Annotated in this window: 48 protein-coding genes and 1 CRISPR repeat array (1 of these 49 running past the window's edge); of the genes, 30 read left to right on the forward strand and 18 right to left on the reverse strand. The window is 36.2% G+C overall.

Translation table 11 applies throughout. The features are described 5' to 3' along the window. Nucleotides 1-304 precede the first annotated feature (304 nt). The 9 genes from deoD to GQ598_RS03985 all read left to right on the forward strand — a co-directional run bounded on the left by deoD (nt 305) and on the right by GQ598_RS03985 (nt 10,234). Nucleotides 305-1,012, forward strand: a complete 708-nt coding sequence (gene deoD, locus GQ598_RS03945) for a purine-nucleoside phosphorylase (RefSeq protein ID WP_160402446.1) — start codon at nt 305-307, stop codon at nt 1,010-1,012. A gap of 33 nt (nt 1,013-1,045) precedes the next feature. Next, on the forward strand, nt 1,046-2,215 hold the full coding sequence (tsgA, locus tag GQ598_RS03950) for an MFS transporter TsgA (protein ID WP_160402447.1): 1,170 nt from the start codon (nt 1,046-1,048) through the stop codon (nt 2,213-2,215). 50 nt (nt 2,216-2,265) lie between these two features. Further along, nucleotides 2,266-3,060: an outer membrane protein OmpK gene (locus tag GQ598_RS03955; RefSeq protein WP_370516526.1), complete on the forward strand. Its 795-nt coding sequence runs from the start codon at nt 2,266-2,268 to the stop codon at nt 3,058-3,060. A 69-nt stretch (nt 3,061-3,129) separates the two neighbouring features. Continuing rightward, nucleotides 3,130-3,822, forward strand: a complete 693-nt coding sequence (locus tag GQ598_RS03960; RefSeq protein WP_160402449.1) for a Crp/Fnr family transcriptional regulator — start codon at nt 3,130-3,132, stop codon at nt 3,820-3,822. A gap of 326 nt (nt 3,823-4,148) precedes the next feature. Next, nucleotides 4,149-5,786, forward strand: a complete 1,638-nt coding sequence (gene pyrG, locus GQ598_RS03965) for a glutamine hydrolyzing CTP synthase (RefSeq protein WP_160402450.1) — start codon at nt 4,149-4,151, stop codon at nt 5,784-5,786. 47 nt (nt 5,787-5,833) lie between these two features. Continuing rightward, nucleotides 5,834-7,135, forward strand: coding sequence for a phosphopyruvate hydratase (eno, locus tag GQ598_RS03970; RefSeq protein ID WP_160402451.1), 1,302 nt, complete (start codon nt 5,834-5,836; stop codon nt 7,133-7,135). Nucleotides 7,136-7,361: 226 nt separating this feature from the next. Beyond that, the gene (locus GQ598_RS03975; protein WP_160402452.1) at nt 7,362-8,306 is read left to right on the forward strand and encodes a VirK/YbjX family protein; all 945 of its coding nucleotides are present in this window, start codon (nt 7,362-7,364) and stop codon (nt 8,304-8,306) included. Nucleotides 8,307-8,386: 80 nt separating this feature from the next. Further along, complete coding sequence (locus GQ598_RS03980; RefSeq protein WP_160402453.1) at nt 8,387-9,301, forward strand: lysine exporter LysO family protein; 915 nt, start codon at nt 8,387-8,389, stop codon at nt 9,299-9,301. 42 nt (nt 9,302-9,343) lie between these two features. Next, nucleotides 9,344-10,234: a hypothetical protein gene (locus GQ598_RS03985; RefSeq protein ID WP_160402454.1), complete on the forward strand. Its 891-nt coding sequence runs from the start codon at nt 9,344-9,346 to the stop codon at nt 10,232-10,234. A gap of 24 nt (nt 10,235-10,258) precedes the next feature. Here GQ598_RS03985 and GQ598_RS03990 read toward each other — a convergent pair whose 3' ends face one another. The 9 genes from GQ598_RS03990 to GQ598_RS04030 all read right to left on the reverse strand — a co-directional run bounded on the left by GQ598_RS03990 (nt 10,259) and on the right by GQ598_RS04030 (nt 22,142). Next, nucleotides 10,259-10,804, reverse strand: coding sequence for a methylated-DNA--[protein]-cysteine S-methyltransferase (locus tag GQ598_RS03990; RefSeq protein ID WP_160402455.1), 546 nt, complete (start codon nt 10,802-10,804; stop codon nt 10,259-10,261). A 143-nt stretch (nt 10,805-10,947) separates the two neighbouring features. Next, the gene (locus GQ598_RS03995; protein ID WP_160402456.1) at nt 10,948-11,715 is read right to left on the reverse strand and encodes a histidine phosphatase family protein; all 768 of its coding nucleotides are present in this window, start codon (nt 11,713-11,715) and stop codon (nt 10,948-10,950) included. 13 nt (nt 11,716-11,728) lie between these two features. Next, nucleotides 11,729-13,060: an OprD family porin gene (locus GQ598_RS04000; protein WP_160402457.1), complete on the reverse strand. Its 1,332-nt coding sequence runs from the start codon at nt 13,058-13,060 to the stop codon at nt 11,729-11,731. An 84-nt stretch (nt 13,061-13,144) separates the two neighbouring features. Next, the gene (locus tag GQ598_RS04005) at nt 13,145-13,957 is read right to left on the reverse strand and encodes a histidine phosphatase family protein (protein WP_160402458.1); all 813 of its coding nucleotides are present in this window, start codon (nt 13,955-13,957) and stop codon (nt 13,145-13,147) included. A 107-nt stretch (nt 13,958-14,064) separates the two neighbouring features. Beyond that, nucleotides 14,065-15,456 carry a glycoside hydrolase family 1 protein gene (locus GQ598_RS04010; RefSeq protein WP_160402459.1) on the reverse strand — a complete coding sequence of 464 codons (1,392 nt, stop codon included), beginning with the start codon at nt 15,454-15,456 and terminating at the stop codon, nt 14,065-14,067. A 3-nt stretch (nt 15,457-15,459) separates the two neighbouring features. After that, nucleotides 15,460-17,370 (reverse strand): beta-glucoside-specific PTS transporter subunit IIABC, encoded by a 1,911-nt coding sequence (locus tag GQ598_RS04015; protein WP_160402460.1) that lies wholly within the window; start codon nt 17,368-17,370, stop codon nt 15,460-15,462. Between the two features lie 184 nt (nt 17,371-17,554). Continuing rightward, complete coding sequence (gene licT, locus GQ598_RS04020; protein WP_160402461.1) at nt 17,555-18,397, reverse strand: BglG family transcription antiterminator LicT; 843 nt, start codon at nt 18,395-18,397, stop codon at nt 17,555-17,557. A 182-nt stretch (nt 18,398-18,579) separates the two neighbouring features. Continuing rightward, nucleotides 18,580-20,454 (reverse strand): molecular chaperone HtpG, encoded by a 1,875-nt coding sequence (htpG, locus tag GQ598_RS04025; RefSeq protein WP_160402462.1) that lies wholly within the window; start codon nt 20,452-20,454, stop codon nt 18,580-18,582. Between the two features lie 326 nt (nt 20,455-20,780). Continuing rightward, on the reverse strand, nt 20,781-22,142 hold the full coding sequence (locus GQ598_RS04030) for a sodium-dependent transporter (RefSeq protein ID WP_202112670.1): 1,362 nt from the start codon (nt 22,140-22,142) through the stop codon (nt 20,781-20,783). Nucleotides 22,143-22,433: 291 nt separating this feature from the next. Between GQ598_RS04030 and ubiG the strand changes: the two genes are divergently transcribed. From ubiG to GQ598_RS04050, 4 genes are all read left to right on the forward strand, one after another. Continuing rightward, nucleotides 22,434-23,135: a bifunctional 2-polyprenyl-6-hydroxyphenol methylase/3-demethylubiquinol 3-O-methyltransferase UbiG gene (gene ubiG, locus GQ598_RS04035; RefSeq protein WP_160402463.1), complete on the forward strand. Its 702-nt coding sequence runs from the start codon at nt 22,434-22,436 to the stop codon at nt 23,133-23,135. Nucleotides 23,136-23,250: 115 nt separating this feature from the next. Continuing rightward, complete coding sequence (guaB, locus tag GQ598_RS04040) at nt 23,251-24,717, forward strand: IMP dehydrogenase (protein WP_160402464.1); 1,467 nt, start codon at nt 23,251-23,253, stop codon at nt 24,715-24,717. A 502-nt stretch (nt 24,718-25,219) separates the two neighbouring features. Next, nucleotides 25,220-26,806 carry a hypothetical protein gene (locus GQ598_RS04045; protein ID WP_160402465.1) on the forward strand — a complete coding sequence of 529 codons (1,587 nt, stop codon included), beginning with the start codon at nt 25,220-25,222 and terminating at the stop codon, nt 26,804-26,806. 486 nt (nt 26,807-27,292) lie between these two features. Beyond that, nucleotides 27,293-29,044, forward strand: coding sequence for a hypothetical protein (locus GQ598_RS04050; RefSeq protein ID WP_160402466.1), 1,752 nt, complete (start codon nt 27,293-27,295; stop codon nt 29,042-29,044). Nucleotides 29,045-29,809: 765 nt separating this feature from the next. Then, nucleotides 29,810-30,257: a CRISPR direct-repeat array (repeat unit 28 nt; unit sequence CCTTAACGCCGTATAGGCGGTTTAGAAA). A 620-nt stretch (nt 30,258-30,877) separates the two neighbouring features. Here GQ598_RS04050 and GQ598_RS04055 read toward each other — a convergent pair. Beyond that, the gene (locus GQ598_RS04055; protein ID WP_091346636.1) at nt 30,878-31,171 is read right to left on the reverse strand and encodes a helix-turn-helix transcriptional regulator; all 294 of its coding nucleotides are present in this window, start codon (nt 31,169-31,171) and stop codon (nt 30,878-30,880) included. Continuing rightward, nucleotides 31,164-31,484 (reverse strand): type II toxin-antitoxin system RelE/ParE family toxin, encoded by a 321-nt coding sequence (locus GQ598_RS04060; RefSeq protein WP_091346637.1) that lies wholly within the window; start codon nt 31,482-31,484, stop codon nt 31,164-31,166. The genes GQ598_RS04055 and GQ598_RS04060 overlap by 8 nt, the downstream gene beginning before the upstream one ends. Nucleotides 31,485-32,239: 755 nt before the next feature. On the opposite strand from GQ598_RS04060, the gene dnaX reads away from it, so the two are divergent. The 4 genes from dnaX to ruvB all read left to right on the forward strand — a co-directional run bounded on the left by dnaX (nt 32,240) and on the right by ruvB (nt 36,585). After that, nucleotides 32,240-34,411 (forward strand): DNA polymerase III subunit gamma/tau, encoded by a 2,172-nt coding sequence (dnaX, locus tag GQ598_RS04065; RefSeq protein WP_160402467.1) that lies wholly within the window; start codon nt 32,240-32,242, stop codon nt 34,409-34,411. Nucleotides 34,412-34,442: 31 nt separating this feature from the next. Further along, nucleotides 34,443-34,781 (forward strand): YbaB/EbfC family nucleoid-associated protein, encoded by a 339-nt coding sequence (locus tag GQ598_RS04070; RefSeq protein WP_091347193.1) that lies wholly within the window; start codon nt 34,443-34,445, stop codon nt 34,779-34,781. A 177-nt stretch (nt 34,782-34,958) separates the two neighbouring features. Beyond that, nucleotides 34,959-35,567, forward strand: coding sequence for a Holliday junction branch migration protein RuvA (gene ruvA / locus GQ598_RS04075; RefSeq protein WP_160402468.1), 609 nt, complete (start codon nt 34,959-34,961; stop codon nt 35,565-35,567). 13 nt (nt 35,568-35,580) lie between these two features. Then, entirely contained in the window at nt 35,581-36,585 is a 1,005-nt protein-coding gene (gene ruvB / locus GQ598_RS04080) for a Holliday junction branch migration DNA helicase RuvB (protein WP_091347189.1), read from the forward strand. A 97-nt stretch (nt 36,586-36,682) separates the two neighbouring features. On the opposite strand, the gene cysK is transcribed toward ruvB, so the two are convergent. From cysK to yfbV, 3 genes are all read right to left on the reverse strand, one after another. After that, on the reverse strand, nt 36,683-37,648 hold the full coding sequence (gene cysK / locus GQ598_RS04085) for a cysteine synthase A (RefSeq protein WP_160402469.1): 966 nt from the start codon (nt 37,646-37,648) through the stop codon (nt 36,683-36,685). A gap of 276 nt (nt 37,649-37,924) precedes the next feature. Next, on the reverse strand, nt 37,925-38,431 hold the full coding sequence (priC, locus tag GQ598_RS04090) for a primosomal replication protein PriC (protein ID WP_160402470.1): 507 nt from the start codon (nt 38,429-38,431) through the stop codon (nt 37,925-37,927). 15 nt (nt 38,432-38,446) lie between these two features. Beyond that, nucleotides 38,447-38,899 carry a terminus macrodomain insulation protein YfbV gene (gene yfbV, locus GQ598_RS04095; RefSeq protein ID WP_160402471.1) on the reverse strand — a complete coding sequence of 151 codons (453 nt, stop codon included), beginning with the start codon at nt 38,897-38,899 and terminating at the stop codon, nt 38,447-38,449. Between the two features lie 195 nt (nt 38,900-39,094). Here yfbV and GQ598_RS04100 point away from each other — a divergent pair, with 195 nt between their 5' ends. Together GQ598_RS04100 and pta are read left to right on the forward strand one after the other, a co-directional pair. Beyond that, nucleotides 39,095-40,300: an acetate kinase gene (locus GQ598_RS04100; protein ID WP_160402472.1), complete on the forward strand. Its 1,206-nt coding sequence runs from the start codon at nt 39,095-39,097 to the stop codon at nt 40,298-40,300. Nucleotides 40,301-40,366: 66 nt separating this feature from the next. Continuing rightward, nucleotides 40,367-42,517 (forward strand): phosphate acetyltransferase, encoded by a 2,151-nt coding sequence (pta, locus tag GQ598_RS04105; RefSeq protein WP_160402473.1) that lies wholly within the window; start codon nt 40,367-40,369, stop codon nt 42,515-42,517. 222 nt (nt 42,518-42,739) lie between these two features. Here pta and GQ598_RS04110 read toward each other — a convergent pair whose 3' ends face one another. Together GQ598_RS04110 and GQ598_RS04115 are read right to left on the reverse strand one after the other, a co-directional pair. After that, nucleotides 42,740-43,207, reverse strand: coding sequence for a MarR family winged helix-turn-helix transcriptional regulator (locus GQ598_RS04110; protein ID WP_160402474.1), 468 nt, complete (start codon nt 43,205-43,207; stop codon nt 42,740-42,742). Between the two features lie 3 nt (nt 43,208-43,210). Then, nucleotides 43,211-43,642, reverse strand: a complete 432-nt coding sequence (locus tag GQ598_RS04115; RefSeq protein WP_160402475.1) for a hypothetical protein — start codon at nt 43,640-43,642, stop codon at nt 43,211-43,213. Between the two features lie 182 nt (nt 43,643-43,824). Between GQ598_RS04115 and guaA the strand changes: the two genes are divergently transcribed. After that, nucleotides 43,825-45,408: a glutamine-hydrolyzing GMP synthase gene (gene guaA, locus GQ598_RS04120; RefSeq protein ID WP_160402476.1), complete on the forward strand. Its 1,584-nt coding sequence runs from the start codon at nt 43,825-43,827 to the stop codon at nt 45,406-45,408. 59 nt (nt 45,409-45,467) lie between these two features. Here the strand turns inward: guaA and GQ598_RS04125 are convergent, their stop codons facing one another. After that, on the reverse strand, nt 45,468-46,901 hold the full coding sequence (locus GQ598_RS04125) for an EmmdR/YeeO family multidrug/toxin efflux MATE transporter (RefSeq protein WP_160402498.1): 1,434 nt from the start codon (nt 46,899-46,901) through the stop codon (nt 45,468-45,470). Between the two features lie 297 nt (nt 46,902-47,198). On the opposite strand from GQ598_RS04125, the gene GQ598_RS04130 reads away from it, so the two are divergent. The 10 genes from GQ598_RS04130 (at nt 47,199) to GQ598_RS04175 (ending at nt 57,521) form a co-directional block, all read left to right on the forward strand. Continuing rightward, nucleotides 47,199-48,176 (forward strand): HlyD family secretion protein, encoded by a 978-nt coding sequence (locus GQ598_RS04130; protein ID WP_091347174.1) that lies wholly within the window; start codon nt 47,199-47,201, stop codon nt 48,174-48,176. A gap of 45 nt (nt 48,177-48,221) precedes the next feature. Continuing rightward, the gene (locus GQ598_RS04135) at nt 48,222-49,382 is read left to right on the forward strand and encodes an ABC transporter permease (RefSeq protein WP_160402477.1); all 1,161 of its coding nucleotides are present in this window, start codon (nt 48,222-48,224) and stop codon (nt 49,380-49,382) included. Continuing rightward, entirely contained in the window at nt 49,379-50,572 is a 1,194-nt protein-coding gene (locus tag GQ598_RS04140) for an ABC transporter permease (RefSeq protein WP_160402478.1), read from the forward strand. The genes GQ598_RS04135 and GQ598_RS04140 overlap by 4 nt, the downstream gene beginning before the upstream one ends. 257 nt (nt 50,573-50,829) lie before the next feature. Continuing rightward, the gene (locus GQ598_RS04145) at nt 50,830-51,552 is read left to right on the forward strand and encodes an epoxyqueuosine reductase QueH (RefSeq protein WP_091347169.1); all 723 of its coding nucleotides are present in this window, start codon (nt 50,830-50,832) and stop codon (nt 51,550-51,552) included. 354 nt (nt 51,553-51,906) lie between these two features. Continuing rightward, nucleotides 51,907-52,515, forward strand: a complete 609-nt coding sequence (locus GQ598_RS04150) for a CDP-alcohol phosphatidyltransferase family protein (RefSeq protein ID WP_160402479.1) — start codon at nt 51,907-51,909, stop codon at nt 52,513-52,515. A gap of 13 nt (nt 52,516-52,528) precedes the next feature. Continuing rightward, the gene (locus tag GQ598_RS04155) at nt 52,529-54,280 is read left to right on the forward strand and encodes a bifunctional alpha/beta hydrolase/class I SAM-dependent methyltransferase (RefSeq protein WP_160402480.1); all 1,752 of its coding nucleotides are present in this window, start codon (nt 52,529-52,531) and stop codon (nt 54,278-54,280) included. Between the two features lie 6 nt (nt 54,281-54,286). Next, entirely contained in the window at nt 54,287-55,609 is a 1,323-nt protein-coding gene (locus GQ598_RS04160; protein WP_160402481.1) for a phosphatase PAP2/dual specificity phosphatase family protein, read from the forward strand. A 1-nt stretch (nt 55,610) separates the two neighbouring features. Then, the gene (locus GQ598_RS04165) at nt 55,611-56,093 is read left to right on the forward strand and encodes a hypothetical protein (RefSeq protein ID WP_160402482.1); all 483 of its coding nucleotides are present in this window, start codon (nt 55,611-55,613) and stop codon (nt 56,091-56,093) included. 63 nt (nt 56,094-56,156) lie between these two features. Next, entirely contained in the window at nt 56,157-57,095 is a 939-nt protein-coding gene (locus tag GQ598_RS04170; protein WP_160402483.1) for a phosphatidate cytidylyltransferase, read from the forward strand. A 162-nt stretch (nt 57,096-57,257) separates the two neighbouring features. Next, nucleotides 57,258-57,521: an HPr family phosphocarrier protein gene (locus tag GQ598_RS04175; protein WP_034913021.1), complete on the forward strand. Its 264-nt coding sequence runs from the start codon at nt 57,258-57,260 to the stop codon at nt 57,519-57,521. 123 nt (nt 57,522-57,644) lie between these two features. Here the strand turns inward: GQ598_RS04175 and GQ598_RS04180 are convergent, their stop codons facing one another. Continuing rightward, nucleotides 57,645-57,671 carry the 3' end of an APC family permease gene (locus tag GQ598_RS04180; protein WP_160402484.1) on the reverse strand. The gene runs 1,335 nt beyond the window's last position, so the window shows 27 of its 1,362 coding nt (coding positions 1,336-1,362); its start codon lies off the right edge, out of view; it ends in the stop codon at nt 57,645-57,647.

Here is a 57,671-nt window from a genome sequence, read left to right on the forward strand (position 1 = left end):
CCAAGAAAACGGCATAAGTTTAAAAGCCCTGCCTCCTTTTATTCAAAGGAGCTAAGAAAAATTGCACTTCATGGTGTAATCTAGGCAAAACACACCAAATTATTCAATATAACTATAGCTATATTACCACCAAGGCAAAAACTTCCCAAAAAAAACTAATTTTATCAATCCAACAACTCGTTAGCTATCAAGCAATTTTGTAAAAATGTGGTATAGATCATGGGTTTAGGACTTATGTCCTAGTTGAAAGCGAAAAGCCATTACTATACTTAAGGTCATTTTTTTCAAATAGTTAAGAAATATTATGACAGCACATATTAATGCAAAGAAAAATGATTTTGCTCAAACCGTTATTATGCCTGGTGATCCTTTGCGAGCAAAATTTATTTCCGAAACTTATTTAACAGATGCAAAGCAAGTTTGTAATGTACGTAACATGTTAGGTTATACCGGAACATATAACGGTATTCCTGTTTCTGTTATGGGACACGGTATGGGGATTCCGTCAATTACGCTTTATGCCCATGAATTAATCAATGATTTTAATGTAAAGCGTATTATTCGTATCGGTAGTTTAGGTGCAACGCAGCACAACGTAAAAATGCGTGATGTGATTTTAGCCGTTGCCGCTGGGACTGATTCAATGACTAATCAAAAAAGAGCAAATGGTTATAACATTGCTACTTCTGCTACTTTTTCTTTATTACATAGTGCTTATGAAACAGCCAAAGTTATGAATATCCCCGTTAAGGCTGGCAATGTCTTTAGTGGTGATCTTTATTATGATCCTGATGAATCGTTAATTAGTACTTTAGAAAAATCAGGCGTTCTAGGTATCGATATGGAGGTGGCCGGTTTATATGGTATTGCTCAACAATTCAATATTGAGTCTTTAGCTATTTTAACTGTTTCTGATCATTGCCTAACTGGCGAGGAAACCTCTGCAGAAGAAAGACAGCTGACATTTAACAATATGATTAAGCTAGCCTTACAAGTTGCTATTAAACCTTAAATTACCATGCTAAATCATTTTTAGGATAATGTTATGAAACATAAGCTGTTACTCACCCTAATTAGTTTTTTGGCTAATTTTATTATGGCGGGTTTTGCCAGCCAATTTGGTATGTTAATCGAACCGATTGCACAATGTTTTCATGCTGATGTCAGTACGATTGCTTTTATCTTTTCTTTACTTAATGGTGGGGCGTTAGTTGGTACTATTTTAGCTTTTTTCTTGATTGATATTATTGGTATCAAACGCATCACTTTATTAAGTTACACACTTATTGTTGTATGTACATTGATGTTGTATTTCACTAATTCATTGATAGTGTTAGATATTTGTATGTCATTAATCGGTTTGTGTGGTGGTGTTGGGCTATGTATTGCTGGAACAATAGTCGTTTCTATTTGGCAAAATAGAGTTCAAAGTACTATGTTGGTCGTGCAAGATGCAACGTTTAATATTGCTGGTGTTATCTTTCCGCTTATTACCACTTATGCTTTAACCCATTCTTTATCATGGGCGAGTAGCTATTTAACTGTGGGTCTTATTGCGGTATTGACTCTAGTGATTATTTTAGTTACCAATTTTGATTTGATGATAGCGTCTAAAGAGGTTGAAAAACAAAATAATAATCAAAAATCAGAATGGAATTTTGGTATTTTATCGGCTGGCATAGGGTTATTTTTGGCTATGTTGGCTTTATACACTTTTCTAACTTGGGCACCACTTTTTGTTAGTCAAAAATTTACGATTAGCTTTGAAGATGCCGGAAATATCATTACGCAATATTGGGCTGCTGCATTAATTGGGGCGTTAGTTTCAACCGCTATTGTTTCACGAGTTAAAATTCATCATTTTTTTATAACAATCATTTTGTTAGCCTTTGTTATAACAATTGCGATTGTTAATACTCAAGATCTTAATCACATTAGTTATTTCACTTATGGCTATGGATTTGTTTGTTCTGCATTATATAACTCTTTTGTTGCCTATGGGGTTACATTTGTTAAAAATGCATCAAGTAAAAATGTGTCTTTTATTCTTGTTAGCGGTAGTGCTGGGGCAATGTTTAGTCCTGCAATTAGTTCTTTATTCCAAGAATATTTTGGTACGCAAATTATTATGAATGCAATTCCAGTTTTTTATGCGGTTATTATTGTAATGTTGGTTATTTCTCAGTTGTTGAAACGGAAAAATAACCTGAAGTGAAGGGAAATATCATGAGGAATTATTATAAATTATCAAAATTAACATTAAGCATGCTTTTGATTTGGTTTGGTGTTGCTAACGTTAATGCTGCTGATTATAAAGATGGTAACTTACATAAAAATGATTATGGTTGGTTGCAGTTAAATTTGATGCAAAGTGTTGATGCTAAAATACCATATGATATAAAAAATGATACTTATCTTGAGACGGAGTTTGGTGCTCGGTATGGTGTTTTGGATCTATATGGCTATGTTGATATCTTCGACATTTTTGATCGTAAACATGATGATCGATATGGTGGTGATAATTTCTTTGCCAAAATTTCACCAAGAATTTCACTTGATGGTTTATTCCAATCGGATTTTTCGTTTGGAGCAGTTAAAGAGTTGTATATTGCTAGTGTAAATAATATTGGTGATCGAGAGTTGTTTGAACAATATTTAGGAATAGGCGCCGATGTGGATGTGCCGTGGTTTGGTATGATGGGTATGAACGTTTATGCGCGCTATGTTCGTGAAAACTATAATGAACCTAATGAAGGTAAGTGGGATGGTTATATGTATTCAACAAGTTGGTCAAAACCCATTTATCAATTTACTAATCAAAGTACAATCAATTATCAAGGCTATTTTGATTATCAATTTGGCGCCAATAAAATAACCAATAACTCACTTTATAGTAATAATGCTATTGAATGGTATAATGGATTTTATTGGCATACTGATCATATGGCACTTGGTTATGGATTAAAGTATTTCCGTAATATGTCATTGATTAAAAATAAATCTGGAGCAGGGAAAACCAGCGGTATCGGTCATTATTTTAGTCTTAGTTATAAATTTTAATTAAAATAATGTTATATTTAAAAAATTTTGAATAAAAACGATAAGTTATACGGTGGTGGCTAAAATTATATGCAGCTAAAGTCTTTAAATAAAGGTCGTTTTAGTACATATTGGCAAAATAACAATAATCTGATTGAATCCGTTATTAAACAATGTGTTGTTGAAACTAAAATTGTCGATGAAAAATCGATTTTGTTCCGTCAGGGGTGTAAAGTTAATGATTTAGTTCTAATTTATAATGGAACGATTTCTATCCGTTACGAAGCCGCTAATGGACGTCGTTTTCATCTTGGTACGCTTGATTGTGATGAACACGTTCTTGGTGAAATGGAATTCTTTACAGGATATCTATGCCAATTTGATATCATTGCTGAGGAAGCGTTAACATTGTCAATTGTTAGCGCCGATAAATTATATCAATCGTTGATTGAACACCCTAAATTAGCACTGTTTTTTGCTAGTGCAATTGCTTTTGATTATCAAGATACCTTAGATATTTTCTTAAAGAGAACTTTATATTCAATTTGTTATAATATTGCGTTCGATCTTTATCAGCATCATTTAAATATAAATCCAGTAAGTAGTTTCCAAAAAAACTACCTAGAAGCTGAACGTTTTGGTACCACAGATCGTGTTTATCGTCGAGCTGTAAGTGAGTTAGTTAAATTAGATATCGTTGAAAAAAACGAAGGAAAACTAGAAATCAAAAGTATGGAAAAGCTTAAAGAATTTATTAAATGCAAGGATAAGATTCCATATTAGGACATTGTTGAATATTGTATATTCAACAATGAATAGATAAAAACGCGCCACTATGCAATATAATATTACGGCTATAAATGGCCTATGCAATGTGGCTATTTTACCTATTAATCTAAACACCTTATGTTGAGCTATTAACAAATAAAACAGACAAAATTTTACAAATCCATACAATGAAAACATCAATTAAAACTCATTATTCAATTGTGAGGTAAGGCGGATTCTGTTATACTGCATTCCCGTCTGATTCTTGTATGTTGTATTGGTTTTGATGTCTAAAAATCGATGCAATATTGTTCTAATAAATTAATAATGGTCTAATATTAATGGTCACGAATTATATTTTTGTTACAGGCGGTGTCGTTTCTTCTCTTGGTAAAGGCATTGCCGCAGCATCTCTCGCTGCAATTTTAGAAGCCCGCAATTTAAAAGTCACCATGCTCAAGCTTGATCCCTACATTAATGTCGATCCGGGCACAATGAGTCCTATTCAACATGGTGAAGTGTTTGTGACTGAAGATGGTGCTGAAACCGATCTTGATTTGGGTCATTATGAACGTTTTATTCGCACTAAAATGACGCGAAAAAATAATTTCACTACAGGTCGTATTTATTCTGATGTGTTACGCAAAGAGCGCCGTGGCGATTATTTAGGGGCAACGGTTCAAGTTATACCACATATCACTAATGCAATTAAATCACGCGTGATTGATGGGGCAAAAGGTTTTGATGTTGCCATTGTTGAAATTGGTGGTACAGTAGGTGATATTGAATCTCTACCATTTTTAGAAGCCATCCGTCAATTAGCCGTGGATGTGGGTCGTGAACACACGTTATTTATGCACTTAACGTTAGTACCTTATCTAGCATCTGCTGGTGAAGTTAAAACCAAACCAACACAGCATTCAGTAAAAGAATTACTGTCAATTGGTATTCAACCGGATGTGTTAATCTGCCGTTCTGATCGCATTATTCCTGCTCATGAACGTGCCAAAATCGCGCTATTTTGTAATGTGCCTGAGCGTGCTGTTATTTCGCTTAAAGATGTCGATTCTATTTACAAAATACCTGCGTTATTAAAATCGCAAAACTTAGATACCTTCGTTTGCAAACGATTTAATCTTGAATGTAAAGAAGCTGATTTATCGCAATGGGAACAAGTGATTTATGAAGAAGCCAACCCAGTGGGTGAAGTAACCATTGGTATGGTGGGTAAATATATCGCTTTACCCGATGCTTATAAATCAGTGAATGAAGCGTTAAAACACGGGGGATTAAAAAATCGTTTAACGGTGCATATTCGTTATATTGATTCAGAAGATCTTGAATCGCGTGGTGTAGAATTACTTCAAGGCTTGGATGCGATCTTAATTCCTGGTGGATTTGGTTATCGTGGTGTTGAAGGTAAAATTATGGCAGCTCGTTATGCGCGTGAGAACAAAATCCCATATTTAGGTATTTGCCTTGGTTTACAAGTGGCTATGATCGAATATGCACGTAATGTTGCAGGTATTAAAGATGCTAACTCAACAGAATTTGTTAAAGATTGTGCAAGCCCAATTATTGCTTTAATCACAGAGTGGAGCGATGAATCTGGCAATGTAGTACAACGTAATGAAAATAGTGATTTAGGTGGCACAATGCGTTTAGGTTCGCAAATTTGCCATTTGGAGCCTAATTCATTAGTATACGATATGTATAAAAATGAGTCGATTACTGAGCGTCATCGTCATCGTTATGAAGTGAATAATAATTTATTACCTGAAGTGGTTAAAGCTGGGTTAAAAGTGACTGGTCTTTCAACGGATAGAAAGCTGGTTGAGATCATTGAAGTTCCAGACCATCCATGGTTTGTTGCGTGTCAGTTCCATCCGGAATTCACCTCTACACCACGTGATGGACACCCACTGTTTAGTAGTTTTATTAAAGCTGCCAAAGCTTATCAAGAGCAGCAACAAAAATAGTTTTGAATTAATATTTTTAATATATCTGTCATATAGAGGAAAATAACATGGCAAAAATCGTTAAAGTACATGGTCGTGAAGTCATCGACTCTCGTGGTAATCCAACTGTTGAAGCCGAAGTTCATTTAGAAGGTGGTTTTGTTGGCCTTGCAATTGTTCCATCAGGTGCATCAACGGGTTCACGTGAAGCGTTAGAACTTCGTGATGGTGACAAATCTCGCTTTTTAGGTAAAGGCGTATTAAAAGCAGTTGAAAACGTAAATGGACCAATCGCTAAAGCAGTTGTTGGTAAAGATGCATTAGATCAAGCTGCTATCGACCAAATCATGCTTGACTTAGATGGTACTGATTTCAAATCTAATTTAGGTGCTAACTCAATTCTTGCTGTATCTTTAGCAACCGCTAAAGCTGCCGCAGCTGCTAAAGGTGTTCCACTTTATCAACACATTGCAGACCTTAATGGCACTCCGGGTCAATACTCAATGCCGTTACCAATGATGAACATCATCAACGGTGGTGAGCACGCGGATAACAATATTGACTTACAAGAATTTATGATTCAACCAGTTGGTGCTAAAACAGTACGTGAAGCAATTCGCATGGGTTCTGAAGTGTTCCACAACTTAGCTAAAGTATTACATGCTAAAGGCATGAACACTGCTGTTGGTGATGAAGGTGGTTTTGCTCCTAACTTAGATTCAAATGCTGAAGCGTTAGCTTGCATTAAAGAAGCAGTAGAAAAAGCAGGTTATGTATTAGGTAAAGACATTACTTTAGCGATGGACTGTGCAGCTTCTGAATTCTATAACAAAGAAACCGGTAAATATGTATTAAAAGGTGAAGGTAATAAAGAGTTCACTGCGCAAGAATTTACTCATTATTTAGAAGGTTTAACAGAACAATATCCAATCGTATCAATCGAAGATGGTTTAGATGAAAGCGATTGGGAAGGTTGGGCATACCAAACTAAAGCATTAGGTCACAAAATTCAATTAGTGGGCGATGATTTATTTGTAACTAATACTAAAATCTTCAAACAAGGTATTGAAAAAGGTATCGCTAACTCTATCTTAGTTAAAGTTAACCAAATCGGTACATTAACTGAGTCTATTGCAGCGGTTAAAATGGCGAAAGAGGCGGGTTATACTGCTGTTATTTCTCACCGTAGCGGTGAAACAGAAGATTCAACAATCGCTGATTTAGCAGTTGGTTTAGCTGCTGGTCAAATTAAAACTGGTTCAATGAGCCGTTCTGACCGTGTTGCTAAATATAACCAATTAATCCGTATTGAAGAAGCTTTAGGTTCAAAAGCATCATTTAATGGTTTAAAAGAAGTTAAAGGTCAATAATTAGTTTTTATAAACTAAATTATCACTTAAAAAACGGTGACTAGTTCACCGTTTTTTATTTTCATATAATTTAGACCTACTTAATGTAGGAATAGTTGCACCAACTAAAGTTGTGTTGTACTCTTATCGTTTGATTTTTTTATGACTTATTAATAACTAATCCGTATTGATTAATTTAGTCGCCCTATAATTGTTAAAATAACTAACTCGATTTAAAGTTCTACTTATGAATAATATTACGAATATGTCTCAGCCAAAAAGTAAATGGCAACTCTTTAACTGGCTCTATACCGGTAAATTATCGCTAAACGAATTATGGCTTAACCCGACCTATCGTTATAAGTTTTTTTTAAGAACCTTGTTCTTAAGCCCAATTACTTTCAAATGGCTTGATAAATTAAGACAGTATCCATTGCTTGGCTATTATTTTTCGTGCCAAACTAATTTACCATGTAAATTACAGCGACCGTATTTGGCATCTTGTTTGAGCCAAAAAGCACGTTATGATGCATTGGCCTATCATTATGATTTTTTAGCAAAACAACCCGATAGCGTAACTAAAGCTTTTTATAATCCGCAATCACCTTTTGTATTGGCGAATGTTACTGTTAAAAATGAAACAAATATCCAAATTGCCATTCAAGCTCGTAACAAATTTGCCAGAGAAGGCGAAGTGAGCCTTTATTTTTATGATAGCGATGGGATTGATTTAGCTACATTAACGTTTTCAATTGTTGAATATCAAGGCAAGCCAACGCTCTTTATTGCTGGATTACAAGGCACAGGACACGATGACGCACGTGCTCGTGTACAAAAAGCGACTAAAGCCTGCTATGGGTTATTCCCTAAACGCGTTGCAGTTGAAGCTGCATTAACTATTGCCAGTTACTATCAATTAACGCAAATTGTTGCTGTGGGTAACAAAACTCATATCTATAACAATTGGCGCTATAATAGCCGTCAAGAACGCATTTTGTCTGATTATGACGATTTTTGGTTAACCCTTGATGGAAAACAAGATGCTAATGGCTTATTTATACTGCCAAACCAAATTAATCGAAAATCAATTGAAGAAATTGCCAGTAAAAAACGTTCAGAATACCGTAATCGTTATGCTTTATTGGATCAGCTTCAACTTAATATTGAGCAAACGTTAGCATCATTAACATAATGATTAGTGGTAATAGATTAAAACGTATATTTGACTCTCTAGTCTAACAATAAAAGCAAGGAATAGTTAAGGAATAAAATATGTATTTTGGTCTTCTTATTGCGCTAGTACCGTTGGGTTTAGGTTATTTAATTAAAATTAAAAACAACAGATGGATGTCCAAAATTAATCTAACTTTGAGTTGGATGATCTACCTTATTTTGTTCATTATGGGTGCTGAACTGGCTCATTTAGATAATTTGACTACTAATTTGCAAATTATTTTATGCTACGCTATTGTTTTGTTTGTTTGTACATTTGGTGGAAATTTTGTAGTTTTGCTTATTTTTGATTACTTTTCCCCTGCTAAAACAGTTAAAGCAAATCAAACTTATGACTCTCGTTTTAAAATGATTTTTGAGTCATTGCGTGTTTGTATTGCGTTAATTCTTGGGTTTGTTTGTGGATTATTCCCTTTGTTTATTTGGAAATATGCAGAAATTACCACGCAAGTTGTGTTGGTTTTTTTATTGTTTTTTATCGGAATACAATTACGCAGTAATAATATTTCAATCAAGCAAATTCTGCTTAATAAAATAGGTATAACAACAACGCTGTTAGTTACGATAAGTGCCTTTTTGGGTGGAGTTGTTGCTTCATTTATTTTAGATTTGCCTGCGCGAGTTGGTCTTGCAATGTCGTCGGGTTTTGGTTGGTATTCGTTATCGGGTATTTTAATGACAGAAGCCCATGGCCCAATTATTGGTAGTGCTACGTTTTTAAATGATATATTACGAGAATTGTGTGCGATTATTTTAATTCCTACATTGATTAAGCGTTATCAATTAACAACATTAGGACTATGTGGTGCAACATCAATGGATTTTACTCTACCAATGCTACAAAAAGGTGGTGGAATAGCCATTGTACCTGCTGCTATTGCTCAAGGTTTTTTGTTAACACTTATAATGCCGATATTTATCACGCTATTTAACTATGGATGGTTTGGGCTTTAGCTTAAAAAAAGCAAAGCCTATTTAAATGGAGTAAAAAAGGTAATGGGAAAGTATAGTTTATTAAAAGGTAAAGTAAGACGTTTAAAAATATTGAAAGTAGATCAAAAAAAGGATCAAAATAAAAAAACTGAAGACTGTGGTTTTATTGAGTCAATTCTGGGGCTATTTATTATCGAGATGATCGGTGGATTTGTTCTAATAACCGTAGCTATATGTAAGTTTGTTTATGAATTTGTGCTTAGTTTATTAACTTTTGGGTTACTACAAACCAAACTATTAAAAGGCACACCATTTGTTTGTTATATCGGTAATGTCAAAGTTAAAGGTAAGCTAGAAAATGTCGCTTTTAACAATGGTGATTACGTCGAAATGGTCGTCAAACAAATTGATAAGAACAAATATCAAGCTTATGCCGTCCGCTTTCCTAAATATCATGCTTTATTTTTTCCTAAAGGAGTTGGTCTTTCGACGTTGCAATTGCTGAAGTATTGTATGTTTGGTGTTGGATCGATAATATTATTTACCGATATTTTGATTTTCATTAGTATATTATTCAATCATGAGTGGGATTCTTTAGAAGTGATCGACATTACCACAACAAGCTGTATTGGTTTTGTTGCTTTTGTGTTCTTTTTCTTCTTCGTTTTTGGTGGGCGGTCAACTTTTATTTGTAACCGTATTTATGCCACTTTAGGTTATTCAAAACCGTGGTTACACAACAGTTGGTATGAAGAGTTCTTGTTTTTCAAAATGAATCGTCGTCGGGATCCTGAGCTCTTTGATGATCCTCAAACGCCAGAATTTCAAAAAATTAGAAATAAAGATATACAGTCTTCAGCTAATTATTACTGTCGAACGCCCATTATACCAAGTTGGGTAAATATTATAGATGAAAGTAAATATGATGTACAAATAACCAATCACCTAAAATAAACAAATTAAAAAGATTTCGTTTTTTTAGATTGTGCTTAAATGACCTTGCTTAGGCACAAAAAATAGTGTGGTGTCGACCCCTTCGTGTTGTAGCAATTGAATTTTTTTATCTATCCCCCCTGCATAACCCGTTAAATTACCGTTTGCGCCAATGACTCGATGGCAAGGGATGATAATGGATATTGGATTATGCCCAACCGCGCCGCCTACTGCTTGGCTAGCCATGCTTGTTTTGTTTGTTTTAAGGGCAATCTGTTTTGCAATATCGCCGTAAGTTGTGACTTTGCCATACGGGATATTACATAAAATTTCCCATACTAGCTGTCGAAAAGGGGAGCCATTTGGTGCAAGCTTAAGTTGAGATAGATTCGGTTTCTTTCCTGAAAAATAATCATCAAGCCATTTTTGGGTCGAGTTAAAAATAGCTAAATTAGGTTTTTCTTCTGTTTGAGTGTTAATTGTATGACCAAAATATTTTTCGCCTTCAATCCAAGCTCCAACTAACTTATTTTGTTGGCTGGCTAGAGTAATTAATCCCATTGGGGATGAATAGTTGCATAAATAAAACATCTTGTCTTTTAACTCTATTCGATAAAAACGATGTTAAATTATGCTTGTTTATGATGATAATTACTACCAATTTATTTATCAATATTGTTTGAATAGTAAATTAAGAGGGAATATGGCTCATCAATGAGCCATATTTTTTATGGTTATTTAGCTTTATTTTTGCCTTTTTCAATGTAGCTCATATCGCCTAAGCTTTCGACAATAAATTTTCCATCATCAGTATAACGAATTTTAGTGACACTTGCGTTACCAAGTCCCTCTGTCACTGGTTTATCTAACCATTCTTCAGCCATAGCCATGATAGCCATACCGTGAGATACCACTAAAACGTTACCACCACCTTGTGCTTTAGCTGATTCGGCAATGGCTTTTAACGAGGCTTGCATACGTGTTTTTACTTTATTGTAATCTTCTGCTTCACCAGATTTTTCGACAGCGGCAATGGCATCCATCATTTTTTTAAGGGTGATGTTTCCTTTTGCGAAATCCGCCATTAAATCTTTATCCGTTGCATAACCTAAATGCTGTGCAGCAGGGGTCCACATGTTTGGATCAAGATCGCCTTCGAATTCACCAAAACAGGTTTCGCGTAGACCTTCCATTTCGTTGATATTAATGGTTGTATCGCCTTTAGATTCTAAAACCACACGAGCTGTTTGACGTGCACGTCCCAAGTCGCTTGAATAAGTAGCAATAAATTTGACATCTTTTAAACCACGGCCAAGCTGCTCGGCAACTTCAACACCGGGTTTTATTAGTGGTGTATCTGACCAACCTTGAGCACGATGTACGTTATTGAACATGGTTTTGCCATGCCGAGTGACGTAAAGGTAAACATCATCAGCAAAAGCTTGTGATATAGTTGAAATAGCAATGATTAATGAGCTGATTAATATAATAAATTTTTTCATGTTTTATCCTTATTTATAACAAGTTAAATCGGTAATCAATAACAGTTTCTGCAGAAAGTGTTGGTGAGCGTTGGGCTTTGCCATGTTTATCGAGTTTTGGTGTAATATCTGACCCGCTAGTGGTTTTGTAAGACCATCCATAACCTACTTTAGATAAAATAGATAGGTTTTTAAATGCACCACTGGTTGGTTTCCATATGTCGAAAATATTTATTTCGCCATTTTTTAGTGTGTCATGTTTGTAATTAAATTCACCATAGTTCATATATAATCCAGTGCTGTTATCTTTGACAAAGTCGTAAGTTAACACACTGGTCAAGACTAGTTCTCCATCGCGCATATAGTCAGCACCTGCCGCGGCTAACCCATTAAAGCGACCCCGGGTGTTTTTACCTAAATGTCGGTTATAATATCCAATCGCATTGTGTTTGTTAGCATCAGTGTAAGCTAAGCCAATTTTGACGCTCCAGTCATCTTCTTTCCATTCGACATCAGTTGCATAATGCCATGCATGATCTTCAAACTCTTTTTTGTTTTGTTTCATGGCGTCATAATTGTCAAGTGCATAGCTTCCATAGAATTGTCCGCCTAAAATCAATTTTTGCATTGGTTTATAGGATAACTCAACTACGTGGCGCCTTAGGTAATCTTTCGCAACACCATAAGAATAATCCAAAGTTAGATCTTTATCTTTATAAGCGATTTCAGCAGTTGAAATATTATCAATGACTTTTTTACGGTCGGCTGTTAAAAAATGTAATTTTTTAGCAGATTCTCGAGGGAGGGTACTATCGATATATGCTAATGAAAAGTAGATGTTATCATATTTTAGTGTACCACTATAACCAAGATAGCTATGACGAGTAAGATGTTTAGATGAACTTATTATTCCAAAGTCTTTCAAACTATGCCAGCCCGCTTTACCCTTTAAATTAAAGTCGTCGTTTCCTAGTTTAATTTTTGCATAACGTTGGGTAAATTTATTAAAACCTTGAGCGTTGTGTTTGTTATAGCCTTTACCATCATTATAAAGTAAGTTACGGGATGCAAAGTAATCACTGGCTCCCAATTTTATTACGTTATCATAGGTAATATCAAATCCAATAGTATCAAATAGATAGCCAGACTTATAATCAAAACTAAATACTTGCCCCCAAGCACTGTGTACTTCTTTGGGTTGGGATGCATTTTCTTTTAAATATTTCCAATGATTACGTGTAGAAAAATCAAATTTAGAATCTGTGAAAAAAGTATTATATAAGGATGAATCATTATTCACTTCAGCCGCTAGAGCCGAACAAGTTGACAGACTCAGCAATGCAAGTGTGAGATATTTTACTTTCATTATTGTATTTCCTAACTTATGTTTAAATAAAAAATTAAAATTAATTTTTTATCTAGTGAATTCCATTATGTATGGATTATATTTTTATTTGTTTAATACGGCTTTGCCTTTATTGACATATGCCATGTTGCCAATTTCACTCACGTTATATTGACCATTTTTATAGGTAATTTTGACAACTGTTGCATTTGATAGCGGTTTATTTTTATCTTTGTTGTCAGTAAGATCATAAATCATCGCCTGCATTGACATTCCAGATGAAATAGCAAGAATGGTTTTTTCATGATTATGTTGTGCATTTTGGATGATGGTTTTTAACGCATCTTGTGTTCTTGCCTTCACTTGTTGGTAACTTTCAGCTTGGTGTTTAGGATCTGCTTTGGCAATTGAATTTATCATTACATCTATAGTTAGGTTGCCAGCTTGGTAATTTTTATAAAACGCATCGACAGAGTTATATCCTGCTAGTTTCATGCTAGCACGAACCATTTTTTTATTTGGTCCACCTTCAAAACCGCCAAAAAATACTTCACGTAATTCTTTAAGTTCACGAATTTTATAATCCTTAACATCTTTTTGTTTAAGAAGCTCTTGCATGGTTTCGCGTTGTCGCCCTGCATCGCTTGTATAATAAGCATCAAATTGGATATCTTTTAATCCTTCGCCCAGATAGTGTGCAAGTTCAATGCCTTGGTCTGTAAGCGGCGAATCGGCCCAACCTTGTACTAAATCATAGGTATTAAATAAGGTTTTACCATGGCGAGCAAAGTAGATTGTTATATCACCATCAGTATTGTTATCTTTTTCCTTAGGTGAGTGCTGGGCACAACTGGTTAGTAGAGCTGTAATAATGATTAACGTACTGGTTAGTAACGTTTTTATTGTTTTTTTCTTCATGCTATATTCCTTGAGAGGCTAATGATTAGTAGGGCACACTCATTTTGCAAATTTTATTTTAGGATAATAGGGGAATTAGTTATCATCATTCCCCTTAAATTATCTGACTATTTTAAATTCTCACCCCTAGATGAAATTACTGATTGATACCAGTAAAAACTCTGTTTTTTATAGCGTTTTAATGTACCAGAACCATCTTGGTTTAGGTCAACATAAATAAAGCCGTAACGTTTAGTTACCTCTGCTTTTGAGGCACTGATAAGATCGATTGGTCCCCAACTGGTGTAGCCCATGACTTCAACGCCGTCGTTAATGGCTTCTCGGATTTGTACTAAGTGATCATTCATATAATTGATACGGTAATCATCATGGATAGTACCATCAGCTTCGAGAGTATCTTTGGCACCGAGGCCGTTTTCGACAATAAATAATGGTTTTTGATAACGTTCATAAAGTAAGTTAAGTAGATAGCGAATACCAACAGGATCGATTTGCCATCCCCATTCTGAGGCTTTAAGGTAAGGGTTTGGTACCATATCTAAGATATTGCCTTTGGTCTTTTGCGACTCGTCAGCGGTTGCACAGCAGCTCATGTAATAACTGAACGAAACAAAATCGACGGTTTCTTTTAGATCTTGTTTGTCTTGTTCAGTAATATCGAGCTTGATGTTATGTTCTTTAAAGAATCGATTCATATAGGTTGGGTAATAACCTCTAACTTGAATATCACCAAAGAACAACCAACCGTGGTTTTCTTGATGTGTAGCCCAAACATCTTCTGGTTTTGGTGTTAATGGGTAGGCAACAGCACCTAGTAGCATATTACCGATTTTAGCATTAGGGATGATGTCATGACATAATTTAACGGCTCGGCTGCTGGCAACAAGCTGGTGGTGAATAGCTTGGTAGATTTGTTGTTTTGTGCTGTTTCTATCTAATCCTACACCTGTAAATGGTTCGTGTAATGACATGTTGATTTCGTTAAATGTTAACCAATATTTGACTTTATTTTTGTAACGTTCAAAGACGACTTTGGCATAACGAGTAAAAAACTCAATCACTTGGCGATTACCCCAGCCACCGTATTCTGTTACAAGGTTATAGGGCATTTCGTAATGTGATAGGGTGACGAGTGGCGTGATATTATGTTTTGCCATTTCGTCAAATAACTTATCATAAAACGCTAAACCATCTTCGTTTGGTTGCTGTTCGTCGCCATTGGGAAAAATTCGCGTCCAAGCAATAGATGTACGCAGACAGGTAAAACCCATTTCAGCAAATAGAGCGATGTCTTCTGGATAACGGTGATAAAAATCAATCGCGTTGTCTTTTATACTGCTAATATCGTGTTTGTTTCGATCAATAATATCGCCAAACAGTCCATTAGGTGTGCAGTCTGATGTTGATAATCCTTTACCTGCCTTGCGATATGCGCCTTCAACTTGATTGGCGGCAATAGCACCACCCCATAAAAAATCACTAGGAAATTGTGTTGACATGTTTTACTCCTTATTTGCTGATAGCGATAATAATGCATCACCATTTTTGGTAATATCTTGTTTAAAAATACACTCTATATCTTGATAATTATCAGTATTAGTTATAATTATCGGTGTGGTTACTTCAAATCCTGCTTGTTTAATTGCGTCGATATCAAAACTAACTAATAGATCGCCTTTTTTCACTTTACTTCCTGCTTCGATATGCGCTTGAAAGTGTTGCCCGTCTAATTTTACGGTATCAATACCAATATGAATTAATATTTCGGCACCGGAATTGGTTTGGAAACCAATCGCGTGTTTTGTTCTAAATAGTGATACTACTTCACCGTCATCAGGTGCTACGGCTTGACCAACAGTTGGGATGATGGCAATGCCTTTACCCATCAATTCATTGGCAAAAGTAGGATCGTTAACTTGGCTTAGTGGGATAACTTTGCCTGACATTGGGCTGAAAATAGTGACGCTATCGGTATTGGTTTGGTTGGTGTTGTCTTGGTTATTTGCTTCGTCTTTTTGAGTATCATTTTTTGATATCATGCTAATTTTATCTTGCGAAATGCCAAACAGATAAGTAGCGATTAAGGCAACGATAAATGAAATAAGACAACCAAATACAACTGCGTAAAATTTTTCATCAATGCCGTGTTCAGGTGAAATTAATTGTAAAAATGAAAAGACATTAATAAAGCTGAAGGAATAAATCACAGTATGGTAATAACCAACAATTGCACCACCAATAATTGCCGATAAGCAACCGATAATAAATGGTCTTTTAAGTGGTAAATTAACACCGTAAATAGCCGGCTCAGTGACACCAAAAATACCAGATAATACCGAAGAGCTTGCTAGCGCTTTAAATTCTGGATCTTTTGCTCTTAGCATTACAGCAAATACTGCACCAACTTGTGCAAATACTGCTGGAAATAATATTGGTAATAGAAAATCTTGATGAACAGCTGCTATATTGTTTAAACAAAGCGGAACAAGACCCCAGTGAATACCAAAAATCACCAATACTTGCCAAAGTGGTGCTAAAATCATCGATGCAATAATTGGGTTAAGTGCATACAAATATTCAATACCGGCAGCTATACAAGCACTACCATAAGTTACAGCAGGTCCAATAAGCGCAAAGGTCAATGGCACTGTGATAATGAAGCCAAGTAATGGTGCAATGAATTTTTTGAATGAATCATGCATGATTTTATATAAATTTCGTTCTAATAACGAATAAAACCACGCAGCTAAAATAACAGGGAATACCGATGAGCCATAAGGAATTAAGTCAATCGGAATGCCAAATAGTTCAGTTTTTAGCAAAAATTTGCCTGCCGGTATCATGTTGCTTACACTTGGGTGAAGCAATGCACCGCCAATAGCTAACCCCATATAAGGGTTACCACCAAACTTTTTAACGGCAGAAAAGCCTAAAATCATCGGTAAATAGTAGAGTGGAGCGTCGGATATTGCATCTAGAAACTTAAAAGTTGGTGTGTCTTTTTGGACAATATCTACTGTTTGTAATAGCGCAAATACTCCTTTTAAAATACCACCTGCCACCATGACGACTAACACAGGAATAAAAATATTTGATACTAAATCGATTAGTTTCGACAATAATCCCGATTTTTTATTCGATTGAGTTTTTTTGTTGTCGGTCTCGTTGAGATGAGTTAACTGCATAATGTCACTATAAACATCAGCAACATTATTGCCAATTACCACTTGAAATTGCCCACTACTTTGTACAACGGTTATTACACCTTTTTGTTTTTTTAGCACTTCGGCATCAGCTTTTGTTTCATCCTTTAGGACGAATCGTAAACGAGTTGCGCAGTGCACTAGGCTGATGATGTTATCTTTACCACCTATATTATTAATTATTGATTCGGCAAGCTCTTTGTTTTTCATACCTTATCCTTATTTTTGACAAAAAAAAACCTAGACCCCAAGCTTTGGGTCTAGGTTTTGCTTGCAAAGTAAATGTTTTTTAACTTTGCAGTAACAATCCAATTAGTGTTTTTAGATTAGCACAAATTTACAAAACAGATAAGACTTCTATAATAATGATCACAAAAGTGTGATTTACTTCACATTATGAATTTTTAAGTTCCGTACGCAGTCGTTCAATATGAATGGTTAAATATAGACTTTCATCATCCGAAAGTGGATGCTGATATTGTTGTATCAAATGCAGATCAATTTGTTTAGTACATAAATAGGCTTTTTTGTATTTTTGGCGGATAATTTCATATAACGAAGCATCTTGTTGTGGTTGGGATTGTTGATTTAGTATGCGGTGTGCAAAAAATTTTAAATGAGTGACAAAGCGCTGGTAAGATAGGCAGTTTTCATCATATTCAAAGTTAAAATGGTATTTTACGATATTGAGTATTTCGCGCATGATTTTTGTCATATTAACAATATTAGGCATAGTGCCATTAAGTTGCGCATTAATTATATGGAATGTGATGTAACCTGCTTCGTCTTCTGGCAGTTCTACGTTTAGGCGTTCTTTAATTATTGATAGAGCATATAAACCAATTTTAAACTCTTTGGGATAGAATTTTTTGATTTCCCATAAAAAACCATTAGGAATATCAAAGCCATGCTTATGGCGTTCAATAGCTGAATGAATATGATCGGTTAACGAAATATAGATACTATCTTGTAATTTACCTTCAATAAATTGTTTCGCATAATTAATAATAACTTCAGACGTGGTTAATACCTCAAGTGGGATCTGAGACAGTAACTCGGTAAATTTGAATGCTGTGTCTTTGTTTTCTAGTGAAAACTTTTTTTCGATAAGATTTGAATCAATTAAATCGCCTTCGCGTTTTTTAAAACCGATGCCACGGCCAGTAAGAATAAGCTCTTTCCCTTTTTCATCGATTGTTACAACAACGTTATTGTTTAGTATTTTATGAACTTTCATTATATTTAATCTAACTTTTTAGATAAGCTATTATCAATCGCACTCAAAAAATAGAAAGCAGAAATATAAAAAAGTGTGATAAGTATCATATTTTTGCTAGATCAGTTATTGACAAATACTTAATATTATAAAAAAACCCGATCGACTAAGCGTATCGGGTAATGTTTTATTATTTAGCTGAATTATTGCGCTAATAATTTATTCATAGTTTGAATAAATTTGCTTGGATCGCTAAGCGAGCCTTTTTCAGCAAGTAAAGCTTGATCAAGTAATAGTTCAACCCAATCGTTAAATGCGCTTTCGTCTTGCGTATCGGCAATACGTTTAACCAATTTATGATCTGGATTTATTTCAAACGTGTATTTGATTTCTGGCGCTTTCTGACCTGCTGCTGCAAACAATTTAGCCATTTGTGTACTCATTTCGTCAGCGGCTGTGGTGACAATTGCTGGTGTATCAGTTAACCGATGCGTTAATTTAACATCTTTTACTTTATCGCCTAATGCAGTTTTGACTCGTTCAATAAATGGTTCAAGTTCTTTTTCAACTTGTTTTTGATCTTCACTGTTTTGATCGGCAAGTTTTTCGATTGATTCGTCTGATTTACTAATAGATTGGAACTGTTTGCCATCAAATTCAGTTAAATTGCTCATCATCCATTCATCAATACGATCGGACAACAATAATACTTCAATGCCTTTTTTACGGAATAGCTCAAGATGAGGACTATTTTTAGCAGCACCATAACTGTCAGCGGTAATATAGTAGATCTTTTCTTGACCTTCTTGCATACGGCTAATGTAATCATCTAACGCAACAGTTTGCGCATCGCTATCAGTGTGAGTTGACGCAAAACGAAGTAATTTAGCAATTGCTTCACGGTTGGCAAAGTCTTCACCAGTACCTTCTTTTAATACTAAACCAAACTCACTCCAGAACTGTTGATATTGTTCTTTGTCGTCTCTAGCAAGTTTTTCAAGCATTTGTAACACACGTTTAGTACACGCATTACGCAAGTTTTGGGTGATTTTGTTGTCTTGCAAAATTTCGCGCGATACATTTAATGGTAGATCATTTGAATCAATTAAGCCTTTAACAAAACGTAAATAGTTTGGCATAAATTGTTCTGCATCATCCATAATAAACACGCGTTGCACATAAAGTTTTAGGCCGTGTTTATTATCGCGATTCCACATATCCCAAGGTGCTTTTGCTGGGATATAAAGTAGACTAGTATATTCTTGCTTACCTTCTACACGATTATGGCTCCAGCTTAATGGGTCAGCAAAGTCGTGTGACAGGTGTTTATAAAATTCTTTGTATTCTTCATCAGTGACTTCTGATTTGCTACGTGTCCAAAGTGCTTGGGCTTTGTTAACTTTTTCCCACTTAACTTCTTTGCTTTCTTCGTCAGTGGTTTGTACTTCAACAGGAAGTGAAATGTGATCAGAATATTTGCTAATGATAGAACGCAAACGCCAATCATCTAAAAACTCTTTTTCGTCTTCTTTTAAGTGTAAAGTGATTTCGGTACCACGAGTTTCTTTATTATCGTCAGATATTGTATATTCACCTTCACCCGCTGACTCCCACTTAACCGCTTCGTCAGCTTTTGCAGTGGCTGCGCGTGTTCTAACAGTAACTTTATCGGCAACAATAAAAGCAGAATAAAAACCTACACCAAACTGACCAATTAGTTGACTATCTTTAGCCTGATCACTACCAATCGATTCTAAAAACGCTTTAGTGCCTGATTTAGCAATTGTACCCAAGTTTTCAATCACCTCATCACGTGTCATACCAATACCGTTATCGGAAATCGTTAAAGTGCCGGCTTCTTTATTGGTCGAAATACGCACACCAAGTTCACCATCACCCGCATATAGATCTGGATTTTCAAGTGCTTTAAAACGGAGTTTATCGGCCGCATCAGATGCGTTAGAAATAAGCTCTCTTAAAAAAATCTCTTTATTTGAATATAAAGAGTGAATCATTAAATGTAGAATTTGTTTAACTTCGGATTGAAATCCGCGCGTTTCAGTGCCTTGCTTACTCATTGACTAGTACCTCTATTATATTTAGCTATTTCAATTAATTCTAACGACAATAACAACTTTTATTATTTTTCGCTGCCTACTTAGTACATTGTCAGTTAGTATTAATCGAATAAAATTAACATAATGATTTGATTTATTGATGTATTGCTATATGGGAATGAAAAAAAAGATTTCAATAGAAATGGGAAAATTAATTTATCTCTTACACATTGTTTGGTTATTTTTTGTTAATAAACTTAACTAAAACTGCCGCAAAAATAGGGCAAAAAAAAGCCTTGAATGAATCAAGGCTTTAAACTAAAAAAACACGTTACACTAAATTACAATTACATTAACCCGTAAACAAGAATAAAAATCACCGCAACAGGAATTACGAATCGTGATAATAAAGTCCAAACACTAAACCAGAAAGGACTTAAATTTAACTCTGAGCGGATGCGTTTTTGATTCATCATCCATGCACCAAATATCACAGTGCCTAATCCAGTCACTGGTAACATGATTTTACTTGTTAAATAGTCTAATAAATCAAAAATGTGTTTATCAAAGAGTTTAACATCGGACCATAAGTTAAAGGATAACAAACAAGCAATACCTAAAGCCCAAATGACGATACTACTTGTGATCGTTGCTGCTTTTCTGCCTAGTGGAGTTTTTTCTTCTAATAATTCAACGGTTGGTTCAAGTAACGAAATAGAAGACGTTAATGCCGCAAAAGTTAAGAAGATAAAGAACAATATACCTAAAATCGCACCACCAGCCATGTTACCAAATGCTATTGGTAGTGTAACGAAAATAAGGCCTTCTCCTACTGCTGGAGGTAAACCGTTAGCAAAAACTAAAGGGAAAATAGCTAAACCAGATAATACGGCAACAATAACGTCTAATATTACAACTGTACGCGCAGTTGACAATAAGTTGACGTCTTGTCCTAGGTATGAACCATATGCCATCATAATACCCATACCTAACGATAAACTAAAGAATGCATGACCTAATGCCGCTAAAATAGCCGTGCCATTTAACGCTGACCAATTAGGTGAAAATAAAAATTCACATGCAACACCAAAAGATGGACCGCTAGCATAGGCCGCATAGCCAACAAGAATTAATAATAAAATACCTAATCCTGGCATCATTAGCTTACAAGCACGCTCTAAACCTGCACCAACACCTAAGGCAACGATAAGTGCAGTGATGGCCATAAATATGGTATGCCAAGTCAATAAATGGCTTACGTTACCACGGAAATCATCAAAAATTTGTTGAGTAACTGCACCACTTGCTCCATCAAATGAGCCTTTAGCTGCTATAAAAATATAATCGGTCGCCCAACCGCCAATAACGCTATAAAATGATAGGATTAAAAAAGAACCTACTACACCAATAATACCGACCCAGCGCCAAGATTTTGAATGGCCTTCTGCAACTGCGACATCTTCCATTGTATGGATTGGGTTTTTTTGCCCACGACGGCCAATTAGCCATTCTAAAACTAAAATCGGCAAGCCGATAAGAAACATAAATAGCAAATAGGTAAGTACAAATGCAGAACCGCCCATTTGACCTGCCATATATGGAAATTTCCAAATATTACCCAACCCAACAGCAGAACCTGCCGCAGCAAGCATAAATCCCATGCGCGAGCTCCATTGTGAGTGGCTTTTTTTCATAGTACCAGTACTCATTAATATTTTTCCTTTAGTCTTATTAATTTAATTCAGCGTTGTGAATAGTGTTTTTTGTTAATAAACCTTTGATCATGCCATGAAATAAACCTATAAACAAGATATTATTCAGGTTATTAGTTAAATCTGTATGAAAATTTAGCAGGTTAAATAGACATGTATCATATTCAATTTTAAGATGATTGCAATGGTCGCTATCTTACAAAGAAGAATAATTAGGGCCATTTATTGATAATCACAAGCACATAGCATATAGTTGATATTAGATTTTATTGATATTAAAGAGCCATTATGTCACAAAATATAGACCAAAACGAAATTGACAAATTTTCACAACTTGCTGCCGATTGGTGGAATCCAAATGGCAAATGCAAACCACTGCATATAATCAATCCATTGCGAGTGGATTATGTACAACAAAAGTGCGGACCGTTAACTAGCAAAACCGTACTTGATGTAGGATGTGGTGGGGGGATCTTGTCTGAAAGCCTAGCCAAATTGGGGGCAAATGTGACCGCCATAGATCTTGCAGATGAATCGCTTAGCGTTGCCAAAATTCATGCCGAACAAAATGGCCTTACGATCAATTATCAAAAACAAACGGTTGAAGATCATGCACAACAACACCCAGGATATTATGATGTGATTACCTGTATGGAGTTGTTAGAACACGTGCCAGATCCGTTTTCGATTATTCAAGCTTGTGCAACATTACTTAAACCCGAAGGCAAACTGTTTTTATCGACCATTAATCGTAATCATAAAGCCAAATTACTATTAATTTATGGGGCAGAATATATTGCTCGCCTAGTGCCCAAAGGTACGCACGACTTTAATCGTTTTATTCGCCCATCAGAATTAATGACACTTGTTGAACAAGCTGAACTCATTGTTGGTGATGTAATAGGAATGGAATACCATTTATTAAAAAACCAATTTCAATTAGGACCAAATATTGATGTTAACTACATCTTAATGGCTAATCGTAAATAGTTTGCTGATAATAAATCGCATCTAACACTAAATATCGCTGGTTTTTTATAGTAAAAGTGAGTAAAATGCTTCGGCAATATTTTATCAACAACCCAACCCAATGGTGAATATTGTCATGTCTCGCATAATTAAAGAAGCCCTCACGTTTGACGACGTATTGTTAGTTCCAGCTCACTCAACGGTATTACCTAACACAGCCGATATTAGCACTCAACTAACCCAAACTATAAAGCTCAACATTCCAATGCTATCTGCCGCAATGGACACAGTTACTGAAGCTGATCTTGCTATTGCGCTAGCACAAGAAGGCGGAATTGGTTTTATACACAAAAATATGTCCATCGAAAACCAAGCTAATCACGTAAGACGTGTTAAGAAGCATGAAAGTGGTATTGTGCAAGATCCGGTATCTGTCTTACCTACTTCTACTATACGGCAAGTTATCGAATTGGCTAAAGAATATGGCTTTGCAGGGTTTCCTGTTGTAACTGAAAGCCAAGAGTTAGTCGGAATTATTACCGCACGTGATGTCCGGTTTGCAACTGATTTATCTTTACCCGTTACAGCTGTTATGACGCCAAAAGAACGTTTAGTTACTGTAAAAGAAGGAGAGCAACGCGAAATCGTACTGCAAAAAATGCATGAACACCGTGTTGAAAAAGTTCTTGTGGTTGATTCACGATTTCACCTAAAAGGCATGATCACCGTCAAAGACTATAACAAAGCGGAACAAAAACCTAATGCTTGTAAGGACGAAAAAGGCCGCCTACGTGTAGGTGCCGCTGTTGGTGCCGCAGCCGGTAATGAAGAGCGTATTGCCGCATTAGTTGAAGCGGGGGTTGATGTATTATTAATTGATTCATCACACGGCCATTCAGAAGGTGTACTAGAGCGTATTCGCCAAGCAAGAAAGGCTTATCCTGATCTACAAATTATTGGTGGCAATATTGCAACAGCCGAAGGCGCCAAAGCCTTAATTGATGCAGGTGTTAGCGCGGTTAAAGTTGGAATTGGGCCTGGATCTATTTGTACAACCCGTATTGTCACGGGTGTTGGTGTACCACAAATTAGCGCTATTATGGATGCGGTCGAAGTGGCACAAAAACACAACATCCCAGTTATTGCTGATGGTGGAATTCGCTTTTCTGGTGATATTGCTAAAGCGATCGCCGCAGGCGCTTCTTGTGTAATGGTTGGTTCAATGTTTGCTGGTACCGAAGAAGCCCCCGGTGAAATCGAACTATTCCAAGGTAGAGCCTATAAATCATACCGTGGAATGGGATCACTAGGTGCAATGGCCAAAGGATCTTCTGACCGCTATTTCCAAACCGATAACGCTGCCGACAAGCTTGTACCAGAAGGTATAGAAGGGCGCATTGCCTATAAAGGTCCATTAAAAGAAATTATTCACCAACAAATGGGGGGCTTAAGATCTTGTATGGGGCTAACTGGTTGCGCAACAATTAATGACTTACGTACGAAATCGACATTCTACCGTATTACTGGCGCAGGTATGAAAGAAAGTCATGTCCATGACGTTCTTATTACCAAAGAGCCACCTAATTATCGTGCAGGCTCATAAAAAAAGAGGGATTTCCCTCTTTTTTTATTATCTCAACACTGTCTAAAAATATTAAAATCAATTAATTACATAAAAATGGACGACGCTTTCTTTATCCCCGATACCCGCCGATCACTTTACACCACACCAAAGTGACCATGTTGGCGTTATGGCATTAAAGCAATTTCCTGACAACCCACATATTGGATTTTTAGAAGCTGTTTATTTTGCAAAAAAATCCTTTAAATAGGACGTGGTTATGGTAGCTATTTTGAACATCAAACTACAAACGTCCAAAACTCTCGCATTTAATCTATTTAATTGACCCAAACCATTTCCCAAAACATACCAACAAAATCTTATCCATCATCCTGACAAAAATTTACAGTTTTTTAACAAAAAGGCCAACACATTATTTTTCAACTAATTATAATTTAAATTTTTTAAATCAGAGTAATGCTCATTAGTTGAGCGTGTAATTATAAAGATTAAAATAAAACAATTAATTAACAGGATGAATGAAGTGCGCTACCATAGTTGGATTCTAGTTTGCCAAAACTACGCCCTAAATTTTTTTCAATATCACCGTAGTCTAAAACAGACTCCATTCTCATTTTTATTATCGAAATCATCGAGCTTAGCGTCACCGTCTGGGGTATCATCAAGGTCAAGGTGCAAGCCTTTATCCCTCTTATCCAAGTCTTCATTGGCCTTTGCGGCATTGTTATTACTGTCGTGTTCGTTTGGTACACAAGCGTTATCGATTTATATGTCGTCAAGTACATCAAACGTTATTGAAGGTAGTGAGCCGTATTTAACGTTTGATGGAGGGCGAACTAAGGAGTTTTCAGCGAAGACTTTATTGTCTATCACGTTGCCAGATGGTCGAATCATTAAACCAACGTTTAATACATCAAATGCCATGAATCCAATAAGGTTACCTTATGCAGGGATTACATTGGGGGATATAGGCACGTTAATACCACCATCAGCTGATTCAGTAAGTTTAAATGATTTAGTGAACACCTATCATTATTGGGGAGATGCTGATGGAGATGGTGAGGATACCAATGGTGTTACTGTGACGGGTAGTATCTCGGTGAATTTTACTGATAAGGACGGTAATACGGTAGGTCGTAATGATATATTAGATTCCTGTAAGGCCCCATATAAGATAACATTGAGTAGTACAGAAGGAAGTTTAACTACACAGTACGGAGTCCCTAATACAAGCCATTTCGATAGTTACTCAGTGTCGTATTATATCAATCCGTATGATTCTAGTATTTGTTATATAAGGCCGAATCTCAATAATGGCTTACATGATTTTAGAGGCCCAGCTAACATATGGAATCCCGGCAACGGTTTTTTAGTTCAGTCAACCAGTCCGTTATCTTACGGTAATAATTTTCCTACTACGGGTGCTGATGGTTTGTATTTTGATTTAATTGTCCGTGGCGGAGATGGAAATGAGTTGACGTGGTCACCTGTCACCTTGGGCGGGATAACTGCTACAGTCACATGGGTAAGACCAAACAAAAGTGATGATTGGATTTTTAATAGAACCCGTGTAGCTCGGGTAACATTAACGGGTCCTAGGGCAACTCCTGGTCAGGTGGCTTCTGATAATCCTAGTACGCTTGAAAAGCCATCTTTGCCGCAGACATTTGAGTTAGTGGGTAAGGATAGTAGTGGTAATGTGATACTCAAGTATGGGTTTATGTTGAAGCAGTGGTTTGTCAATCGGGGGTATGAGTTCTTTGATATAGAAACTCAAACAGCTTGGTGTAATAGTTTGGGTTATCGAATGCCGCATATAAAGGATTTAACTAACGCGAAGTGTGGTATACATTTTAATTTTCGGTGCGTAGACGGAATCGATGGCGCAACACCGTCATCATCTCATAATTTTTACCAACGACAAATAGGTGCAGGATTTTTCACTGAGTGGGGGCAGTTGATAAGTTACAGCGGTCCGGGCTTTGGTCGCTACGAAAACTGGACGAGCGACGCTTCAGGTAATCAGTGGTTTTCTGTCAGCCCGATTGACGGCAAGGTCCTTCTCGACTTTCCGGAGATCCGCAATAATGTTGTTTGCACCGTACCTTAGTCTTTAATTCTTAGACTTAGGGCTCGGGGGGATGGTGCCAACAAGAAGGAAATATAGCAAAGAACAGCGCCTCCGCGGAGTTGGGGGGGATTAGTAAAATGGGGCTTGTGCTGTTGTGGTTAATTACTACAACAACATAAGCCCCAAACAACCGCAATAACTACTTTTAATTATTAAAACATGCTTCAATTTTTCATTAAAAATCGGTCAGAAAAGGTATTGATTTTATTAGAGTTTTTATTCTGTGGTTTTTAACCAAAAACCACCAGTAAAAGTCGTCCCCAGTAGCTCGCCAACGTAGGCTGACTCATCCTTTAACAAAACTTTACAAATTTTTAACAAAAAAGGTAGCGCATTATTGGTCAAGCGGTTATAATTTAATCGCTTTCAAAGCAAGGGAGTGCTCATTATTAGAGCAGTCATTTATAAAAAATCGAAATAAAACAAAAATTTACTTGACAGGATGATCGAAATGCGTTACCATTTATGGCATCTGGCATCTGGCATCTGGCCTGCCAAACCTACGCCCAAAATCTTTTTCAATTTCACCGTAGTCTAAATCAGACACAGTTCTTATTTTCATCACCGAGGTCATTTCGCGTAGCGAAATGGACGCCGTCATCGAGGTCTTTACTGGCGATGTTTTCGGCGGGTACTTCGGCAACATCCTTGGAAACATCGTCGGAAACTGCTTTGGTCAGGTCATCGGCCACATGTTCGGCAAAATTATCGTCGATATCCAAGTGGTTATTAAAGCCGCCATTGGTATTCAAACCGGCATTATGGTTTAGACCTTCATTGTTATCTAAATTGTTATCTAAATCGGCGTTGTTCTTCGCGTTGTTGTTCTTGTTGTCGTATTCACAGAGTTCTGTGGCATTAACGGCTTATACATCAAAGTATATCGTGGGTAGTCCACCATATTTAACATTCGACGGTGGTCAAACAAAGGCCACATCAACGGATAGTTTGTTGTCTATTCGGTTGCACAATGGTCGGGTTATCACGCCGTCTACTAATACATCAAGTGTATCAAATCCAATAGGATTGCCTTATGCAGGGAATACTTTGGATGATATAGATATGATGGTCCCATCATCGGTTAGTTCAGTGAGTATAAGTGATTTAATCACTCGATATAATTATTGGCGTGATGATGATGGTGATGGACAGGGTGCTAATGGTGTTACCGCATCGGGGAGTATATCGGTATCGTTTAGGGATAAGGATGGTAATACCGTTGGTCGTAGTGATGATTTAGATGTATGTAAGGCTCCTTATAGGGTAACATTAAGTAGTACAGGGGGATATTTACAGACCCGGTACGGAGTTCCTAATAGGACTAGTTTTAGTGGAGCTACGGTGGATTATTATATCAATCCGTATGACAGTAGTCCTCGTGTTTGTCACGCAAGGCCGAATTTGTTGTTGGGTGGTACAACTGGCATCGATTCTAATGATAACCCTCGCTACGCCGGCCCAGCTAACATATGGTCTCCTATAAAGGGTTTTTTAACTCAGTCAACTGATTCATCCTCTTACGACCGAAATTTTCCTACAACGGGTGCTGATGGGTTGTATTTTGACTTAGAGATGCCTGCAGGAGTGGATGGAAGTCAGTTAAGTTGGACAGTTAGCACAGTTGGTAGTCTAGGGGCAACGGTGAGTTGGAGACGGCCAAACCAAGGCACAGACAAAGATAATTGGATTAGAGATAAATCCAGTTATGTAACACGGGTAACGTTGCATGGTCCTAGGGCAAGTAGTTCTCAGATAAATTCAAGTAGTCCTAGTCGGCTTACTCCGTCGCTATCTTTGCCACAGAGATTTGAGTTGGTCGGTAGGGATGGTAGAGGTAATGAGGTGAGGTATGGATTTGTGTTAAAGCAGTGGTTCGTCCATCGGGGTAATAAAGGGGATACTCAGTCTAATCAAATATCTTGGTGTAGTCGTTTGGGTTATCGTGCGCCACAGGTTAAGGATTTAACCAATTCAAGAGGTTTCAATTTAGGCGCCTCACCTCGTTCATCTGGTGATCATTACATGCGTCATATAGGTTCTGGTTTTTTCACGGAGTGGGGCTTCATGGGCGGCTACGCTGATGCGGGCTTCGTCGGCTACTACTGGACGCGTAGCTCGGCAAGTAGTGGCCGTGGGTTCTCTGTCCGCTTGCCCTACGGTGATGTCAACAGCGACGTTGTTTCCCTTGGCGCCTATGCTGTTTGCACCGCACCTTAGCTTTTATTTCTTATTCCTTAATCCTTGGGCCGCGGGGGCGGTTATGGTGCCTGAGAGGACAATCTAACAAAGAATAACGCCCCCGCGTAAGTTGGGGCATTTCCTTAGGGTTGCGCTGTTGCGGTTTAAATTTGTGGTCTATTTATAGTACGGCAGGGTTTCGGACGTTTTGACCTTGGGTGAACAAAATAGCTATCGTGACCACGTCCGAGCAAAGGGAATTAAAGCGAATTCCCTTTGCAATCCCACGCTTTGGCTGCAGAATGTGGCCTGCGGCTGCCCTCCGCCGCCGCTCGGTCTTAACGCACCGTTTGTGGAAGCGCTCCCGGCGCACCACAAACTCGCCAAACGTCCTGTTTGGCGTGCTAACCTCGCTCTGTTGTCGGCACATTCTGACGCCGGAATAAGACAGACAGCATAATCTTAGGTGTTTTTTTTGTGAGTTGTTTTTGTATTAAAAAGCAATGTAATTTCATCCAAAAAGTGGTCAGAAAAGGTATTGATTTTATTGAAGTTTTTATTTTTCTGTTTTTAAGCTAAATCAATCACTTACACAACCTAAGCAAATCGCCGACATACAACAAATCAACAAAACCAAGAATAGCGCCCCAATAACAGCAAGTTAACCGCTCCAAACCCTTTTTTTAACGATAATTTAAAATTAAATAAAATCAATAAATTATAAAACACCTCAAAAAAAGGGTTTTCAAAGATGAAATTGTTGTTTATCTTTATACAGCAAGATTTATCAAATCTTAAGCTCTACCTTAACGCCGTATAGGCGGTTTAGAAAATGCGATGTTTAACTAAAGCCATATCAATGTTCCTTAACGCCGTATAGGCGGTTTAGAAAGGCATAAAGCTGCTCCCATTCTTGCAGTTGGGCCTTAACGCCGTATAGGCGGTTTAGAAACACCATTTATTAGTTTATTCTCTTGTAACGTTCCTTAACGCCGTATAGGCGGTTTAGAAACGTAGCTTTTTGTATTTGCTGTGACTTTATCACCTTAACGCCGTATAGGCGGTTTAGAAATCGCGGCCAACACTGAATGTAACGGTTTGCGTCCTTAACGCCGTATAGGCGGTTTAGAAAGAATAGAAAACCTGTTTTAGAATAAGCCACAGCCTTAACGCCGTATAGGCGGTTTAGAAATGCTGGCAATAAATATCGGGCTACATCTTCCGCCTTAACGCTGTGTAGGCGTTTAATCAAAATAAAATCAACGATATAACTATAAGAACATAATATCTTCCAAAAAAGGATGGTTATGTTATTTGTCCTATTCCGGCGTCAGAATGTGCCGACAACAGAGTGAGGTTAGCACGCCAAACAGGGATGTTTGGCGAGGCTATGCTTCGCCGGGAGCGAATCATAGCCGGTGCGTCAAGACCGAGCGGCGGCGTCGGGTAGCCGCAGGCCACATTCTGCAGCCAAAGCGTGGGTTGTTAGGGAATTCGCTTTAAATTCCCTAACTCGGACGTGGTCACTGTAACTATTTTATTCACCCAAGGTCAAAACGTCCGAAACCACCGCACCTAATTTATTCTATTCACCAAAACAAAAAGTCCTGATTTTCCGCCAAAAATCAGTCAGAAAAGGTATTGATTTTATTAAAGTTTTTTTTTGGGCTATTTTTTTACAAAAACCGCCTAATGAAAACACAACAACCCATCCCAAAAACGATGGTTATGTTATTTGCCCTATTCCGGCATCAGAATGAACTGACTGTTTTACGATTACGGGATTTAAGTAATGAGAATAAAAAAGACATGATAACTCCAAACGAATAAAATTGAGCATTTTATTCGTTTGGAGCTAACAGCACTATAAATTTATAATGTAGATAAATTCATGTTTATTTTTGCATTGCACGCGTTTAAATATTTTAAAATCGTTTTTATATTTGTGTTTAATGGTGCTCTCTCAATTCTGTTTATGTTAGATGGTGCAACATCTAAACGTTTTGCAAGCTCAGTTTGAGATAATTTTGCTGTTTCTCTTGCTGTTAACAACAATTCACGCAATTTCCACTCGTCCTCGGCTTCATCATATGCAGCCCTCGCGACAGGGTCAGCAAGCGCAATCTCTTTGATTTCACTAAATGTTGTGCTGTGTTTTTTACTCATTTTCAATCATCTCCAATAATCTTGTTCGTGCTATTTGTAGTGCGCCAGATGACGTTTTTTGTGTTTTTTTAACAAATGCATGTAAAATAAAAATTGTTTTTTCTTTTTGATATACATAAATAGTTCTAGCTATATTATTGCGCTCCAACGCTCTCAATTCAAACAACCCACCGCCCAAAGCTTTACTATGTGGCATTTGCATTTGTCCGAATAGCTCCAGTTTTTCAATCAATTTAATTGTTCGCCCCCTTAATTCTGCTGGTAACCCCAGAATTTCAGATTTCGCATCATCATGCGTTTTTATTGTGAACATTTAATCAATCCATTTTGTTATTTTTAATAATTGTATCAAATTCGATAAGAAACTCAATAAAACTGTTATTTATTTTAATAAAAATATCAAAATAAATCTTTTTATCAAAAAAGATGGTTATGTTGTTTGCCATATTCCGGCATCAGAATGTGCCGACAACAGAGCGAGGTCAGCACGCCAAACAGGGATGTTTGGCGAGTTTGTGCTGCGTCTGGAACGACAAATTTGTCTGGAACAAATTTGGACACCTGAGCATAGCGAAGATGGCCTCGAAGAGGCGAGTAGTGCCGCAGGCCACATTCTGCAGCCTTGCGTGGGGTTTTTAGGGGATTTCGCAAAAAATTCCCTAACTCGGACGTGGTCACTGTAGCTATTTTGTCCACCCAAGGTCAAAACGTCCGAAACCACCGCACCCAATTTATTCTATTCACCAAAACAAAAAAGCCTAATTTTCCGCCAAAAATCAGTCAGAAAAGGTATTGATTTTATTAAAGTTTTTATTTTTACTTTTTTAAATTAAAATCAACCACTTAAAAAATCTATCGATTTGTATTGATAACCCACTAACTGCTATTTTTTATTAATAGCTTGTCTACATCCCCCTTATTTAAATTAATTCACCAATAAACCACTTCCCTCGTTGTGAGGTCATTTACATTGTTTAATATTGCATCAATTATCGGCAGTTTAAAGACTATTTTATTGGTTTATGGTATGATTATCGTCAAATTCAACGACAATAAGTTATGGTGATTATGAGTTATCAAGTTCTGGCACGCAAATGGCGACCAAAATCATTTTCTGAAGTTGTGGGGCAGGAACATGTCCTTAAAATTTTGTCTAATGCGCTATCACTTGGTCGCGTTCATCATGCTTATTTATTTTCAGGAACGCGTGGCGTCGGTAAAACCTCAATTGCGCGTTTGTTAGCTAAAGGGCTTAATTGCGAAACTGGCATTACGGCAACGCCTTGCGGGGTTTGTGATAATTGTCGTGATATTGAGCAAGGGCGATTTGTTGATTTGCTCGAAATTGATGCCGCATCGCGTACCAAGGTCGAAGATACGCGTGAAATCCTTGATAATATTCAATACTTGCCAACCAAAGGGCGCTTTAAGGTCTATTTGATTGATGAAGTCCACATGTTGTCACGCAGTAGTTTTAATGCATTACTAAAAACTCTAGAAGAGCCACCCGAGCATGTTAAGTTCTTATTGGCGACAACGGATCCACAAAAATTGCCGATTACTATTTTGTCGCGTTGTTTGCATTTGCATTTAAATGTGCTTGATACAGCGCTAATCAGCAAACAATTAGCTCATATTTTACAGTTAGAAAAAATCAGTAGTGAACCTAAAGCGATTGGGATGTTAGCAAAAGCCGCTAATGGAAGTATGCGTGATGCACTGAGTTTGACCGATCAAGCCATCGCTCTTGGTAATGGTATGGTTGATGCTAATTCGGTGGCGGTTATGCTGGGTACGCTTGATAAATCAATTCCGTTTTCGTTTGTTGAGGCATTGCATCATGGTGATGGTAATGCACTAATGCAACAAATCGAAGCCGCTGCTATGCAGGGAGCGGATTGGGATACTTTGTTAGCCGAAACCATTACCTTGTTGCATCAAATTGCGTTATTACAAGTAGTGCCAACAGCATTAGGTGATTATACCGATAACGAAGACCGTATCCGTTTTTTAGCACAATATATGTCGCCGAATGATGTGCAGTTGTTTTATCAAATTTTGTTGATGGGTCGTAAAGAACTTGCTTTTGCTCCCGATAAAAAAATCGGTGTTGAAATGAGCTTTTTACGTGCTTTGGCTTTTATGCCTAAGGCGGTTGATGCTGTTACTTCCCCCGTTGCTGTTAGTCCTGTTTCTGTTCAAAGTAATACAAAGCCACAAGGGCAAATGCAGTCACAAACTCAGTATGCTGACCCTGTACCAACAACAAGAGCACCACATGTAGCTCAGACTGAGAATATCTCTGCTACTCACTCAGCGCAAACTACATCACCAGCCGTCAATACGCAACAATCAGATCTTAGTTCGCCTTTACCACAACAACCGCAAAATTCTTCGCAACCAGTGAGCGATACGTCGCCTGTTATAGCTCAAAAGGTTGAGCAAACGGCTAATATTAAATCAACCACTGACGATGTAGCGATTCCTGAAGATGTTTCGTCTGTGACTAAGAGTATTTTAGAAATGCGTATGCAGTTGATGAAAGAGGAACAAAAGCCAAAAAAGTCTAAAGCGGTTGGTGCGACTAGTGTTGCTCAACCCAAAACTCCAGTAGTCAGTGCATCACTTGAACGAATTAAACAAAACTCGGCAACTGTTGAGTCAGTCAATACTGATAACGATGAAGGTAGTTGTGAGAACGAGGAAGAAGAGATCACAGCCGAAAATTATCAATGGCAAGCCAGTGGCTTAATTGCTATGAAAGAAGAGGTTGTGGTTGATACAAAAGCTTTTCGCGAGTCACTTAATGGTGAAAAGACCCCCGAAATGACCAAAAAATTGATTGCCGAGATGGCTCAAAAGGATGCATGGTGTGCTGAAATCGAACAGTTGGATTTGTCGCCTTTGATTAAGCAAATTGTGGTTAACTCTGCTTTTGAGCAAGTAGATAATGGAACGATAGTGTTGCATATGCGATCGGCAGTTAAACACTTAATTAATTCGGCAGGGAATGTGATTAAAGTGAAAAAAGCACTTTGTAAATATCACAATCAAGAGCTTGATGTGAAGATTGTTATTGATGATGATCAAAATCGTAAGACGCCAATTGAAATGCGTGAAGAGTTGTATCAACAAAAACTAGCACAGGCAAAAATAACTATTGCCGAAGATCCAAAAGTGGCAACAATTTGCCGATATTTTGATGCCAAGATTGATGAAGCAAGTGTTCGTCCTGTATAATCGTGGCTATATTTTTTAACGAGGAATTATTATGTTTTCAGGTGGAAAAGGCGGTTTGGGTAATTTAATGAAACAAGCCCAACAAATGCAAGCAAAAATGCAACAAGCGCAAGAAGAGATCGCTAAATTAGAAGTGACTGGCGAGTCGGGCGCGGGTATGGTTAAAGTCACTATTAACGGTACGCATAGCTGTAAACGTGTTGAAATTGATCCATCACTATTAGCAGAAGACGATAAAGAGATGTTAGAAGATCTTATTGCCGCTGCTTATAACGATGCTGCTCGCCGTTTAGATGATGCACAAAAAGAAAGAATGGCGCAAGTGACTGGTGGCATGCAATTACCACCAGGTTTTAAAATGCCGTTTTAAGTTAACGCATTCATTTAGTTAGTTAACCCTTTTATATTGCCGAGTTTGTTAATCAACTCGGCAATGTTTTAGTTATGCCTGTCTATTTATACAGTTTTTCTTTATTATTTTTTTGCTATCAGGTAAACTACTTTAATCATTTGCTTAATTATTACGCTTTATTATTAAGGATATATTGTGATTGGTCGTTTACGTGGCACTATTATTGAAAAGCAACCTCCTAAAGTACTGATTGAAGTTGGTGGAGTCGGTTACAATGTGTTTATGCCGATGACCTGTTTTTATGAATTACCTGAAAACGGGAAGGAAGTTATTGTGTTAACTCATTTTGCTGTGCGTGAAGATGCTCAAGTGCTTTATGGGTTTAATCAAGAGCAGGAACGTGAGTTATTTCGTGAGCTAATTAAGGTTAATGGTGTTGGTCCCAAATTAGCATTAGCTATTTTGTCGGGTATGTCTGCATCGCAATTTATTAGTGCGGTTGAACAAGGCGAAATTAAAACCTTAGTTAAGTTGCCGGGCGTGGGTAATAAAACGGCTGAACGGCTAATCGTTGAAATGAAAGATCGTATTAAGCGTTTTGGAGAGCAATTATCAAGCACTAGTACAGTTGTTGATACAGGCAACGTTCTTAAATCAGCTAATCAAATTGAAGGCGAGGCAGTTTCTGCTTTAATTGCTTTAGGCTATAAACCGCAAGAAGCTAGCCGTATTATTAATAAAGTCATCAAGCCAGATATGGATAGCGAAACGTTGATTCGTGAAGCCTTGAAATCAGCATTATAAATAGGAATTTATTATGATTGAAGCGGATCGATTAATTGCCCCACAAGCACAAAAGGAAGAAGAGTCACTTGATCGTGCTATTCGCCCTAAATGTTTGGACGAATATATTGGCCAACCGCAAGTGCGGGAACAGATGAAGATTTTTATTCAAGCAGCTAAACAACGTAGTGATGCGCTCGATCATGTACTTATATTTGGCCCCCCAGGACTTGGTAAAACAACTTTAGCCAATATTGTGGCGAACGAAATGAATGTCAATTTACGCACCACTTCTGGTCCTGTTTTAGAAAAGGCCGGCGATTTAGCCGCTATGCTGACCAATTTAGAGCCTAACGATGTGCTGTTTATTGACGAAATTCACCGTCTTTCCCCTGTCGTTGAAGAAATTTTATACCCCGCAATGGAAGACTACCAATTAGATATTATGATTGGTGAAGGCCCTGCTGCACGTTCGATCAAAATCGATCTTCCTCCTTTTACCTTAATTGGCGCAACAACTCGCGCCGGATCGTTAACTTCGCCACTGCGTGATAGGTTTGGTATTGTGCAGCGCCTTGAGTTTTATCGAGTTGAGGATTTGGAATATATCGTTAGCCGTAGCGCTAAATTTTTAGGTATGGATTTGTCAGACGAAGGGGCACATTTAATTGCTAAACGTTCACGCGGTACACCACGAATTGCCAATCGTCTTTTGCGCCGTGTGCGCGATTATGCCGATGTAAAATCAAAAGGGGTTATCGACAAAAAAATTGCCACTCAAGCACTTGATATGCTTGATGTTGATAATGAAGGTTTTGATTATATGGATCGCAAATTGTTGCTGGCTATTATCGAAAAGTTCATGGGTGGTCCAGTTGGATTAGATAACATTGCCGCTGCCATTGGTGAAGAGCGCGAAACGATAGAAGATGTGCTCGAGCCGTTTTTAATTCAACAAGGTTATATTCAACGAACACCTCGTGGCAGAATCGCAACACCACATGCGTATCGCCATTTTGGCATTATTCAGGACAATTAGGTTAAGGGTGTGAGAGACTTTAGGTTTATAAAAAAAGCGTGACTATTGGATGAGTCACGTTTTTTTTATTTACTGATGTTATATTGCTAATTTTGACTTAACCGAGTTCTTTTTCGGTAAAAATGCCACTAAATAAATCGGTACTTAAATAACGTTCGCCAGAAGACGGCAATATAACCACAATAGTTTTATTGATATTTTCAGGTAATTTAGCTAAGCGATCCGCGGCAAAAACAGCAGCGCCCGATGATATCCCAGCTAATATGCCTTCTTTTTCCATCAATTCGCGTGCTGTTTCGATAGCGTCTTCGTTCGATACTTTTTCGACTATATCAATTAAACTTAAATCAAGATTTGTCGGAATAAAACCAGCTCCAATACCCTGAATTTTGTGCGGTCCTGGTTTGATAGGCTCGCCTGCTAGTGCTTGACTAATGACGGGTGAATTGGTCGGTTCAACGGCAACTGCGGTAATATTTTTGCCTTGTGTTTTTTTGATGTAACGCGTTACACCAGTGAATGTACCTCCTGTTCCGACACCAGCAATAAAAATATCGATTTGACCATCGGTATCTTGCCATATTTCAGGGCCAGTTGTTTTTTCGTGGATTTCTGGGTTAGCTGGATTGCTAAATTGTTGTAGCATAAGGTTTTTTTTAGGATCACTTGCCACAATTTCTTCGGCTTTTTCGATTGCGCCTTTCATCCCTTTAGCTGCTTCAGTTAAAATCAAATTTGCACCTAAGGCTTTTAGCAGTTTTCGGCGTTCAATGCTCATGCTTTCAGGCATGGTTAATGTTAATTTATAGCCACGAGCAGCAGTAACAGCCGCTAGTGCAATACCTGTATTACCGCTTGTTGGTTCGATTAATTCAACATCAGAGGTTAATAAACCGCGTTTTTCAGCATCCCAAATCATATTTGAAGCAATACGACATTTCACACTAAAACTAGGGTTGCGCGATTCGACTTTTGCTAATATGTTACCATGACCAAAATGTTTTAAACGAACCAGTGGCGTATGACCAATGGTTTGTGAATTATCATCAAATATTTTACTCATATTAGAATCCTTGTTAATTGCTATAAAGGAAATAGCATGACGTTGTTTTGCTAATAATACTTATTATAAATAGAACGAAAAAAGATGGTACTAATTAATAATTATAACAATATTCGTTTTGGTCATAAGCATAACTAATTATGCTTTTTATATAGTGCTTAATGGTACTTTTTACTTAATTTAAATTGTATTAAAATGTAGAAATTTAGTTATTTAGGCATAATTTAATGAGCGGATGGTTAAACCTGAAGAGCAATATCTAAACTTTCTTTAAATTCATCCATCAACATCATTTTCCATCTCTAATTCGAGCTTCTTAAGCGCTTGTTCACAACGGTAAATTCGGTTATCAAGTGCGGCTATTTTGCTTTGGTTGATGACGTCTTGCGATAGTTCTAGTTCGTATTTCATCTCTTGCAATCGGCGTAAATAATCTAAATGGCGCATATGTTTTTGGGCTAGGGTTTCTTCAATAATAGCTTTGGGTTCTTTTTGGCGCAAGTTGTGGGTCGCAAGTTCGCGCGTCAGAGCCGCCATTTGGTTGACTAATGTTTCTGATAAAAAAGTAATTTGTTCGACTCTTTCTAATTCAATATTAGCAACTAATGCGTGATACGTTTGTTTGATTTTTTCAAGGTAAAATGTTTTATCCGTTACAATTTTATTGGTATGAAAAAGTTGTTCGTCAAAATAAGGCTCTTTAAATTTCTGTTCGTTTGCCAAATGAACTTGTTGTTCTAATTGGTCAATTTGCTTTTGTAGTGTAGCGAGTAAATTTGCCATTGTTGTTAGTCTTTGTTATAAGGTGGAAGTATCATCATCTTGACCAAAATAATCGCCTAAGTGCAATTTTGCTAATGTTATGATTTTCATAAATGATTCAAATGTTAATGTGTTGGTTTCAGTACCGTTTTCGGCAATGATTTTTTTAGTAATTAATTTTCCTTTTAGTTGATTATAGCAGTCAACTAAGTTAAGTGGTAAGGGCGATAGGGCACGTTTACCTAACCAAAATATTCCTTGTAGTGGCAGGCTTAAAGTAAATAGTATCGTTATTGCCGTGACCGCAATTGGTGCCGGCATGTAATATTGCCAAACCAGCAAACTAACCACGATAGGAGGTAAGTATTTAGTTGCGGTTTTTATGTGTTTAATGATTTTTACTTCAGGAAATGAATGTGCTAGCTGTTTGTCTGTCGGGCAAAGCTTCATATACCTTTGCCCAGCTTTATATGTGTTTATTAGATTCATATTTTTGTGACTCCTCGACATTCACTTCTTATTATCTTAAAATAGTACTATTCAAATTAGGGACTCTTTTTATTCTATCTCAAAAAGTAAAATATCAGAAGTCACCTTAGCGTAGTCACATTGGTTTTTAAATCATGTGCTGAGTTACCAATTTTGATTGGTATATATGTTTTTATTCAATCTATAGGAATTACTATGTCATCAAGTAATAACGCTCTTGTTCTTAATTGCGGAAGTTCATCATTAAAATTTGCTATTATAAACCCTGAAAACGGTGATGAGTTTCTTTCTGGATTAGCCGAATGTTTTAACCTGCCTGATGCACGTATTAAGTGGAAACTTGATGGCGTTAAAGGTGAAGCATCTTTAGGTGCAGGTGCTGCACATAGTGAAGCAATTAAATTTATTGTTAATAGTATCTTCCCACAAAAACCAGAATTATTAGATAGTATTAAGTCTATTGGCCATCGTATTGTTCATGGTGGTGAAAAATATACTCAATCAGTGGTTATCGATGATTCAGTATTAAAAGGCATTGAAGATGCAGCAGCTTTTGCTCCATTACATAATCCAGCGCATTTAATCGGTATTCGTGAGGCGTTTGCTGCGTTTCCACACTTAAAAAACAAAAACGTGGCGGTATTTGATACAGCTTTCCATACTACAATGCCAAAAGAAGCATATTTATATGCGATTCCGAACGAATTATACACAAAACATGGTATCCGTCGTTATGGTGCACATGGTACAAGTCACTATTATGTAAGCCAACAAGCTGCTAAATTGTTAAATAAACCAGTTGAAGAAACTAATGTGATCACTTGTCACTTAGGCAATGGTGCATCTATCACTGCAGTTAAAAATGGTAAATGTGTTGAAACTTCAATGGGTCTAACACCACTTGAAGGTTTAGTCATGGGTACACGAAGTGGTGATATCGATCCTGCTATTATGTTCTTTTTACACGACAATTTAAAAATGTCTGTTGCGGATATTAATAACCTGTTAAATAAAAAATCAGGTTTATTAGGTTTAACGGGTGTAAGTAGTGACTGTCGTTATGTTACAGATCATTACGAAACAGATGAAAATGCTAAAAATGCTTTAGATGTATTTGTTCACCGTTTAGTTAAATATATTGGTGGTTATGCAATGCTTTTAGATGGTCGTTTAGATGCTATCATCTTTACTGGTGGTATTGGTGAAAACTCTGAAGAAGTTCGTCGTATGGCACTTAACAAATTAAGTATATTAGGTTTTGAACTTGATCAAGAGCGTAACTTAGCAGCTCGTTTTGGTAAAGGTGGCACAATCACTAAAGATGGTTCTGCTATTGCGATGGTCATTCCAACCAATGAAGAACTAGTCATCGCTCAAGATGCTGCGCGTCTAACTGCGTAATAAATATTTAAAACCGCCTAAATGGCGGTTTGTTTTTATACAATAAAGAATTAAGAGGTAACAATTATGTCTCGTACTATTATGCTCATTCCAACTGGTACCAATGTCGGGTTAACTGGTGTGAGTCTTGGTGTTATTCGAGCTATGGAGCGTCAAGGTATTAACTTAAACGTGTTCAAGCCAGTAGCACAACCTAGAGCCGGTGGTGATGCGCCAGACAATACGACCACATTAGTTAGTCATAACACTTCAATCCCAACACTAAAACCACTTAAAATGAGCCATGTTGAAAACCTATTAGGTTTAAATCAACAAGATGTGTTAATGGAAGAGATCGTAGCCCTTTATGCTGAAAACACGAAAGGTGCTGATGTTGTTTTGGTTGAAGGTATTGTGCCAACGTCTGATTATCCTTTTGCTAATGAACTCAATAATAATATCGCTAAAACTCTTGGTGCCGAAATTATTTTTGTGGTCAATATGGGCAAAGATACTCCAGAGCAACTTAGAGATCGTATTGAAATTGCTCGATCTAATTTTGGTGGCATTAAAAACGAAAAAATTGTTGGTGTGATTGTTAATAAGGTTAATGCACCGGTTGAAGAACAAAGCCTTGCTCGTCCTGATGTTGCTGAAATTTATCATACTCCTAAATTTGATAATAAAAAAATCACTATCGATGATTTAAATGCACATAGCCCATTGCCAGTACTTGGATGTATTCCTTGGAATATGGATTTAAGTGCTTGTCGTTCTATTGATATTGCTAAACATTTTGATGCAAAAATTATTAATGAAGGTGATATCAAAAATCGCCGCATTAAACATATCTCTTTCTGCTCACGCAGTGTGCCTAACATTATCAGTCATCTACAACCAAATGCTCTGTTAGTGACTTCTGCTGATCGCGCTGATGTATTAGTGACAATTAGTTTAGCTGCTATGAACGGTGTGGCTATTGGTGGTGTGCTTTTAACGGGTGGTTATGAAATAGACGAAAAAATCGCAAAATTATGCCAACCTGCTTTTGATACTGGTTTACCTGTATTTACAGTTAAAACTAACACTTTCCAAACGTCGATTAACTTACAACAATTCAATTTAGAAATCCCTGTTGATGATAAAGAACGTATGGAAAACACCCAAAATTATATGGCTGATCATATCGATGCTAAATGGGTTAAATCATTAAATGAAGTAGTGAATTCTGCACGTCGTCTGTCTCCTCCTGCATTCCGTTACCAATTAACTGAACTTGCACGTAATGCGAAAAAAGTAGTGGTATTACCAGAAGGTGATGAGCCAAGAACAGTTAAAGCAGCCGCAATTTGTGCTGAGCGAAATATCGCTAAATGCGTATTAATTGGTAATCCTGACGAAGTGCGTAAAGTTGCCGCTTCTCAAGGCGTGACTTTAGGTCAAGGTGTTGAAATTGTTGATCCTGAATTAATTCGTGAAAAATATGTGCCTCGTTTAGTTGAATTACGTAAAAATAAAGGTATGACAGAAGTGATTGCTCGTGAGCAATTAGCTGATAACGTAGTACTTGGTACAATGATGCTTGAAGCAAATGAAGTTGATGGTTTAGTTTCAGGTGCTGTGCATACAACGGCTAATACTATTCGTCCACCATTACAATTAATTAAAACTGCACCGGGTAGTTCACTTGTTTCATCAGTATTCTTTATGTTAATGCCTGATCAAGTGTATATTTATGGTGACTGTGCAATTAATCCAGATCCAAATGCGCAAGAATTGGCTGAAATTGCGATTCAATCAGCCGATACAGCAATCGCCTTTGGTATTGAACCACGCGTTGCGATGATCTCTTATTCAACAGGTAGTTCAGGTCAAGGTGCTGATGTTGAGAAAGTGAAAGAAGCAACTCGCATTGCTCAAGAAAAACGTCCAGATCTTATGATCGACGGTCCATTGCAATATGATGCTGCGGTAATGCCTGATGTAGCAAAATCGAAAGCACCAAATTCACAAGTAGCAGGTAAAGCAACAGTATTTATCTTCCCTGATCTTAATACGGGTAATACTACTTATAAAGCTGTACAACGTTCAGCTGATCTTGTTTCGATTGGTCCAATGCTACAAGGTATGCGTAAACCTGTGAATGATTTGTCTCGTGGTGCATTAGTTGATGATATTGTCTACACTATTGCATTAACCGCAATTCAATCAGCACAAGAACAAAACGCTGCAAAATAAATTTAGCAAAACGTTTTAACTATAGATAAAGGTGATGCAATATCACCTTTTTTTAATTAAATTTAGTCAAGTAATGAGTTTAAATGCTTGAGTTATAGCGATTGAGTTTTAATGTATTTTGTGCTAGAAATTGGTGATGAGTTCTTCAAAAACTTATTTTAAGTCAAGTCCAAGCATTCAAAGTTGATAAAAACAATAAATAATAAAAATTTATAAATGATTTTATCCCTCCATGTTGGTTTTTAATAGGGTTAATAACATTTTCATAAATTGTTCTTTATCGCCTTGTAATGTTGAAAAAAAATCTTTATCTATTTGTTCAACCAAAGGTACAGTTTCATTTGCTTTATTCAATCCTTTTTGGGTTAATTGAATGGATTTTGCTCGACTATCTTTAATTGAGCAAGAGCGCTTTATATAATCCTTTTTTTCTAAATTCTCTAATATTTGGGAAATTGTCATCACATCGATATTTGTTTTATTTGATAAAATAACTTGTGTTATTTCGTCTGGTTGCTGTGATAGATAAGCAAGCGTTGCAAGCACTATAAATTGAGGATGAGTGATAGACTGTTTTTTCAAGCAATTTTTGATATTCGTATGCCAAAACGAATAAGTTTTCATAAAAACAAAACCAATAGATTCAGCATCAGTTTTGAATTGAGTTAAAAACTTATTGTCCTTTGTCATAATTTACTCTTCAACTAAGCCATTTAATTTGTAAGTTTTATCAATAATATCATCTGAAATCTGTTTTATAAAATCATAGGATGCTTTAGTATTCATTTTTGAATCCGGTTTTAGAGAAATTTCTGATTTTAAAGCATATTGATTATGCGATATTTCAATAATTTGATGTGAGAAAAACAGCAAACCTATTTCAGGCATATCAAATTGTTCTGTAAATTCTTGCTCATCAATAATCTTTGATAAAGTCACTTCCATTTCCGGTATATTTTGTAATTTGAAAATACCTTTAGCCCCTGTTTTTAAGTCACCAAATATACGAAAGTCTTCAAGATCAGTTTCCCATAATTTTCTTAAATTAAGATCAGTATAGTATTGCCAAATTTGAGTTGGTTTAGCTTTGGTTGGTAATATGAAAGAAATTGAAATGGTATTCATAGCATCTCCTTTTAATAAGTTAACTTATTATAAGTGTACTTATTAATTAAGTACAGAGAATTCAATTTTATTAATAATATAAAATATTTATAATTGTTTTTAATTAATGCTCTCAATTTATTTGGTAAATGGTACAATATCAGCCTAATTTTGTATTAGTTCATAGTTTAGGAATAAAATTGATGAAAAAAGACATCCACCAACAGCGCATATTAATCCTCGATTTTGGTTCACAAGTTACTCAATTAATTGCTCGTAGAATTCGTGAAATTGGTGTGTACTGTGAACTTTGGCCGTGGGATGTATCAGAAGAAAAAATTAAACAATTTAATCCTAAAGGTATTATTTTATCAGGTGGTCCTGAAAGTACCACAGAAGCTAATAGCCCTCGTGCTCCCGAGTATGTCTTTAATGCCGGCGTACCTGTTTTGGGTATTTGTTATGGTATGCAAACTATGGCAATTCAAGTTGGTAAGGGCGGTCAAGTCACTGGCTCTAACCAACGTGAATTTGGTTATGCTAAAGTGGATCTTGTTGGATCGTCAAAATTAACTGATGGCATATTGGATAGTACAAGTGAACAAGGCATTAATCAACTTGATGTTTGGATGAGTCACGGTGACAAAGTAACAACCTTGCCTGACTGTTTTACTCTGATTGGTCGCACTGAAACTTGTCCATTTGCTATTATGGCTAATGACGAAAAACAATTTTATGGTGTTCAATTCCACCCAGAAGTGACTCACACTGTTAAAGGTTTCGAGTTGTTGCAACGTTTTGTGATTGATATCTGTCACTGCGAAAAACTTTGGACACCATCTTCAATCATTACTGATGCTATTGCGCGCATTAAAGAACAAGTTGGTAATGACAAAGTATTACTCGGTTTATCAGGTGGGGTGGACTCTTCAGTTACAGCACTGCTATTGCATCAAGCGATTGGTGATCAGTTAACTTGCGTATTTGTCGATCATGGGTTGTTACGCTTGAACGAAGCACAACAAGTTATGGATATGTTTGGTAATAAATTTGGCTTAAATATTATTGCAGTAAATGCCGAAGAGCGCTTTTTAGCTGCACTAAAAGGTGAAGCCGATCCTGAAGCAAAACGTAAAATTATCGGGCGTGAATTTGTTGCTGTATTTGATGAAGAAGCAGCAAAATTAAAAGATGTAAAATGGCTGGCTCAAGGCACTATTTATCCCGATGTTATTGAATCGGCTGCTGCTGATACCGGCAAAGCTCATGTAATTAAATCACACCATAATGTTGGTGGCTTACCCGAAGATATGAAAATGGGCTTAGTCGAACCTTTGCGAGAACTATTTAAAGACGAAGTGCGCAAAGTAGGCTTAGAACTTGGCTTACCTTACGATATGCTTTATCGTCACCCATTCCCAGGACCAGGCTTAGGCGTACGAGTACTTGGTGAAGTAAAAAAAGAGTATTGCGACTTATTACGCAAAGCTGATGCCATCTTTATTGAAGAGCTATATAAGGCAGACCTATACCACAAAGTTAGTCAAGCCTTTACCGTCTTTTTACCTGTACGTTCGGTTGGTGTCATGGGTGATGGCCGAAAATACGACTGGGTTGTTTCATTACGAGCGGTTGAAACTATTGACTTTATGACCGCTCATTGGGCTCATTTACCTTATGATTTTCTTGGTCGTGTATCCAATCGCATCATCAATGAAGTTAATGGAATTTCGCGAGTAGTTTATGACATAAGTGGAAAACCGCCAGCTACCATTGAGTGGGAGTGATTCCATTAAAAAATAGATATATTCTATAAAAAGCTTTGTTAATCAAAGCTTTTTATTTTTTATATTGGCTTCTTTGTTTTCTGAGATAAAAGTTCTCTATCTTGTTTTTTATAACGCCATAGCCATTTTCCACTGACTAATCGATGGTAAAAGAATAGGCTTCTGATTATCCAATCAATAAACATACCAAACCAAACACCTATCACACCAAATGAAAAATAAACCCCTAAAAGATATCCAACTACAATTCGGCACATCCACATGCTGCCTATTGCTATCCACATGGTATAGCTGGCATCTTTTGCGCCCTTAAAGCCGTATGGCAAAACAAACGAAGATGCCCAAAATGGGGTGAATAGAGCGTTAAACCATAGCAGGTGTTTGGCTATGTCAATAACTTCTTGATCGTTGGTGTATAGTGAGCTTAATAGTCCCGCAAAAGGTATTGATAAAAAAGCTAGAAGGCATAATAGGAAATTAGTTAAATGAAAGATAAATTTGAGTTGTCTGGTTGGTTGATATATTTGTCCCATACCTATGCGCTTACCGACGATGATCGTAGATGTGGCACCTAAAGTGCCTCCAGGCAAATTAAGTAAGCCTGCGATTGAAAACGCAATAAAGTTGGCGGCTATGGTTGATGTACCCATTCCTGCTACAAAGGTTTGGGTTAGTAGTTTGCCTATATTAAACATTACCGATTCAACACTTGCAGGTAAACCGATGCTTAATATATCAATAAGAATTTTTGCATTAAACGAATGAAAGTAGCTTCTAAGAGGGATAAAAAGTGCTCGACTTGGTTTGATCGTTAATACTAGTAATATAAAAAACATACCGCAATAACGTGATATAGTTAAGCCAATACCCGCACCAATAAATCCTAACCCTTGCCAATCAAATATACCGTAGATTAATACATAACTTATCGATAAATTTAAGATATTCATGATAATGTTTAAATACATGGGTAGTTTAGTATTTCCTGCCCCACGCAATGCACCGCAACCAATTAAAATAAAGGCTAGTGCTGGATAACCTAATACAGTTAATCTAAGAAAGGTTAATGACAATTCTTTAACATTGGCTTCGGCTTTACCTGCGATAATTTCAATTATCCAATATCCGGAAAATTCAATAAAAATAAATAATAAAATTGAGATAATAACGAGTAATGAAATGGATTGTCTAGCAGCAACAACGGCTTTTTTTCGGTTGTGACGCCCAAGACTAAAGGCAACAACTACCGACGTTCCAAGCGCCACAGCCATAAAAAATGACATGATAATCATATTAAAGCTTTCAGCTAGACCTACGGCAGCCATCTCGGCTTTGCCTATCCAGCTAACTAAAAATGTACTAAAAATACCCATTAATATAACTGACAGGTTTTCAATGAGTATAGGAATGGCTAAAGGGTAAATTTCTCGCCATAAGAGTACATTATTTGAATGTCTTTTTTTATATATTTGAAATTCTTTTAAGCGACTAATAATTTCAACATTCAATTTAAGGCCTAAATTTATACATTAAAATATGCTGTTTATTATAACGCTATTATTTAACAGAAATAAATTTATGCTTAAAAAAATACATTTGGAATTGGTTGATAAATAATTTAATGTTGGTCTTTTAAATATTAATAATTCAAAATTAACTAAAAATAAATATTTTTTTTAAATTGCTAACACATATAACGCTATATTTTATTGCGTAATTTCATATTTGGCTTTATATTATTGCCAATAATCTTATTCTCGTTCTATTCTAATCATTTATAAATATAATTTATGCATAAAAAACGTCTTTCTTTGATTATAGCGATCATTGCTGTTATTGCTTTGGTTATCATTATATATCTTGCTAATCAACCTAGTACGATTATATTACAAGGTGAGGTTGAATCTAACCGTGTCGATGTCGCTGCCAGAGTGCAAGGTCGAGTAATTCAGTTTAATTATGATGTCGGCGATGATGTTAAACAAGGCGATACTCTTCTTACCCTTTCAAGTCCAGCATTATTAGCTCAACTAACAACCGCAGAAGCACAGTTAAAAGTAGCAATGGCGAGCCGTGATAATACTTATAGTACTAGGCCAGAAACCATTGATGTACAAAAGGCGCAGTTAGATAAAGCAAAGTCTGATTTAGTTTTAGCACAAACAAGCTATGAACGAATTGATCGCTTAGCTAAAAATGGAACGGTTTCAAAACAGAGTTATGATGAATCTTTCAATCAATATCAAGCGGCAATTAAAGCTCATGAAGCAGCTAAAGCTAATTTAGAATTAGCCGAAAATGGTAGTAGTATAGAACAGAAAAAATTAGCTGATGCACAGGTAGAACAGTCTGAAGCCGCTTTATCTCAGGTAAAAGCGGATGTAAATGAATTGACTTTAGTTTCCCCTATTAGTGGTCAAATTACGACTCGTGTTGCCGAAACAGGGCAATTGTATAGTCCAGGAACGCCACTTTATTCTATTATTGATTTAAATGATATTTGGTTTACCTTTAATATTCGTGAAGATTTACTGGGAAATCTTAAAGTCGGTGATACGTTTCAAGTAAAGGTACCAGCATTAAATAACCAAATTATTGATGTTAAAGTCACTGTATTAAATGCATTAGGTCAATATGCTAATTGGCAAGCGACTAAAGCAACAGGAGATTTTGATCTGAAAACTTTTGAAATGCGTGCTAAACCGATCAATAAAGTATCTGGTCTTCGTCCGGGAATGAGTGTCACAACAAAATGGCAATCTCATTAAAATAATCACTCAGGTGGCGATTTTACACAAAAGGAAACGGCATTGATGTCTAATTCGCTATTAAAAGTGATTAGGTGGGAACTGAGTAAATTAATAAAACAACGTTTTTTGTTTTTACTGGTTTTCATCTATCCTTTATTATTTATTTTTTTATTTTTTTACATGTACCATGCTGGCATTATTACTCAGGTACCTATCGCTGTTGTTGATCAAGATACAACTAAATCATCACGTTTACTGATCCAACAAGTTGCCGCTTCACCGCAGTTACAAGTAGCTAAACGTTATCAAGATCTTTCTTCTGCTAAACATGCTTTGATTAAGGGAGATGTTTATGCAGTACTTTTTATTCAGCCTGAGTTTGAAAAAGACCTTATAGCTGGTCATCAACCAGAAGTTGTGGCTTTTTATAATAATCAATATATGTCTGCTGGTACGATTATTTTCCGAGCTATGAGTTCTGCATTGAAAATGGCAAATAGCCAAATAGTCTTGCAAGGCTTGTTAGAAAAGGGGATTGCGGCACCTGTGGCGGAAAGCCAAATGCAAACTGTACCAACAAGTTTACATCCACTATATAATCCAACCTTAAATTATCTATATACCTTAATTAGCGGTATCATTCCCACTATTTTGCAAATAATTATTATGATGGCAATGGTAACAAGTATTACTCGTGACCGCTTTGATGTAACAAGTTATCAAAAAACGTTTCAATTGGCTAATCATAATATTTTAATTTTTCTATCGGGACGTATTCTTCCTTATTTTTGCTATTTTTTATTTTGCCTCAGTTTATTTGATATTATTTTAATCACTTATTTTCATTTACCACTAAATGGGCATTTTGTATTGCTTCTACTTGGAGGAATGGGGTTTATTTTAACTTCATGCTTATATGGTGTTTTCTTCGGTTTAACAGGTTCAACACTAGCACAAGCTTATGGTAGTGCAAGCTTAGTTGCATCTCCATGTTTTGGATTTACAGGGCTTATTTTCCCTCGTCTCGCAATGAATACTTTTGCTTATATTTGGGGAGCTTTATTACCCGTGACGTGGTATATAGAGATTCGTTTAGATCAAACATTAAGAGCACCAAGTATAATAACTTCATTAGAACCATTTGTTTATTTATTGATCCAATTGAGCGTTGTTGTCACGCTTATTACTCTCCATTTACGAAAAATCCGTAGGCGGTTAATATGATTAAATCTTTACTATTAATTTCCTATGATGAATTAAAACGTATTTTCCAAACTAAAGCGATAGTTAGTGTTATGTTTGTGGGGATTTTTATCTATTTTTTCTTTTATCCACAACCTTACTTAAATGAAGCGATACGAGATGTGCCCATTGCCGTTATTGACCAAGATAATTCCAACTATAGTCGAGAGCTAATAAGGCAAATGGATGCCAATAAATCGATTAAAATAGATTTGCATATTGCGGATTTACAAACTGCTAAAAAGCAGATTGAAGAACGTAAAATATATGGTGCAATACTAGTACCTTATCGTTTTCAGCAACATATTTTAGAGGGGAAAACGAGCCCCGTTTTGTATTATGGTGATGCTAGCTATATTTTGATTTATAGTAATGTTGCAACCGCTATTAATACTGTTGCTAGTAATTTTGGCGCTAATATTTCAATTTCTCGAAAGATAGCTCAAGGTGTTGATCCTGCAGTAGCGACTAATAATGTTTCACCGTTTAATTCTCAGTTGATTAGCTTATTTAATCCTCAATCTGGCTATGCAACTTATATTATTCCTGCTGCTTTTATTTTGATCTTATATCAAACATTACTTATTGGCAGTATTTTATGTCGTCTATTTAGCAAAAACTCTAATTTTGAACGAGACTTTATTAAAAAACAAAATAACGCCTCATCTTCAGCATTATTACTGCTTTCGGGTAAATTATTGACCTATTTAGTACTCTATTTAATCTATTTTATTATTTATACCGTATTTGCTAATTATTGGTATGAGTTACCACGACTAAGTCATCTTTCAGTTTCGTTATCATTTATTATTCCTTTTATTTTTTCTACGGCGTTGTTAGGTAAAGTGATATCACATGTTGTCCATACGGTCAGTGATGTGTTTTGTTTAATTATACCGACAAGTATGGTTATATTTTTTGTTACAGGACTATCTTGGCCAAAAGAATTAATGCCGCCTTTGTTCCACTTGATCGGCGATATATTTCCAGCCGTACCAGCTATAGTAGGTTCAGTAAAAATAAATCAAATGGGGGCAAGTTTTGCTGAATTTAGCGCACAATATTGGCATTTATGGATATTAACCATTGTTTATTTTTGTATCGCATTCATGTTAGAAAAACGTTGCATTCAAAAGGTAATGTCTGCATATATTAGAGAAGAAAAAAATTAAAATTACTGTGTTTAAATCAAAATAAAAACACAGCGTTGATTGAGTACTTTCTAAGTTTTGTATCGATTTGCGCGGTGCTTTTTTTTATAAATTTATCATTTCAACTTTATGACGATAAACTAATTTCTTAAATTAAGTTTTGATAATTAACTATAAATATAAAAATTTAACGCTCACCTTGAAGGGTTATGTATATCATTATATTATAGCCAGCCATAAAGGCTTTATTCACTAAAATAACAAATAAATGAGTCCTCATGTTAATTAATGCTAAAACTATTCTTGATAAATTAAATCCACATAATAAAGTTAATTACGATTCTGTTCTAAAAGAAGTCATTGCTGATTGGCAATCGGGAGAGGTTAGACCTAAGCTACTGATTCATAGCTGTTGTGCACCGTGTAGTACTTATGTTTTAGAATATTTGGCGCAGTATGCCGATATTACAATCTATTTTGCTAACTCTAATATTCATCCGCGTGTTGAGTACGAATATCGTAGCGTAGTGCAACAAAAGTTTATTGCTGATTTTAATGAAAAAACGGGTAATAACGTTCAGTTTTTAGAAGCTCCTTATCAGCCTGCAGAATTTATTAAACAAGTCGAACATTTGCGTGATGCGCCGGAAGGTGGTGAGCGTTGTCATCTTTGTTATAAAATGCGCTTGGATTTAGCTGCAATTAAAGCTCAAGAGCTGGGTTTTGATTATTTTGCTAGTGCATTAACCCTTAGTCCTAAAAAAAATAGCCAAAAAATTAATGAATTGGGGTTTGAAATCCAAGAAATCTTCTCGGTCAATTACCTTCCTTCTGATTTTAAAAAAAATAATGGTTATAAACGTTCTATCGAACTTTGCAAAGAGTACGATGTTTATCGTCAATGTTATTGTGGCTGTATTTTTGCAGCGAAAGCACAAGGTGTTGATTTAAAAAATGTGATTACAATTGCTAAGCAAGGTTTAGCCAAAAGTAGTCTTTAAACGATTAACATATTTAATCTGGTAATATATACTCAAAAGTATATATTACCTAAAAACCGCATGTCATTGTGTTGATCTTGCTGATGCGATATAAAGGTCCAGAACAGCGTGTGATTTAATAATATTGCTGTACTTTGTTTATATATACTAAAGTTCATAGAAGTTGAACCAATATTTTGTTACAAAATGGTAGTTAGAAGCACCAGCTAGCAGTTTTCATAAGCTATTTATATTTTATGCTTTCTTATTTAAACAATATACAATTACTGTGCATTGTTTAATTCTTATAAAATGATATAGTTAGATTATTTTTCAAATTTAATTATAGCAGTCGGTTTGACGACAGGAATGTAGATGTTATCAATTTATCAATTAAAACCCAAATTTCAATCATTACTCCGTCCATATACAGATCGTCTTTATAAATCCAATATTACAGCTAATCAAGTAACCTTAGTTGCTTGTTTGGGCTCTGTTGTGATTGCTTTTATCGTCGGACTGTTGGCATCATATCAATGGATTTTTTGCTTGATTCCTTTATGGATGTTTATTCGTATGGCACTTAATGCTATTGATGGAATGTTGGCCCGAGAATACAACCAAAAATCAAACTTAGGCGCTTATTTGAATGAAATTTGTGATGTGATTTCTGACTGTGCATTGTTACTTATTTTTACGCAACTAGTTGATGTAAATATTTATTTAGTTATTCTTGTAGTTCTGCTGTCGTTTCTAACGGAATATAGTGGTATTTTAGGTGTGATGATTGGTGCATCAAGACGATATGATGGGCCAATGGGGAAAAGTGATCGTGCGCTTATTTTGGGAATGATAAGTTTAGGTATTGCAACTTATCTATTACCTTTAAGTTGGATCAATGCACTGCTATGGATTATCAGTTTTTTACTTATGTATACAGTTATTAACCGAGTTCGAAAAGGTATGCAAGAAGCAAACAAATAACAAGGAGAAAAACATGCGGCAACAGCAACAAAAAACCTTTATTAGTCACGATGGGTGTCAGCTATTTTATCGCTATTGGCCTGCTGTTGATAGTAATACAGATCTTTCTAAAGCAATTGTGCTTTTTCATCGAGGACATGAACATTCAGGGCGCATGGCACACTTGGCTGAGGAATTAGAACTACCTGATTATCAGATATTTTCTTGGGATGCCAGAGGTAATGGAAAATCGGAAGGTGAGCGTGGTGATGCACTTAATTTTGCAACGTTAATTAAAGATGCTAACTGTTTTATTGAGCATATCACACATGAATATGGTCTCCATCAAGAAGATATTGCCATTATTGCCCAAAGTGTTGGCGCTGTAATTGCATCAGCTTGGGTACATGATTATGTACCTAATATTCGAGCATTGATTTTAGGATCACCAGCATTTAGCGTTAAGCTATATGTGCCATTAGCTGTACCAGGTTTAAAGTTGCTGTATAACTTGAAAGGCAATTTTTTTGTTAATAGTTATGTTAAACCTAAATTGTTGACACATGATAGGGAGCGTGCGGAATCATTTACTCAAGATCCATTAATTACTCGACCAATATCGGTTCGATTACTTCTTGATTTATATGCAGTGTCCGATCGTATTGTTAAAGATGCAAATGCCATTAGGGTTCCAACACAGTTATTGGTCTCGGGTTCAGATTATGTGGTAAGGCGTAAACCACAAAAACAATTTTATGATAATTTAGGTACCGAACAAAAAGAGTTTCATATATTGCCTAATTTTTATCATGATACTTTTGGTGAAAAAGATCGAAAGTTTGCTATTGAGCGAGCAAGACGATTTATTGTTGGTTGTTTTGCCAATGAACTAAGTACCCCATCACTTGTTAATGCAGATCGAGTTGGTTATACAAGGCTAGAGGCCGACAATTTAACAATGCCACCATCGGGTTGGATTAAGCCATTATATTGGAAGTTTGTCAAATCCAATTTAAAATATGCAAGTAAACTCTCTGATGGAATTAAACTTGGTTTTGAGACGGGTTTTGATTCGGGTAGTACGCTTGATTATGTTTATCGAAATGAGCCATCAGGAACATCAAAACTAGGACGCTTTTTTGATTATATTTATTTACAATCTATAGGTTGGCGTGGAATTCGGCAACGTAAAGCACATCTTGAAGAATTATTAAAGCTGGCTATTAATAAACTTTATGAGCATAACCGCTCTGTTGATATTGTGGATATAGCGGCTGGGCACGGTCGATATATTTTAGAAACAGTTAATCAAATCGCCAATAAGCCTAATTCAGTATTACTACGAGATTATAGTGATATTAATGTACAAGAAGGTCGAGCATTAATAGAGGAAAAAGGCTTAGAGAATATAGCACGTTTTGAAAAAGGTGATGCTTTTAGTCGGGAGCAACTAGCTCAATTATCACCTAACCCCACTTTGGCTGTTGTATCTGGTTTGTATGAATTGTTTAGTGATAACCAGTTGCTACGTGATTCTCTATCAGGTCTTGCTGAGTCAATACCGGAAGGAGGATATTTAATTTATACCAATCAACCATGGCATCCACAATTAGAATTTATTGCAAGAGCATTAACATCACATCGTGATGGTCAATCTTGGATTATGCGAAGACGAACTCAACTTGAAATTGATCAGTTGGTTGCAGCTGCTGGTTTTAAAAAAATCACAATGCGTATTGATCAGTGGGGCATTTTTACCGTATCACTAGCGCAAAGAATTAAATAATTATTCATGGACAGAGTAAAACGACAATTTGATAAGCTAACTATTTATAAGTTAGTATGGTTAGTTAGCTTAACCATTTTCTTTTTTACTAGCTATAATTTTGCCAATTGGTTTACTGCTACACGAAGTGATGTAGGGCATATCGTTTTTGGATGGGAGCGTTCAATTCCTTTATGGCCTTGGACTATCGTACCTTATTGGTCGATAGATCTTATGTATGGGTTGGCAATTTTATTGGCTTATTCTTATCAAACTCTTAAAATTCTTTGTTTTAGACTTTTGTCCGCCCAGATTATTTGCATTATCTGTTTTTTGCTGTTTCCCCTCAAATTTTCTTTTGAACGTCCCATATTAGATGGATTATATGGGGGATTATTTGATATTTTGATGGGATTTGATAAACCATTTAATCAAGCTCCGTCGCTTCATGTCACGCTATTGGTTATTTTGTGGAAATTTTATGCTAGCTATTTTCGTAGTGGCTGGCGTTATATTTTGCATATTTGGTGTTTATTAATTGGAATATCGGTATTAACTACTTGGCAGCATCATTTTTTTGACATTCCAACAGGCGTTTGGGTTGGGTGTTTTTGTATTTGGCTATGGCCTGATCATACTCTATCACCAATAAAAAATTGCCAACGGCCTAAACAATATCTTTGGAGTAGCATCTATTTTTTACTGTTTTTATTATCGCTTTGTATTTCTATTTACTTTTATTCTTGGGCATTATGGTTATTATGGCTTTCAGGTGCGTTTTTATTGGTTTCAGTAAATTACTTATTATTTGGTGTGGCAGGTTTTCAAAAGCAGGTTAATGGTCATTTTAATCTGGCTACTACTATTTTATATCTGCCTTATTTTATCATTATGTGGGTTAATTCACGTTTGTGGACTTTTAAAAATAGGTCAGTAGATTTAATTTGTGATAATGTTTATTTGGGGAGAATACCATCCAATAATACATTGCAGACAAATCACTTTATTTCGATTGTTGATCTTTGTGCTGAACTACCAATAACTCAATTTAAAGGCTATTATCACCTGATTCCTGTATTGGATATGACTCCATTAACTATTAAACAGTGCCAACAAGTTGCTGAAATCATTGAACAGTATCACGAGCAAGGAAAGTTATTGGTCTGTTGCGCTTTGGGTTATTCACGTAGTGCCACAGCAATTATTGCTTGGTTATTATTGACGAAAAGAGTTCCAAGTTTAGATACAGCCATTGCTATGGTAAAAGCGCGTCGTAGAACCATCGTTATTTCAGCTAAACAACGTTTAATCTTATCGGATTGGTTATTACAAATAGACAAAGGAAGTTAGTATGTTAAGTTGTGATAATACAAAATCAACAAAAGCTGCCAATCAAACTACACTAGTGACGTTTTGTAGTTTGCTAGCGATAAGTCAGCAATTAAATGTTTTGTCGATATTACTCACTATAATTGCATTATGTTTTGGGATGATAGCAAGTTGGTGGATAGGATCTTTTTTGTTTACGATTTGTTGTCTTACAGCTTTTTTGTTTGGATTAATGAGCAAATATTATGCCTTGCGAATCGAATTCGATAAAAAACTGTTTGATTATTTAGTTATTAATGTTGATCGGTTACCTAACACACTTATTGAATTGGATGATGCATTACTACAATTTAGTTTAATCAAATCACGCCAACTATCAGTACGCTCAATTAGTGAACGTCAAAAAGGGACAATAAAACTATTTAAAAAACAAGTTATCTGGCTTGTTTTACAGATATTGCTGTTAATCGGAACATTAATCAGTGGCATTATTTATTTTAACTAGAAGATTCAACGTTAAAAATTATAAATTTAAGTAAGCGATAAACATACAATAAGGAGAAAATGGATGTCTAATTATCAACGCGATACTTTATTGTTATTTGTTGGTATTGGTGTGTTATTGGTTGTTGCATCAATAATTGGCTTACTATTAAAACGACGTTTTAAAAGCCCAAATAGTGTCATTGATAATCTTAATACTCGCATTAATGCATGGTGGATAATGGTCGCCATTATTGGTATCGCTTTTTTGTTAGGTAAATTGGCTGTAATTTTTCTATTTTTTGTGGCATCTGGTATTGCGCTTCGAGAGTTTTTAAGTTTAACGCCAGTTAATCGTTATGATTTTTATGCACTGATATTTGCTTATTTTATTGCTTTACCTTTGCAATTTATTTTTGTAGCTATGTCGTGGTATGGATTGTTTAGCATTTTTATTCCTGTTTATGGTTTTTTATTATTAGCCATTTTGGCGGCAATAACTGGCTCAACCGATAATTTTTTAGAACGAACGGCTGAAGTGCAGTGGGGACTAATGATTACAGTTTATAGCATTTCTTGCGTACCGGCATTATTAACATTGCCAATCGACCATTACCAAGATCGTAACCTTCTTTTGATTGCTTTTTTAGTTTTGGTTGTTGAACTTTCAGATGTGTTGCAATATGTGTTTGGAAAATTATTCGGCAAACACAAAATTAGCCCAAATTTATCGCCATCAAAAACGGTTGAAGGTTTTCTTTGTGGCGTATTATCAGCAAGTTTTGTTGGCGCTTGCCTATTTTGGATAACACCGTTTAGTTTTTTGCAAGCTGGATTAATTTCACTTATGCTCACCTTACTAGGTTTTTTGGGGGGCTTAGTTATGTCGGCCATCAAACGTGATAGAGGAATAAAAGATTGGGGAAATCTAATCGGTGGTCATGGTGGAGTGCTTGATCGTCTAGATTCTATCTGTTTCACTGCGCCCGTTTTTTTTCATGTTGTACGTTTTTTTTGGGTGTAGAATTTACATGATATTTAAATGGCCATAGTTTAAATAAATTATAAAAAATAAAATTATGTGAATGAATATAAAAATCTCCAGTAAAAAATGAGCAAAACAGTTTAATTTATGATATAAATACAAACATTGTATTAACATTAAGATATAGATAAGGACTTTATTATGTTAAAAGAGCAAATGGTAGTAAAAAATTCAACAGGCTTGCATGCACGTCCTGTTACAACTCTAGTTAAATTAGCTGGCCGTTATAAATCATCAATTGAGCTTGTTTATAATGATAAAGCAATTAAATTAAAAAGCATGATGGGTTTACTTGGTGCAGGTGTAAAAGGTGGCTCAACGGTTGAAATCATCTGTGATGGTGAAGATGAACAAGCAGCAATGGACGAAATCCGTGAGTTATTTGCTACTGGTTTTGGTGAATAATTGTTAAATTAGCTTAGCTAATCATCAATTTAAACACTTGATTCCGTCGACTTAGGTCGACGGAGTTGTATAAAAAGGCGTTAATTTTATACTTTGAGTAGACGTATTTCTTTAATTAGACCGTTAGTCTTTGATTATCGAATTTAGTTC

Source organism: Gilliamella sp. Pas-s95 (genome assembly GCF_009795795.1).
Taxonomy (GTDB): Bacteria; Pseudomonadota; Gammaproteobacteria; order Enterobacterales; family Orbaceae; genus Gilliamella; species Gilliamella bombicola.

What these genes read in the sequence shown, in the direction of transcription:
- pta (WP_160402473.1), top strand. Translation starts at nt 40,367, where the DNA reads ATGTCTCGTACTATTATGCTCATTCCAACTGGTACCAATGTCGGGTTA.
- GQ598_RS04110 (WP_160402474.1), bottom strand. Translation starts at nt 43,207, where the DNA reads ATGACAAAGGACAATAAGTTTTTAACTCAATTCAAAACTGATGCTGAA.
- GQ598_RS03960 (WP_160402449.1), top strand. Translation starts at nt 3,130, where the DNA reads ATGCAGCTAAAGTCTTTAAATAAAGGTCGTTTTAGTACATATTGGCAA.
- GQ598_RS04030 (WP_202112670.1), bottom strand. Translation starts at nt 22,142, where the DNA reads ATGAGTACTGGTACTATGAAAAAAAGCCACTCACAATGGAGCTCGCGC.
- GQ598_RS04100 (WP_160402472.1), top strand. Translation starts at nt 39,095, where the DNA reads ATGTCATCAAGTAATAACGCTCTTGTTCTTAATTGCGGAAGTTCATCA.
- GQ598_RS04060 (WP_091346637.1), bottom strand. Translation starts at nt 31,484, where the DNA reads ATGTTCACAATAAAAACGCATGATGATGCGAAATCTGAAATTCTGGGG.
- GQ598_RS04145 (WP_091347169.1), top strand. Translation starts at nt 50,830, where the DNA reads ATGTTAATTAATGCTAAAACTATTCTTGATAAATTAAATCCACATAAT.
- GQ598_RS04055 (WP_091346636.1), bottom strand. Translation starts at nt 31,171, where the DNA reads ATGAGTAAAAAACACAGCACAACATTTAGTGAAATCAAAGAGATTGCG.
- guaA (WP_160402476.1), top strand. Translation starts at nt 43,825, where the DNA reads ATGAAAAAAGACATCCACCAACAGCGCATATTAATCCTCGATTTTGGT.
- GQ598_RS04115 (WP_160402475.1), bottom strand. Translation starts at nt 43,642, where the DNA reads ATGAATACCATTTCAATTTCTTTCATATTACCAACCAAAGCTAAACCA.
- GQ598_RS03980 (WP_160402453.1), top strand. Translation starts at nt 8,387, where the DNA reads ATGTATTTTGGTCTTCTTATTGCGCTAGTACCGTTGGGTTTAGGTTAT.
- guaB (WP_160402464.1), top strand. Translation starts at nt 23,251, where the DNA reads ATGTCTCGCATAATTAAAGAAGCCCTCACGTTTGACGACGTATTGTTA.
- tsgA (WP_160402447.1), top strand. Translation starts at nt 1,046, where the DNA reads ATGAAACATAAGCTGTTACTCACCCTAATTAGTTTTTTGGCTAATTTT.
- GQ598_RS04005 (WP_160402458.1), bottom strand. Translation starts at nt 13,957, where the DNA reads ATGAAGAAAAAAACAATAAAAACGTTACTAACCAGTACGTTAATCATT.
- ruvB (WP_091347189.1), top strand. Translation starts at nt 35,581, where the DNA reads ATGATTGAAGCGGATCGATTAATTGCCCCACAAGCACAAAAGGAAGAA.
- GQ598_RS04175 (WP_034913021.1), top strand. Translation starts at nt 57,258, where the DNA reads ATGTTAAAAGAGCAAATGGTAGTAAAAAATTCAACAGGCTTGCATGCA.
- GQ598_RS04150 (WP_160402479.1), top strand. Translation starts at nt 51,907, where the DNA reads ATGTTATCAATTTATCAATTAAAACCCAAATTTCAATCATTACTCCGT.
- eno (WP_160402451.1), top strand. Translation starts at nt 5,834, where the DNA reads ATGGCAAAAATCGTTAAAGTACATGGTCGTGAAGTCATCGACTCTCGT.
- GQ598_RS04135 (WP_160402477.1), top strand. Translation starts at nt 48,222, where the DNA reads ATGTCTAATTCGCTATTAAAAGTGATTAGGTGGGAACTGAGTAAATTA.
- GQ598_RS04000 (WP_160402457.1), bottom strand. Translation starts at nt 13,060, where the DNA reads ATGAAAGTAAAATATCTCACACTTGCATTGCTGAGTCTGTCAACTTGT.
- GQ598_RS04015 (WP_160402460.1), bottom strand. Translation starts at nt 17,370, where the DNA reads ATGAAAAACAAAGAGCTTGCCGAATCAATAATTAATAATATAGGTGGT.
- priC (WP_160402470.1), bottom strand. Translation starts at nt 38,431, where the DNA reads ATGGCAAATTTACTCGCTACACTACAAAAGCAAATTGACCAATTAGAA.
- GQ598_RS04160 (WP_160402481.1), top strand. Translation starts at nt 54,287, where the DNA reads ATGGACAGAGTAAAACGACAATTTGATAAGCTAACTATTTATAAGTTA.
- pyrG (WP_160402450.1), top strand. Translation starts at nt 4,149, where the DNA reads ATGGTCACGAATTATATTTTTGTTACAGGCGGTGTCGTTTCTTCTCTT.
- ubiG (WP_160402463.1), top strand. Translation starts at nt 22,434, where the DNA reads ATGTCACAAAATATAGACCAAAACGAAATTGACAAATTTTCACAACTT.
- GQ598_RS03975 (WP_160402452.1), top strand. Translation starts at nt 7,362, where the DNA reads ATGAATAATATTACGAATATGTCTCAGCCAAAAAGTAAATGGCAACTC.
- GQ598_RS04010 (WP_160402459.1), bottom strand. Translation starts at nt 15,456, where the DNA reads ATGTCAACACAATTTCCTAGTGATTTTTTATGGGGTGGTGCTATTGCC.
- GQ598_RS03995 (WP_160402456.1), bottom strand. Translation starts at nt 11,715, where the DNA reads ATGAAAAAATTTATTATATTAATCAGCTCATTAATCATTGCTATTTCA.
- deoD (WP_160402446.1), top strand. Translation starts at nt 305, where the DNA reads ATGACAGCACATATTAATGCAAAGAAAAATGATTTTGCTCAAACCGTT.
- GQ598_RS03955 (WP_370516526.1), top strand. Translation starts at nt 2,266, where the DNA reads ATGCTTTTGATTTGGTTTGGTGTTGCTAACGTTAATGCTGCTGATTAT.
- yfbV (WP_160402471.1), bottom strand. Translation starts at nt 38,899, where the DNA reads ATGAATCTAATAAACACATATAAAGCTGGGCAAAGGTATATGAAGCTT.
- GQ598_RS04170 (WP_160402483.1), top strand. Translation starts at nt 56,157, where the DNA reads ATGTCTAATTATCAACGCGATACTTTATTGTTATTTGTTGGTATTGGT.
- htpG (WP_160402462.1), bottom strand. Translation starts at nt 20,454, where the DNA reads ATGAGTAAGCAAGGCACTGAAACGCGCGGATTTCAATCCGAAGTTAAA.
- GQ598_RS03990 (WP_160402455.1), bottom strand. Translation starts at nt 10,804, where the DNA reads ATGTTTTATTTATGCAACTATTCATCCCCAATGGGATTAATTACTCTA.
- dnaX (WP_160402467.1), top strand. Translation starts at nt 32,240, where the DNA reads ATGAGTTATCAAGTTCTGGCACGCAAATGGCGACCAAAATCATTTTCT.
- GQ598_RS04130 (WP_091347174.1), top strand. Translation starts at nt 47,199, where the DNA reads ATGCATAAAAAACGTCTTTCTTTGATTATAGCGATCATTGCTGTTATT.
- GQ598_RS04155 (WP_160402480.1), top strand. Translation starts at nt 52,529, where the DNA reads ATGCGGCAACAGCAACAAAAAACCTTTATTAGTCACGATGGGTGTCAG.
- GQ598_RS03985 (WP_160402454.1), top strand. Translation starts at nt 9,344, where the DNA reads ATGGGAAAGTATAGTTTATTAAAAGGTAAAGTAAGACGTTTAAAAATA.
- GQ598_RS04070 (WP_091347193.1), top strand. Translation starts at nt 34,443, where the DNA reads ATGTTTTCAGGTGGAAAAGGCGGTTTGGGTAATTTAATGAAACAAGCC.
- GQ598_RS04050 (WP_160402466.1), top strand. Translation starts at nt 27,293, where the DNA reads ATGGCATCTGGCATCTGGCATCTGGCCTGCCAAACCTACGCCCAAAAT.
- licT (WP_160402461.1), bottom strand. Translation starts at nt 18,397, where the DNA reads ATGAAAGTTCATAAAATACTAAACAATAACGTTGTTGTAACAATCGAT.
- cysK (WP_160402469.1), bottom strand. Translation starts at nt 37,648, where the DNA reads ATGAGTAAAATATTTGATGATAATTCACAAACCATTGGTCATACGCCA.
- GQ598_RS04165 (WP_160402482.1), top strand. Translation starts at nt 55,611, where the DNA reads ATGTTAAGTTGTGATAATACAAAATCAACAAAAGCTGCCAATCAAACT.
- GQ598_RS04140 (WP_160402478.1), top strand. Translation starts at nt 49,379, where the DNA reads ATGATTAAATCTTTACTATTAATTTCCTATGATGAATTAAAACGTATT.